The following is a 57671-nucleotide window of genomic DNA, read 5'->3' as shown; positions in this document are numbered from 1 at the left end:
GGTGGCGCGCGAGAACACGGCCGCGCTCGACGCGACCATGGCCGACGGCGGCCGCACCCGCCCGGTCACCGGGGAGCAGCGGGCCCTGCTCGACCGGACGTTCCCCGGGCTCGCCCACGACGACGACCAAGTCATCCTGGCTACCGACCGCATGACGGTGGGTCAGCCCCAATGGCTCACCGACCGGCTTCTCGACGAGGTCCTCGGCCGCCCGGACAACACCCTCCTGGAGGGCTTCCGGGTCACCGAAGTACGCCGTACGGGCGGGCGCGTCGAACTGGTCGCCGCCGACGGCGGCCGGATCACCGCCGCCAAGGCGGTCCTCGCGCCCGGCCCCTGGGTCCTCGACGGCCCGGTGGCGTCGGCGGCCCGCGAGAGCGGGGCCCGGGTCAAGAAGGTGGTGGCGTTCCACATCATGACGCCGCCCCCGCCGGGCGCCCCGGCACTCGTCCTGGAGGACGCCGACGCCTTCCTGCTGCCCCACCGCCCCGGCGGCCACTGGATCTTCAGCATCACCTCGCCCGACTGGGACCGCGGCCCCGACGAACCGCTCGCCATCGACGCCCGCGACCGGGAACTCGCCCGGGCCCTGCTCGCCCGGCACGTACCGGGATTCCTGCCGCACCTGCTCGGCGGCCGGGTCTTCAGCGACTGCTTCACCCCCGGCCATCTGCCGGTCGTGGACACGGTCGGCGGCGACGACGTGGTCATGGCCATCGGCGGCTCCGGATCCGGCTACCGACTCGCCCCGGCCATGGCCGAGGACGCACTGAACCTGCTCGACGGGAGACCGCGAACATGAGCCTGCTGACCGGGGACACGCACACCCCCCGGCACTACCTCCTGGTGCCGCCCGAGGCCACACCCAACGGCCCCCTGCACCTGGGCCACATCGGCGGCCCCTTCCTGTGGTCGGACATGATCGCGCGGCATCTGCGGGTCCGCGGCGACCTGCCGCTGGTGATCACCGGCAGCGATGTGTACGAGTCGTACGTGGCGCTCAAGGCGCACGCCGAGGACTCCACGCCCGGCGAGGTCGCCGCCCGCTACGGACAGCGCATCCAGGACGACTTGGCCGCCCTGCGCATCGGCGTCGACGCGTTCATCGTCCCCGATCAGCAGCCCTGGCGAGAGCAGTTCGAGCAGGAGGTCGCCGCCTCGATGGAGCGGCTGACGGCCCGGGGCGCGGTGCTGACGCGCACCGAGCGCGTGCCCTATTGCACGGCGTCGGACCGCTGGGTGGTGGGCGGCTGGCTCCAGGGCCGCTGCCCCGAGTGCGGTGCGGGCATCGCCAGTTACTTCTGCGAGGAGTGCAGTGCGCACTTCCTGCCCGAGTCGGTCGTCGAACCGCGCCCCCTGCTCGACGAGGGGCCGCTGACCTGGCGGGAGATCTCCAGTCTCTTCCTGCGGCTGCCCGACCGCGACCTCCTGGACACCACGCTCGTGGACCTGGGCGTCGCCGACCGCTACCGGGCGACCGTGGCGCGCTTCCTGGAGCGCGACGGCCTGACCGTACGGCTGAGCGCCCCGCAGACGTGGGGACTTCCGCTGCCCGGGCCCGAGCCGGACGTGCCGCGCGCCCTCTTCCCGTACGCCGGGATCTTCATGTTCGCCCGCCTCGCGGGCGCCGTCCACGGCCGGCTCTCCGGCACCGGCGTGAACGCCTTCGACCCGGACTCCGGGGTCACCACCATCACCACCCTGGGGGTCGACAACGTGATCCCCACCCTGGTCTCGATCGTCGGCACCAGCCTGCTGCACGGCGACATGAAGTCGTACGACCGGTGCCTGATCAACAACTTCTACCGGCTGGCCGGGCGGAAGTTCTCCACCAGCGCCCGGCACGCCATCTGGGCGGCGGACGTCGCCGCGTCGCCCGCCATCGGCGTGGACACCGTCCGGTACTACCTCGCCGGGGCCGATCTGGAGTCCGGGGCGGCGAGCTTCGAGACGGCGGACTTCCTTCAGACCGCGAACGCCACGCTCGCCGACGGCCTCGGCAAGCGGATCGACGCCGCCTGGAGCCGGCTGCCCGAGGGGCCGCCGCAGGCGCCCGCCCCGGCCGTCGCCGACCTCCTGGAATCCCTGCTCGCCGAGCAGTCAGCGGCGCTCGACGCCGCCCGTGTCTCGACCCGGCGCGCGGTCGCGGCGCTCGACCGCTGGTGCGCCGACGACGCGGTCGCCCACGCGGCCGAGGACGGCGCCTACTGGTGGCTCAAGGGCCTGTCCCTGCTCGCGTTCCCGGTTATGCCGGACCTCGCCGAACTCGTCTGGCAGCGCCTCGGCGGCACCGGAGAGCCTCGCGCGGCGGCCTTCCTCGCCAGGACCCCGGCCCACCGGGACCGGCCCGCGCCCGGCTTCGGCCGGGTGAGCGCCGCCGATCTGGACGCCTGCCTGCCCGACACCCTGCGACCGGGAGCGGACGCGTGACCGACCGGACCACCCCGCTGTACGTCGTCCTCAACCGCTCCGGCGACGAGTTCGGCGAATACCACCGTTTCCTCGACGGCCACCCATGCCGGACGGTGTACCTCACCACGCCCGGCGGGCTGCCCGCGCTCGACCAGGACGGGGCGACCGAGGTCCATGTGCGCGACAGCCTCGCCCACGACGACCTGCTGCCCCTCGTACGGGAGATCGCGGACCGGCACGGCACGCCCGAGGCCGTCTTCGGCCAGTCCGAGTACGACATCCTGACGGCCGCCCGGCTCTCGGCCGCACTCGGCGTCCCCGGCGGCTACGGTCTCGACCTCGTCGAACGGTTCAAGGACAAGCCCGCCATGAAGAGCGCGGTGGGCGCGGCCGGACTGCGGGTTCCCCGGTTCCGGCGCCTCGACGACGCGCCCACCGCGGAGACGGTCGTGGACGCCCTCGGCGGTCTGCCCCTGGTCCTCAAGCCGCGCGCCGCGGCGGGCTCCCAGGGAGTCACGGTCGTCCGCAGCGCCGACGAACTGCGCGACGCGCTGGGGGGCGTCGACCCCGAGGCGTACGAGTGCGAGGAGTACGTCGAGGGGGACATCTTCCACGTCGACGGCGTCCGCCGCTCCGGCCGCCTCCACTTCGTCACCGCTTCCCAGTACGTCCACACCTGCCTGGACTACGCACACGGCCGCCCGCTCGGCTCGGTCCTGCTCGACCCGGGCCCCGAGCGCGACGAGCTCACCACGTTCGCCGACCGCTGTCTGCGGGCGCTCGGGCTGCGCGACGGCGCGTTCCACCTGGAGGCGATCCGGCGTCCGGGGGGCGAGCTGGTGTTCCTGGAGGTCGGGCTGCGGCCGGGCGGCGCGCAGGTGCCGTTCCTGCACGTCGACCTGTACGGCATCGACCTGTTCGCCGAGGCGTTCCGGGCGGCCCTGGGCCTGCCCCCGCTGTGGCAGCCGTCCGAACCGGTCGGGCCCCGGGCCGGCGGCTGGCTCATCTACCCCGCTCCGCGCGAGCTGCCCGGACGGGTCGTCGCGCGCACCTCGCCCAGGTCGGCCGTCCCCGAGGTCTACCACGAGGAACTGCCCGCGATCGGCCAGATCATGACCGGGCCCGGCAGCTATGACGAGGGCTGCGGGATCTTCCGGTTCCGGGGGCGGAGCGCCGCCGGGGTCCGCGCCGCCGTGCACACCGCGATGGAGGTGTACGGGCTGCGGACCGAGCGGGCCGAGGGAGCTGGGCCGCATGGCTGAGGCACGCCGGTACGGCGCCGTGATGCGCGCCTGGTTCCGGGAGACCCTTCCGGCCGCCGGGAACGCGCGCAGACTCGGCGTCCTCACGCTCATCCAGTCCCTGGGGCTCGGGGTGTTCCTCACCTCCAGCGCCGTTTTCTTCACCCGGACCATCGGCATCCCCGCCCAGCGTGTGGGCCTCGCCCTGTCGGTCGCCGGGCTCTGCGGTCTGGTCTGCACCGTGCCCATCGGCCGACTCGCGGACCGGCTCGGCGCGGGCCGGGTACTCACCGTCAACTTCCTGCTCGCGGCCGTCGGCTTCACCGCGTACTGCCTGGTGGACGGCTTCACCGCGTTCCTCGCGGTCGCCTGTGCCATCGCGGTCCTGGAGACCTCGGCGGGCGCGCTCCAAGCGTCGCTCACCGACGCGCTGGTGGGCGAGACGGAGCGGATCAGGGTGAGCGCGCAGATGCGCAGCCTGTTCAACCTGGGCTTCCTCGGCGGCGCCGCGCTGGCCGGAGCCGCCATCGCGGCCGGCACCTCGACCGCCCTGTACGCCACGGTCCTCGCCAACGCCGCCCTGCAGTTGGTCTCCGTCGCCGTGCTGCTCGGGATGCGGCTGCCCGCGGGCGCCGGGCCCCGGGCCACCGCCGCCGAGGCGCCGGGCGGGGTGCTGCGCAGCGCCGCGCTGCGGGACGTGCGCTATGTGGTGGTCGCGCTGGTGTGCGGCGCTCTGGAGTTGTACCACCCGCTGCTGACGGTCGGTCTGCCGTTGTGGATCGTCACGAGCACCGACGCGCCCGCGCTGCTGGTGTCGGGGCTGCTGATCCTGGACACCGTCCTGGTGCTGCTGTTCCAGGTCGCGGTCAGCAGGGGCGCGCGTACCCCGGCGGGAGCGGCACGCATGCTGCGCTGGGCGGGGTGGGCGCTGGGGGCGTCCTGCCTGGTCTTCGCGGTGAGCGGGGGGCACGGCGCGCTCCTGGACAGTGCGGCCCTGCTGGGCGGCGCGCTGGTGCTCGTCCTCGGCGAGCTGTACCAGGCGTCGGCGAGCTGGGGCCTGTCCTTCGGGCTCGCCCCGGCGGGCCGGCAGGGCGAGTACCAGGCGGTGTTCTCCCTGGGGCGCGGGCTCCAGCAGTTCGCCGGGCCGTGGCTGATGACCTCCCTGGTCGTCGGCGCGGCGGCGACCGGCTGGCTGGTCCTCACGGCGCTCTTCATCCTGCTCGGGCTCGCCGCGCCGCCTTTGGTGCGCGGCCTGGAGAAGGCCCGCGCGCGGACGGAGCCGGCGCCGGCCTGAGCGGACGGGCCGGCGCCCGTCCGGACCACATGTTTCACACCCGTACGACCGAAACAAGTAGGCGAGCACCATGACCGTACAGCGACGACACGACCCGGACGAGCGCGGCTTCGCCAGCGACAACTACGCGGGGGCGCACCCCGAGATCCTTGCGGCGATCGCCCTGGCCAACGGCGGCCACCAGGTCAGCTACGGCGCCGACGTCTACACCGAGCGCCTCCAGGAAGTGGTGCGCGGCCACTTCGGCCCCACCGCGCACGCGTATCCGGTCTTCAACGGCACCGGCGCGAACGTGGTCGCGCTGCAGACCATGCTCGACCGCTGGGACGCCGTGGTCTGCGCCGAGTCGGCCCACGTCAACGTCGACGAGGGCGGGGCGCCCGAGAAGGTCGCCGGGATCAAACTCCTGACGGTGCCGGCGTGGGACGGCAAGCTCACCCCTGAGCTGGTCGACCGTCAGGCCTGGGGCTTCGAGGACGAGCACCGGGCCCGGCCCAGGGTCGTCTCGATCGCCCAGTCCACCGAACTCGGCACCTGCTACACGCCGGACGAGATCCGTGCGATCTGCGACCACGCGCACGGGCTCGGCATGCTCGTCTACCTGGACGGTGCCCGGCTCGCCAACGCCGCCGCCACCCTCGGCGTGTCCCTGCGTGAGATGACCACCGACGCCGGTGTGGACGTGCTCTCGCTCGGCGGCACCAAGAACGGGCTGCTCTTCGGCGAGGCGGTGATCGTGCTCAACGAGGACGCGGTGCGCGGCATGGCTCACCTGCGCAAGACGAGCATGCAGCTGGGCTCCAAGATGCGTTTCATGTCGGTGCAGTTCGAGGCGCTGTTGGGCGGCGACCTCTGGCTGCGGTCGGCGGCCCGCTCCAACGCGATGACCCAGCGGCTGTACGAGGCGGTGCGCCAACTGCCGGGCCTGGAGATCTCCCGCCCGGTGCAGGCCAACCAGATCTTCGCCGTCCTGCCGCCGGCCGTCACCGAGCGTCTCCAGAAGCGCTTCCGCTTCTACACCTGGGACGAGCAGGCCGGTGAGGTCCGCTGGATGACCTCCTTCGACACCACCGAGGGCGACGTGGACGCGTTCGCGGCGGCGATCGCGGAGGAGCTGGCGGCGGAGCGAGGCCAGGGGCCGGCGGGCGCGCTGACCGTGGCCGAGCGGGAGGAACTGGTGCAACTGCGCCGTAAGGTCCGCGAGATGGAGGAGACGATCGAAGCGCTGGGGAAAGAGCCTGCCTTCTCCGCGAACCGCAAGACGAAGTAGCCGGCGGCGGAAGCCCGGGAGGTCGGGCGAGCGCCCTGGCCCCCGGGCAGGAGAAGCACGAAGAGGTCGTCCGGTTCGAGGTTTCCATGCAGATCAGCCGGATCGGCGTCATGTCCTTCGGACCGTGTCCGCCCGGGCCGCACAAGCGTCAGGCGTGGTCGGCAGACGAGACCGACGGAGTGCTCCGCAGCGAGTCGAGAACCCGTGGCGAGGCCTGCAGTGCCGTGCGTGGCATCAGGTCCACGACACCACGGGTGCCTGCCATCTCCGATCCGCCGCCGGCCCGGCCGGGGCCCCCGTGCCTCAGGGCCGCGAGCGGCGATCCGTGGCCGGTGGTCTGCGCGATGTTCGTCGAGTCCAACAGGTGCAGTCTCCCGTGCCAGGGGGCCGCCTCTCGGTGCACGAGGTGCACACGGGCAGCGGCCGGGGCAGGCCGGTCCCGGGTCGCCGCTTCGCTGGAGCGCGGCGTACGACGCGGCAAGCTCTCCGTGACGGAACGCGACGCCGCCCTCGACCGGGTGCGGGTCACCACGGACCTGACGGAACTGGCCGACCGGGACCTGGTGGTGGAGGCGGCGACGGAGGACGAGAAGGTCAAGGTCGAGCTGTTCGCCGAGCTGGACCGGATCGTCACCCGCGCATGGGGCACGACATCCACCGCGCGGCACCCGGCGCGATACAACGAGCAGACAGGTTTGGGACGACTCCGGTAGGTACCACGGCCGTCGGTACGTCTGGCAGTAGCAGGCTGAACGGTCCGGCGGAGGTCCCGGAACGGCGGCCGTCTCGATCACCTACGGCGACAGTGACCCAGTGGCGGAACGGGAAGCCACGAAGTGGTGGTCAGGAGCGTGGCGTGCAAGCACATCACCGTTCCTGGACGGCCGGCGTGCGCCCGGAACTGGTCGATCGGGGTCGCAGGCCGTGGCGCAACAGCCCTGCCCACAGGCGGGCCCGGCCGGATCGGTCCAGGGCCTCGTGGGCGGCCAGCAGGCCGCTGGTGACCGCGCCGAGGAAGCCGCCGGCCAGGCAGTCCTGGCCCGAGAGGTACAGGCCCTTGACCTCGGTTCGTGGGCGCAGCCAGTCCGCCAGGCCGGGGCGGTGGCCGTCGCCGAAGCCGGCCACGTCCTTGGCCAGCCCGTACAAGCTGCCGCCGGGCCAGCCGGCGAAATGCTCGGCCGTCAGCGGGGTGCCGAGCTCGTGGTAGGCCACCCGGCCTGTGGTGCGGGGCAGTTGGCGGTGGAGTTGGTCAAGGAGCTGTGCGGTGAGTTCGGCTTTCAGGGCCAGGTAGGCAGGGTCCCGGTGCCGCCATCGTGAGCCGTGGAACGGCTCGAACAGCTCTGGCCGTACGTAGGTGAGGATCTCTCCGGTCGAGCGTCCGGGGTGGCGTGCGGTCCAGGTGGGATCTTTGGCGCAGGAGAACGAGAAGAAGTAGCCGCTGGTCCGCCCGCCCGTGCCGTCGAAGAGGGCGTCGCAGTCCTCGTCGGTCACCATCAGGTTGTGCCGCGGCAGCCCGAGTTCCTCGGGGTCGCCGTCCAGTCCGAGGAAGAGCACCACGAACGGGAATCCGCGCCGCATGCCGTCCAGCCGGTCCGCGCTGCGGTCGGGGCGGCGTGGCAGCAGGGTGCGGTACGTGTTCTGGGCGCCTGCCGCGCTCACCACCACCGGAGCCCGCACGCGGGTGCCGTTCGCCAGGACCACGCCCGTCGCGCGCGCCCCGTCCAGCTCGATCCGGGCCACCGGCGCCCGCACGAAGACCTCGCCGCCGGCGGCGCGGATCGGTTCGAGCATCGCGCGCGCGATCGCGGCACTGCCCCCCACCGGGTACCAGGCGCCGGTCCGGAAGTGCTCGAACAGCACCGCGAGGAGGAAGAACGGCAGCTGTGCCGTCGAGTCGGCCAGCAGCAGCGCGCTCGGGGTGAGCACAGCCTGCCGCAGCCTCTCATCGCGGACCAGCCCTTCCACCACCTCCCGGGCCGGCCGCAGCGCCTGAGGTGGCACGGCCGTCGCCCGCAGGACCCGGGCCAGCCGCCGCACCAGCGGGCCTGTCAGCCGTCCCAGGGCGAGCGCGGGCAGGACCGCCCGGCACCGCCCGATCAGCCCGAACAGCGCCTCGATGCCGGCTTGTTCGGCCGGGAAGCGCGCGATCAGACCGGCCCGGTAGGCCGAGAAGCCGACCGGCGCCCGGTACACCTGCCCCGCCAGGCGGTACTCGTCGTACGGGTCCCCCAGCGAGGCCCATTGCAGCGTGCCGCCGGTCAGATAGTCCGAGAGCACGCGGACCGGCTCTCGCTCCGCCAGCTGTCCCACGTAGTGGATTCCGACGTCCCACTCCCACCCGCGCCGCCGGTAGGCGTGGGTGTAGCCGCCCGCGGTGTAGTGCTGCTCGAACACCGCCACCCGCCGGCCCTGGCGCGCCAGGCATACCGCGGTGGTCAGCCCGCCGGCCCCGGACCCGACCACCACCGCGTCGTACTCGTCCGTCACCCCGCCCGCCGCCAATGGCCGACCCACATACACGCGACCCGTCACATCCACCACCTTCGCCGTAGTTCCACAGACCCCGGGAGAAACGAGTTGTTCGCCTCCCGGCCACGCAACCGCATCGTCGGGGGCGACGACCTGTGGCCGGCCCAGAAGGGTAGGAGCGTCAGCCCCAACGGACACCGCCCAGTTGCGCGGCAGGCCCCTCCGCCGCGCTCATCGGCGCAGCCCCCGGCTGCCCCGACACGCCGGGCCCCCTCCGCGCCCCGCCTACCCTGCTCGCGCGCCTCGGCTGGAGAGTGAACCCCGATGAGCGACCGTCAGGGGACCGCACTGACCGACCCGTCGCCGACCTGCCCCCAGGGGGCTGCGCTGCCGGGCTCTCCCATCCGCGCGGTCGCGCGGGACATCAGAGTGCGGTAGCAGACCTTCCCGGCGGGGCCGAGGGGCATCTCGTTCAGGACCAGCAGACGTTCGGGGTGTTTCCGGCGGGCCAGGCCGCGGCCCCCCAAGTGGGTCGTGAGGTCGGACAGCGTGGGAACGGGTGTGCCCGGGGCCGGGCGGATGCAGGCGCACAGTCGTTCCCCGAGGTCCGGGTCGGGCACCGGGACGCAGACCGCCTCGGCCACCGCTGGATGGGTGCCCAGTTCGCGTTCGACCTCGGCGAGACTGATGTTGAGTCCCCCGCGCACGGCGATGCGTTTGAGCCGGCCCAGGACGTGCAGCCTTCCGTGCTCGTCGAGCCGGCCGAGGTCACCCGTGCGCACCCAGCCGTCGGAGGTGCGGTAACGGGCGTCCAGTTCGGGTGCGTTGACGTAGCACAGGGGCGTCATGGGGCCCAGGGCCTCGATCTGACCGGTCCGCCCGGTGGGGAGCGGCGTGCCGTCGGGTCCGGTGATCCGGATGCGGGCCACCGCGGGGTCCGGGGTGCCGACGCTGTCGCCCGGCGGGTGGCTTTCTCCGGCCGCATGGCAGTTCACGCCGTCCGACGAGCCGTAGACCGTCACCACCGGTCGGCCGAACCGTTCACGGCATGCCCGGGCGGTGGCCGCCGGCAGAGTGGCGCCGCTGGAGACGACGGCACGCAATGACGATGTGTCCTCGTCCGGCCGCGCCGGGAGGTCGGCGATGCGCCGGAGCATGGTGGGCACCGCGAAGAGGTGGGTGGGACGATGCTCGGCGACCAACCCCAGCGCCACCGCCGGGTCGAACGCCGACCGCACGATCAGGGTCCCGCCGAGGGCGGCGAGGGTGACCGGTGTGCCCAGGGAACCGAAGGAGGAGGCCAGCGGGACGAGGACGAGGTGGCGGGGCGGCACCGTGGTGTCGGGGTGCAGGCTCCGGACGTACCGCGCACGGCCGCCGGCCAGGGCGTGATGACTGTAGGCGACCATCTTCGGCTCGGCTTCGGAACCGGACGACACCAGGATGCGGGCGGGTCCGTACGGGTCGGCCGGCCGTGGCCGCCAGGAGCGATCGGCCGGGGTGCGCGGTGCGTGCAGCCCGTGCGTCCCGTCCTCGCCCGGGCCGGGGGCGAACACGGTGCGCAGGTGCGGAAGATCCGCGACGGCCCGTGCCCGGCGGGCCGATGCGAGGACGGCGCCGCGGGCCCGCGAGCGGGCGAGGAGCGCCCGGACGTCCCGGTCGTCGCCGCCCGGGGGGATCGGGAGGGCCACCGAGCCGATCGCGTAGACGGCGAGTTCCGCGGCCACGGCGTCGCGTCCGTTGGGCAGCAGGATCGCCACCACGTCCCTCTCCCCCAGGTCCGCCCGGGCGAACAAGGCGGCGATCCGGCGTACTTCGGCGTCCAGCGCCGCGTAGGACAGCACTCCGAAGTCGTCCACCAGCGCCTGGCGGTGCGGGTGTTCGCGGACCCTGGCCGTGAACAGTGCGTAGAGGTCGGTGTCCGGGCACCGGCCCGCCGTCACCCAGGCACGTCGTCGAGCGCGGGGCACCAGATCCGGGAGCGACACTCCGGCGCGTGAGGTCCACACCGGCTGTCCGTCCCGGCTCACGGGCGGGGCGGTACCGTGCCGGGCCGAGGGGGCGGTTTTCATGCGAACTCCCAGGGCGCGTAAGGGCGTGCGTGTCCGGTGACCGGGTCCGGTGGCGCGACGGCCGCTCGGAAGGCCGGGTCGCGGGCCAGAGCCGTCAGGTCGGTGAGGACGGGAGTCGCGGTCAGACCGGCCTCGGCCAGCCGTGCCGTCCACTCCTCGGTGGAGCGGCGGGCGAAGCGGGCCGCGAGGTCCTCGGGGGCCATGGGGCCGGCGCCGTCCAGCAGGCGGAGCACCGCCTCGGGGCGTGCCCGGGCCTCGGGCCCGAGGCACAGATGGCCGTTCGCGGTGCGCAGCGGCCGGTCCAGTGCCGTCCAGCGAGGCCGGTGCGCGGGACGGGGGACGAGGGCGGCCGCGGAGACCAGGGAGGAGTCGACGCGGCTGCCCCGGCCGGTCGCCTCCCGAGCAGCCAGCGCGGCCAGCACTCCCTGGGCGCACACCAGCCCGCCGAGTACGTCGGTGAGGGTCATCAGGGAGGGGGCCGGGGGCTGGTCCGCCGGCCGTACCGCCGCGGCGAGGCCGCTGTGCACCTGGGCGAGGTAGTCGGTGCCCAGGGGCGGCCGGTCGCCGAAGGCGTCCCCGAAGCCGGACGCCCAGGCGTACACCAGGGCGGGGTGGCCGGGCAGCAGGTCGGACGCGTCCAGACCGAGCCGCGCGGCTTTGCCGGGGGCCCAGTTGTGCAGGAAGACGTCGGCGTCGGTGGCCAGCGCACGAACCGTGTCCCGGCCCTGCGCGGTGGTGAGGTCGGCCTCGACCACCGGCTTGCCCGCGTTGAGAGCCGAGAACCGGGCCGAGCAGTCTCCCGCCAGCGGAGGGAGCCAGCGCATCGGGTCACCGCCTGGCGGTTCGATCCGGACCACCTCGGCACCCAGCATCCGCAGGGCGTGCCCGGCGAGCGGGCCCTGGACCCTGCGCGTGGACTCCACCACCCGCAGGCCCGTCAGGGGCAGGACGGCACCGGCGACCGGGACGGCCGGGCGTGGGCCGGGCACGGAGATCTCCGGGTGCGCCCGGGCCTTGGGGACCGGTGCCGCTCCCGGAGTGAGGCACCAGGGTGCCGGGCGGACGGCCGGGGCCGGGTCGGAGCCGACGGCGAGGAGGCTGACGCCGGTGTGGTGGGCGGCGGCCCGCAGCTCCGCCGGCAGGCGGCGGCGGGCGGCCTGCCTCAGTTCGTCGGGCAATGGGCAGACGGCGGTGGCGAACCGCTGCTGGAAGGGCAGCCAGCCGCGGCCGGCGAGTGCGGGAGCCACGCCGAGCCGGGCCCAGAACTCCCGCCATGCCAGAGGGTCGAGGGTCTCGACCTCTACACGGGTGCCGTCGGACGTCTCCAGGGTCGCCAGGCCATCTGCCTGGGGTACGTCGGACGGGGCCCCTGGCCCGTCCGGCTGGGGCGCACCGGAGTCGGCACGGGCCGTCGCGGCGGCGAGGTACTGGCCGGCCGCCAGCAGTGCCCCCTGCGCCACCGAGGTCCGCACCTCGCGCAGGTCCAGACCGCGGGCCCGCGCGATGCGGAGAGCGGTGACGCCCTGGGCGGTGAGCACCCCTGCCACCGCCGAGGCGTAGTCGACGGCCAGTGGGAGCGGTCCGCCCGTCGCCCGGCCGTGGACCTGCATGAGACCGCAGGCGGCCTGTACGGCGCGCTCGTCCGGCAGGTCCGCGTCCACCGGACCCGCCCAGTCGACGATGTACCGCACCGTGTCCCGGCCCGGGCCGGCCGTATCCCGCGGGCCCGGCGCGGTGTGCCGCAGCAGTCGGCCGGCGATCGCGGCGGCGACGGCCGGCCGGGCCGCGGCGCGCAGGCGCGGTGTCACGGTCGCCCTCGGCCGGGCCGCCGGCCCTGCACCGAGTACAGGACGCTGGATGCGGCGCGGAAGGACGGGTCCCGCATCAGCCGTCCCACCCGGTCCAGGTCCTCCTGGGTCATGCCCTGTTCCGTCAGCCGGTCTCGAAGGTTGCGGGTGTGGGTCAACTGGAGTCCGAGGCCGGGGTCCTGGGCGTGCCGTACGCCGATGTGGAGGTGGACGTCGACGGCGGTCAGCCCGGCCGCCCGCAGTGCCGCCGGCACCTTCCGCCCCCAGTGCGGATCGCCGCCCGCGGCGCGCAGCACGGCTGTCTTGGCCCGCAGGAACCGGACATAGAGCGCCTCGGCCTCCGCGTCCGGGGTCAGCAGCGGTGGCTCGTAGGAGGCGTCGATCTCGTCGATCTGCAGCAGGCCGCCGGGTTTGAGAGCGCGCACCAGCTTGTGCAGGACGGCGTCGCGGGTGGGCACGTGCTGCAGAACCAGGCGGGCCACCACCAGGTCGTAGGCGGCCTCCGGAAGCGGGTCGCGGGCCACGTCGAGGGCGGCGACCTCCAGGCCCGGGCCGGGTGCCAGGTCGCGCGGGTCGCGGTCGGTGGCGAGCACCGAGCCGCCCGGTGCCACCCGGCCGGCCAGCCAACGCGCGATGCTGCCGCCGCCGGCGCCGACCTCCAGGCAGTGCCAGCCCGGGCCGACACCGGCGGCGGCCAGGCGGGGCAGGGTCACCGGGTCGTAGGCGGCGGCCAGGCAGCGGTGCTGGTCGCGGCTGTGCGCGGTGCCGTTGCCGAAGACCGCCTGGGTGCCCTCCCGGGCGGGAGCGGGCTGGGACACGGTGTGATCCTTTCGTCGGAACGCGGCTCGGACAGGCCCGGTGTGGTCGTGTACGGCCCGGACAAGCCCGGCGGCCGACGTCGAGGGCGACGGGCTCGATGCCGCCGCCATGCACCCTGCGGCGCGGGCACGCACCCGGGCCGAAGGCCGGCCGCGCCACGGTGAGACTCCTCTCGCCGGGGAGCGGTCCGGACAGCCCGGCGCCGCCGAACGGCGGCTCGCACAGCCCGGCCTCGTCGAACGGCGACCCGTTCACGTCCACCGGCCGGGGCCGGCGGGTGCAGCGCCGGTGAGCTGCCGGGCCAGGGCCGCGCGGCGGACCTTGCCGGTGCCGGTGCGGGGCACCTCGTCCCAGGTGAGAACGGCCGGGTCGCGCAGCGCCAGCAGTCCGTGCGTGGCCTGTTTCCAGGCGTCCGGGTCCAGTCGGCCGTCGGCGGTGACCACGACGGGCAGCGGATCGCCGTCCGGGGCGCCGAGGACCACGCATTCCAGGGCCTGCGGCAACCGCTGCTCCAGTACGTCCTCGGTCCGCAGGCAGCTCATACCGGGCAGGGTGTCGGCGGCACGGTCCAGAATGCTGACGCTGCCGTCACGGTGGTGGACGCCCATGTCGCCCGTGGACCACCAGTCGCCGAGGCGTTTGGCGTCCCAGCGGTCCTCTTCGCCGACGTAGCCCAGAGCGAGGGCGGGGGTGCGGACGAGGAGCAGGCCGGGGCGGCCCCGCGGCACCGGGCGCAGCGTGTCCGGGTCCACCGCGCGCAGCCGGGTCCGGCCCGGCACGGGACGGCCGAGCCGGCGCGCCGTGGTCTCCGCGTCCGGTGCGAGCGAGGAAGGCCGCGTGTGGAAGCGGAAGGTCAGCGGTCCGGTCTCGGTCTGGCCCCAGCCCTGCATCCACAGCGGGCGGGCGCGGCGGCTGGCGGTCAGGTACGCGCGCAGGGCCGGCGGGTGCACGGCGTCGTAGGTGCTGATGTACAGACGGACGCGCCGGAAAGGGTTGTCCAGCCGGGTGGTGAGCGGCCGCAGCCGGATGTAGGAGGCGGGCAGGGCCTCGACGACGGTGGGCGGGTGGGCCCGCAGGAGCGGGTCGGCGGTTCCCGGGTCGTCGCCGGTGAGGACCACGATCCCGGCGGGCGCGAGCGACACGACCACGGCCGTCCAGCAGAAGGTGCGTCCGTGTCCGTACGCGCTGGCATTGGCCAGGACGTCGTCGGGGCGGATGCCGATGCCTGGGTAGCGCACCGCTTCGAAGCGGGCCAGCTTGTGCACGAGTGTCCGGGTGGAGTGGATCACCAGCTTGGGCACGCCGGTCGTCCCCGAGGTGTGATGGATGACCAGGGGTTCGTCGTCGTGGCGCCGCACCGGTACGCGAGGACGGGACGCGTCCAGCGCGGCCAGGTGGACCGCGCCGGGCGCGGCGGAGTCGACGGTGACGAGGATCCGGGCCGGTTCGCCGGCGGCGGTGTCCCGGCAGCGGGCCAGCACCTCGGAGGTGGTGACCAGCGCGGCGGGCCGCAGCCGCTCCAGCAGGGTGACGAGGTCCGCGGTGTCGAGCCGGGCGGACAGCAGCGCGGGTACGGCGCCGAGGCGGACCGCGGCGCAGGCGAGCAGGTCGTAGTCCCAGTGGTTGTCCTTCACGATCGCCACGCGGTCCCCGGGCCCGACCCCGGCGTCGGCGAGGCGGGCCGCGGTGGCGCGGACCAGGCCGGCGAGTTCGGCGACGGTCCACCGGGTGCCGGCGAGCGGGGCGATGTCGAAGGGCCGGTCCAGGTGGACCACGGTCCGGGCGCCGCCGGCCGCCGCCTCGTCGAACAGGGTGCCCATGTCATGCGGTCGCACGGATCTCCTCCGATCGGTCGGGGCCGGCCGGAGTGTTCCGTCCGAGCCTGCTCAGGACGCGGGACGCGGCCAGCGCGCCCGCCCGGACGGCTCCTTCGGAGGCGGGCCGCAGCATGAGCCAGTCGCCGGCGTACTCCACCGCGCGCGCCGGCCGGGACAGGAACCCGGCGCGTTCGCGCAGGGCCTGGGGTGTGGCTTCCGGCAGGCCGTGGCGGAAGGCGTGCACGAGACGGTGGCGGCAGGCGTCGCCGATGCCCGGGACATAGCGTTCCGCCGCCCGGACGAGGAGGTCGGCGGCCTCGTCGGAAGGGGCGTCCAGCAGGTCGCGGACTCGGCGCGGAGCGGCCACGAGGGTGACCAGGCCCCGGCCGGCCGGGGCCCGGCCGGGGTCCTTGGCGTGGTCGACGACGACGCCGGAGAGCACGTCCTCCTCGGCGGCCGGGGTGAGCAGGATGTGCACCGGCCGTCGGGCGGCCGGGGCGAGGGGGCGGTCCAGCAGGCAGCTGACCTTCATCATGGGCGTGAAGCTGCAGGAGGTGAGGAACGGCTGCTCGTCGGCGGGGGCGTCCGGGCGGAGGGCCGCCGCGGCGGGTGCCGGTACGGCGAGCACGGCGGCTCGGGCGGTGACCTCCCCGTCGTCGAACCGCAGTACGGCGTGCCCGCCCGCGTCGGTGACCTCGTGTACGGCGCGGCCCGTGACGACCTCGGTGCCGACGGCGAGCCGGCGGGCCAGGAAGTCCATGCCGTCGCGGTAGGTGCGCCAGCCGGCGGGGGAACCCGCCTCCAGCAGCAGGCTGACCATGGGGGCGGCCGTCGACCGGGCGGTGTCCCAGCCGAAGAAGCAGCCGGCGACCGGCTGGAAGAGGTAGTCGTGCAGGTCGCGGTGGTAGCGGGCGGTCACCTCCCGCACGGTGGCGGCGCCCAGCGGACTGTCCTCGGGGCGATCACCGTCGAACCCGGCGCGGCGGCGGCCGGTCCAGGCGGAGAAGGTGGCCAGGTCGAGCCGCGCCCGGGCGGACAGGCCCGCTCCCGTGACCACGGCCGTGCTCTCGCCGACGCCCAGGTGGGCGCGTCCGCCGCGCCAGACGGCGACCGCGCCGCCGACCCGGGGGACGTCCGCTGGGGTGGCGCGCAGCCTCCGCAGCAGCTCCCAGGTCGCGCGGTAACCGCGGGACGGGACCTGCTCGGCGCCCGTGTCCACCGTCCAGCCCTCTTGGCGGATGCTGCGCATCCGGCCGCCGACGTCCGGCAGTTGCTCGTACACCCGGACGGCCAGCCCGGCGCGGCGCAGTTCGTGGGCGGCGGTCAGGCCGGCGATGCCCGCGCCGACGACGGCGACGTCGAGATCGGGATTCATGAGGCGGCTCCCGTTCCGACGACGACGTTGGCCACGGCCATCAGCACCACGCTGAGCCGGTGCACCGCGAAGCCCGTCCGGCGGGCGGTCATGATGTCGCCGCGGACGAACCCGGTCAGGTACTGACGGGCCCGCAGCGCGGTCGCCGGCAGCATCAACAGCACGAACCACCAGGGGGCCACCCCGGTGGCCGAGGCCACCGCGCCGATGAGGAACTCGGCGGCCGACAGGGCTCCGATGAAGACGGCGTTGCCCCGCTCCGAGACCAGGGCGGCCACGGTCGGACGGCCCACTGCCCGGTCGCCGGCCACGTCGTTGGTGTTGGAGTAGACGCCGAACATCAGCGGCCCGAACCCGAACAGCACCGCCTGCACCATCAGGAAACCGGAGAAGCCCCCCGTCACCAGGCCGTACGGAACGATCACCAGCACGGCGCCGAGGGCGACCAGGAAGACCTCCTGGAAACCGTGGTAACTGATCTTCAGCCCGTACGAGTACTGCAGCGACACCGTGAACAGCGCGCCCGCCGTCACCAGCGCCCACAGCGGGTGGTGCGGCGCGAGCGCGGCGGCGGCCGTCCAGAGCACCGCCCCGGCCGCCGCGCAGGCCCAGGCGAAGCGCAGCGCCTGGTGCACCGTCAGTGCCCCGGCGACCAGGGGTTTGCGTGCCTTGCTGCGCAGCGGGTTGTCGGGGCCGTAGTTGGCGAGGTCGCTGCCGTCCCGGAACCCGGTGACGTCGTCCAGGGCGACCATCGCCATGAGGACCGCGACTTCACCGGCCAGGAACACCGCCAGCACCAGTGCCTGTCGGGCGGTGAAGGCGCCGGCCGGGAACAGGGTGGCGGTCAGGGCGAGGAAGATGCCGAGGTAGTAGTCGTACACGTCCAGCTTGCCGAGCCGCGCGTAGGCGCGCAGCCGACTGTGGCCGTGGGCGGTCGCGGCGGGACGGCCGGCCGCGATGCTGTCCGTCATGGGTGACCTCTTGGGGGGTGTCTGCGTCCGAAGGGGGGTGCCGCTCGCCCGGGCAGCGGGATGGGCGAGACGGGCGGTCGCGGGTCGACGGTGTACGAGACGGGCGGTCGCGCGTCAGCCGCGCTCGGTGGCGAAGGCGCACACGAGGTCGGCGACGTGCTCGATCTGTGCGTCGGTCAGCAGGTGGTGCACCGGAAGGGCGAGATGGCGGCGGGCGGCCTGTCCGGCGCGCGGCCAGCGGGCACCGGGCGGCGCGTAGGGAGCGAAGGCACGGTGGGCGGGCAGGGGGCTCGGATAGTAGACGTGCGTGGCCACCCCCCGCTCGGCCAGGTGAGCGCCGAGGGCCTCCCGGTCCTCGGCCAGGACCGTGTACACGTAGAAGCACCGGCCGTCCCGGTCGGGCGGCGGCGGGACCACACCCTGGCCGGCCAGGGGCGTGAAGCGCTCGGTGTAGTACGCGGCGATCTCCGCCCGCCGTGCCAGCCGCGCCGGGAAACCGGGGTAGCGGTACGTCTGGAAGGCGGCCTGGATCTCGTCGAAGCGGCTGTTGAGCCCGACGGCGTGGTGGACGAACCGGCGACCGGCGTACTGGCCGTGGTTGCGCAGCATCCGCACTTTCTCGCCCAGCGCCGGGTCCCGGGTGACGACCACGCCGCCCTCGCCGGGCATGCCGCAGGTCTTGACCTGCACGAAGGAGTAGAGCCCCGCCTCGCCCCACAGCCCGGCCGGGACGCCCCGCAGCACGCCGCCCTGGGCGACCGCCGAGTCCTCCAGCAGGCGCAGTCCGTGCCGCCGGGCCAGCTCGGCGAAGCGGGGCATGTCGGCCATGACGGAGAACATGTGGGCCGGCATCACCGCCTTGGTCCGCTCGGTGACGAGCCGCTCCGCCTCGTCCGGGTCCATGGTCATGGTGTCCGGCAGGATGTCGGCGAAGACCGGTGTGGCCCCGACATCGAGCACCGAGGCCGCCAGGGGCGCGCAGCCGAACGCCGGCACGATCACCTCGTCGCCGGGACCTACGTCCATGGCCCGCAGCACCAGCGAGAGCGCCGAGGTGCCGCTTGAGCAGGCGACCACGTCGGCGGCCCCCAGATCCTCGCGAAGCCGGTCCTCGAAGGCGGCGGTGCGCCTGCCCAGGATGAACCGCTGCTCCGGGTCGAGGCCCACCTCGCGGACCAGCCCGATCAGTGCGAGGCGGTCGGCTTCGAAGAGGGCGGGAGGGAAGAACGGGACGGCGGGAGGGAGCGATGCGGTCATGCGGTCGTCCTCGTTCCGGCGAGGAAGGAGCGGATGGTGTCGCAGACGCGGTCCAGTTCGTCGGATCGGAGGTCGGGGTGGAAGGGCAGGGCGACGGCGTGCCGGGCCGCCGCCTCGGCGTGGGGGAACTCGCCCTGTCGGTGGCCCAGGTGGGCGAAAGCGGGCTGGTGGGGCAGGGGCACCGGGTAGTAGACCTCGGTGTCGATGCCGTGCAGGGCGAGGTGGTCGACGAGGGCGTCCCGGTGCTCGGTCTCGATCAGGTAGACGTAGTACACGTCGCGGTCGTCCGGTGCTCCGGCGGTGGTCCGCGGCAGGCGGACGATCCCCGGCACGTCTCGCAGCCGGGCGGTGTACGCGTCCGCCAGTTCGGCCCGGCGCGCGATGTGCTCCTCCAGCAGGGACAGCTTGGCGAGCAGGACGGCCGCCTGGATGTCGTCCATCTTGCTGTTCGCGCCGGGCAGGGCGCTTTCGGTGGAGATGGCAGTGAAGTCGTTCAGCGTGCGGCCCGTCCTGCCGTGGTGGCGCAGCGCCGCGACGGTGACCGCCACCTCCGGGTCGTCGGTGAGCACGGCTCCCGCGTCGCCGAGCGCGCCGAGCGTCTTGGAGGGAAAGAAGGACAGGACGCCGCCGACCCCGTGCAGGCCCGCGTGCACTCCGTGCCGGCGCATGCCGATCGCCTCGGCGCTGTCCTCCACGACCGTCAGGCCGTGCTGCCGGGCGAGGGCGGTGACGGCCGCCATGTCGGCCATCGTGTGGAACAGATGCACCGGCATCACGAACCGGCTCCGCGCAGTGACGGCCGCCTTCAGCGCCGCGGGGTCCATCGCGTACGTCTCCGGATCGATGTCGACGAACTGCGGTGTCCCGCCTGCCAGTACGACGGCCGAGGCCGTGGCGAAGAACGAGTACGCCGGCACCAGCACACCGTCGCCGGGGCGCACTCCGCAGGCGCGCAGCAGCAACACCAGCGCGTCGGTACCGCTGTTGACGCCGATCACATGCCGGGCGCCGGTGTAGTCCGCGAGCGCCGCCTCGAGTTGCCCGACCTGTTTTCCGTGGGAGAACTTGCCACTGTGGAAAACCTCGGACAACGCCTTCTCGATGGAAGGCCACAGTCTTTCGAACGTCGCGGCTTGAGAGAAGAAGGGAATTCGATCGGCCGTTCCCGGCGCCGTCGGTAATGCGCCCCCGGCGCGCGCCGGAATCTGTCCACTGGAAGGCAATCTCTCACCTGTCTCCGTCGTGTCAGCGGAATGCCCACGCTAAACGGACTTCCGGTCGAGCGAGAAAGGAAAGGATCATCTTCACACGTTCTGGGTAATGGCGTTCCGGGCCTCTTGACCATTTTCGCGCGGGGTCGCAACAGTGGTGCGGCGCACCGGAGTTGTGCGTGGCGCAGCGAATCGAGCGCGCCCGTTTCCTTCCCGTTCCCCTCTCAGGAGGCCCTGTGCTGCAGCCCCTCGTGGTCGGGCTCGGCCGGTCCGGATCAGGACTGCATCTGAACACGCTCGTCCGCCTGGCCCGGCGGACCGCGGCCACGGGGGATCCGCTCGTCGTCCTGCCCGCGGTCGGCTGCGACCCGCGCGCCGACGGTCTGAAGCCCCTGGGCATGTCCGGCGAGGTCACGGCCGTCACCACGCTGGAACAGGCTCTGCGGTACGTGGACCCCGCCACCGCAGTGGTCCACGTGTGCACACCGCCCCGGCTGCGCTACGACCTCCTCGCGGAACTGTCCGGTCACGGCTTCCGCCGGATGATCGTGGAGAAACCCCTCGCCGCGTCCGCGGACGAACTCGACGCCCTGATCCGGCTGCGTCAGGAGGCCGGGCTCGATCTCGTGGCCGTCGCCCACTGGATCACCTCCGGGCTCGCCGGCCGGTTGCGCCGGCTGGTGGGCGGCGGACGGCTCGGCTCTCTGCGCCGTATCACCGTCGACCAGCACAAGCCCCGCTTCCTGCGGTCCCTGGCGACCGACGGACATCCGTCCGCCCTGGACGTGGAGATCCCCCACTCCCTGGCGCTCGCGCTCGATCTGGCCGGACCGGCCGAACTCCGCGCCGCGCACTGCTGGGACCTGCGCTGCGAGGACCGCGGACTGCCCCGCCTGGGCGGCGCGCACGTCGAACTGGAGCATCGTTCCGGAGTGATGACCCTGCTGCGCTCCGACCTCGGCGCACCCGTCCGGCAACGCAGTGTCGTCTGCGAGTTCGAGGGCGGGACGGCCACGGCCCACTTCCCGCTCAGCGAGGACGACGACCACGCGCAGTTGGTCATCGCCCCCTTCGACCGCGGGACGGCGGCCCCGCCGGCCGGAGTCCTCGACGCGGACGGAGTGCCCGGGATCGGACACCACGTCTTCCGGGACGACGCCCTGACCGACTTCATGGACTGCGCCTACCGCGGCTTCGCCTCGGGCGCGGCGGGCGTCGGGAACTTCCCGCTCGCCTGCGCGACCGCCCGGCTGCTGTGCGCGGCCCGGGAGCGCTGCGCCGTCACACCGCGCGCCCGTGCCGGGAGCCGCTGACATGTCCCGGCACGGACCTCGCGTCCGGGAGTTCGGGCCGCTCGCCGGCATCGGCGACGAGGCGGCACCCGGCACCGATGGGCAACTGGCCGCCCTGCGACGCCTGGGCTGGAAGGCCATCGAACTGCGCACGGTCGACGGCACGGCCCTCGCCGACCTCTCCGCGACCGCCTTCGGCACGCTGGCCCGGCGGCTTGCGGAGGCCGGCGTCACCGTGACCGCCGTCGCCTCCCGGATCGGCAACTGGTCCCGTCCCGTCACCGGTGACTTGGGCCTGGACCTGGCGGAACTCGACGTCCTGGCCGAGCGCTGCGCCACCCTCGGCTGCCGTCTGGTGCGGATCATGTCGTACCCCAACGACGGTCTGACGGAGACCGAGTGGGCCGACCGCGTCCTGGCCCGCACCGCCGTCCTGGCGGACCGCGCCGAGCGCGCGGGCCTGGTGCTGGTGCACGAGAACTGCGCGGGCTGGGCCGGGGACCGGGCCGACCGGGCGCTACGACTGGTGCGCGCCGTGGAGAGCCCGGCCCTGCGACTGCTGTTCGACACCGGCAACGGCGTCCCGTACGGCTACCGCGCCCCGGACCTGCTCCGCGACCTCGCCCCGTACGTCGTCCACGTCCACATCAAGGACGCCGTCCGCACCCCGGACGGCGGCACCGCCTACACCCTGCCCGGCGAGGGTGAGGCCGGGGTGGTGGAGTGCCTGGAGCTGCTGGCCGCCCACGGCTACACCGGAGCGCTGTCCCTCGAACCCCATCTCGCGGTGCGCCCCCACGAGGGGCTCGCCCGGGCCGGTGAGGGCTCCGTCGACCTGTTCGTCCGGGCCGGGCAGGCGCTCGCCGGGCTGCTGGGCGCCGGGCAGCCGGTCACCGGCCCTCTGGACGGCCCGGCGTGAGCGACCTGTTCACCGGCCGGCACCGAGAGCTGCTGCTGGACCTGCTGCGCCTGCCGAGCGTCAACCCCCTGGAGGCCGGTCCGGACGATCCACCGTCGCGGCTGCCCGAGATCCTCCAGCGGTACGCGACGGCCGCGGCCGAAGCGGGGTTCCGCACCGTTCGCCTCGCCGGTCCGCCCGCCGCCTGCCTGGACCGTCCGGGCGTGCCGTCCACGGTCCGCGCCGCCGCCCGCGCTCCGCACTTCCTCGCGGACCAGCCCAGCCTGCTGCTGCGGCTGGGACCCGAGCGTCCCCGTGAGCACACCGTGATGTTCAACGTCCACCTGGACACCGTCGCCGGACACACCCCGCCGGCCTTCGACGGCGTGCGGTTCACCGGCCGTGGCGCGGTCGACGCCAAGGGACCCGCCGTGGCCCTGCTCGCCGGGCTGCTGGCCGCCGCGTCCCACCCCGCCATCGGACGGGACGTCACCGTCCTGCTCCAGGCCGTGGCCGGGGAGGAGGGCGGCGCCCTGGGCACGTACGGCACCCGCCCGCTGCTGGAGGCCGGGCATCACGGCCGACTCAACGTGTTCTGCGAGCCGACCGGGCTGCGCGCGCTGCCCCGGGCCACCGCCGCGATGACCGCGCGGATCACCGTCGCGGGCGAGGACGCGGTGGACGACCACCCGGACGCCGGACACAACGCCACCGTGCTGCTGGGATTCCTGGCCCAGCACCTCGCAGCCCGCCTGGACGGGGCCGTGCCCGGTACGCGGGTGTGCGTCGCCGGACTGCACACCGGCCACACGCACAACCGCGTCCACGGCACCGGCACGCTGCTGATGAACCTGTCGTACCGCCGCACCGCGGACGGCGACCGCCTGAAGACCGAGGTCACCCGGCACGTCGCCGACGGCCTGCGCTGCTTCGCCGAACGCTTCGCCCTCGCACGGGAGTTCGCCCGCACGGCGCGGGACGCGGCACGGATCACCCGGCTCGGCTGGGACAAACAGGGCCTGCCCGCGCTGGACGACTCCGACCCGTGGGCCGAGGAACTCCTGGCCCGCGCGGGAGCCCGGCCGGCTGCCGGCGACCCCGGCTTCACCTGCGACGCGATCTGGGCAGCCGGGCTGGAGGACGCCTTCACCACCGTGCTCGGCCCCGGCTGTCTCGCCGCCAACCGCGCCCACGCGCCCGGTGAGTTCGTCGACCTCGCCGACCTGGAGGAGTTCGCCGGCGTGGTCCGCCGGCTCGTCACGTTCTTCGCCGAAGCGCTGCCGGCGTCATCAGCGCACGGACCGCCGTAGAGCGCCGCACCCCCAAGCGAACGACCTTTGAAGTGAACCGCCCCGCCCCGTAAGGAATCCCGTATGACGGCACCCACCGCCCCGCGAGCGGCGGTCGAGCGCACCACCGTCCTCGTCGACCACCCGGAGCTGCATGCCTCGCTCACCGGCCTCTTCTCCGGCCACGGCATCCCTGACGCGCGGGCCCGGCTCGCCGCGGACGCGCTGTGCCACGGCGACCTGACCGGGCTCGACTCGCACGGCGTGTTCAACCTCACCCGGCTCTACCTGCCGTTGCTGGAGTCCGGCCGCTGCGACCCCCGCGCCGAACCACAGGCCCTCACCGACCTGGGCGCCTGCGCGGTCGTCGACGCTCGCCGCGCCTTGGGCCTGTGGGCCGCGGCCGAGGCCATGGACGACGCCGTGGCACGGGCCGGCCGGCACGGGGTCGGGCTGGTGTCGGTGCGCGGGGCGACCCACTTCGGGTGCGCCGGCTTCCACGCCGTGCGCGCCGCGCACGCCGGGATGATCGGCGTGGTCGCGAGCAACTGCGGTGGCCAGCGCATCGCACGGCCCCCGGGCGGCACGGTGGCGATGCTCGGCACCAATCCGCTGAGCGTCGCCGCGCCGGCCCTCGACGGACACCCGTTCCTGCTGGACATGAGCACCACCGTCGCGCCCACCGGGCGGGTCCGCGTCGCCGCCCGCCGCGGCACCCCGGTCCCCGCCGGCTGGCTGGAGGACGCGGCGGGCGCAACGGTGACCGACCCGTCCGCCTTCGACCGCGGCGAGGCCTTCCTGCGCTGGCTGGGCGGCACGGCCGAGACCGGCGTCCACAAGGGCTACGGGCTCGGCATCGCCGTGGAACTGCTGGCCGCCGTGGTGTCCGGCGCGGCCCTCGGGCCCGCGCCCGCCGCCCTGGAAGGCGACGGCCGGCCGCACGGCAGCGACGACGGCATCGGCTTCTTCCTCCTCGCGATCGCCCCGGAGGTGCTGCGCCCCGGCGCGGACGTGGCCGCCGCGACCCGGTCCCTGTTCGGCGCCCTCGTCGACTGCCCGCCGGTACCCGGCGGCGACCCGGTGCGCTATCCGGGCTGGCGGGAGGCGGAACTCGCCGCCGAGCGCCGCCGCCACGGCATCCCCCTGCCGCCGCACCTCCATGCGGAGCTGACCGCCCTCGGTCTCCTCGGCGGTCCCGGGAGCCCGCGATGACCCGGCCCTTGCGACTCGGCGTCGTCGGTCTCGGCGCCATCTCCCCCTACTATCTGGCCGCCGCTGAACGGCTGCCCGAGTGGCGGCTGACCGCCGTGTGCGACGCCCGCGCCGAGGCCTTGGAGCAGTTCCCCGGCCCGGCGGCACGCTTCAGGGACCACCGCACGCTGCTGGACCGGGCACGACCGGACGCCCTCGTCGTGGCTGTGCCCAACGACGTGCACCTGCCCCTGTGCAGGGACGCCCTGGCCGCCGGCGTCCCCGTCTGCGTCGAGAAGCCCCTCGCCCTGACCGCGGCCGAGGGGTCCGTGCTGGTGGAGTTGGCGCGGCGCTGCGGGGTCCCGCTGATGACGGCGTTCCACCGCCGTTACAACGACGCCGTCCGCGTACTGGCGCGCCGGACGACGGGCCGGGAGATCCGCTCCGTCCGGGTGCGCTATCTGGAGCGCATCGAGGAGCATCTCGGCGGCGAGGACTGGTACCTGGACCCGGCCCGCTGCGGCGGCGGCTGTGTGGCGGACAACGGCCCCAACGCCCTCGACCTGGTGCGGCTGCTGCTCGGTGAACTCGCCGTCACCGGCTGCGAGATCCACCGCGACGTCTCCGGCGTCGACCGTCGGGCGGTGATCCGCCTGCGTGGCCGTACGGGAGCCACGGCCTCGGTCGAGCTGGACTGGTCGTACCCAGGCGAACGCAAGGATGTGGAGGTGGAGCTGGCCGGCGGAGAGGTGCTGCACGCCGACATGCTGGCCGGACACACCGGCTTCAAGGCGTCGCTGTGGCACGAGTACGAGGCGATCCTCACCGAGTTCGCCGCGCTGGTCCGTACCGGTGCCCCGGCCGGCCCGGGGGCGCACGGCGGCCTGGCCGCGCTGGAACTGGTGGAGGCGGCCTACCGCTGTGCCCGGCCCGCATGCGATGCGACGGCAGCGGAGGCGGACCGGTGAATCCGGCGGAGGACGGCCCAAAGCGCGTGGTGCGCGGAGCACTGGTCAAGGTGCTCGTGCACCGCCGCACGGACCGCGGCATGCGGCTGGAGGAGCACGCGGCGCGTTGCGTACGCCGGGGCGAGGTGCACGAACTGGTCACCACCGACCAGTGGGACCCGCGCCCAGGCGCCCGGATCGACCGGGTGGGTTTCCTGGGCTTCGCCGAGCTGTTGTGCGGCGGTGTGATCGACCGGGGCGACCTGGTGCGGATCGGGGACATGACGGTCGGCACGGTGCTCGGCTTCGATGCCTGCCACCTGCCCAACCACTACAACATCCTGATCCACGCGGCGCATCCGGTCAGCGGCCGGGACCTGGGGCTGCGGCCGGAGGGTGTCGTCACCTTCGTCCAGGGCCGGGCTGGGGACAACGGCACTGTCCCCGCGCCGCCCGGTGCCTGACAGGTGCGAGCAGAAGCGGTCTCTGGCGGGGCTTCCACGGACCCGGGTGCACGGAGGATCCGCAGGACGGTTCCGGGCGGTTCCGCGGCCAAGCGGTCGTGCACAGGGTGGCGCCGCCCCTCTGGACGGGCGGCGCCACGCTGTGGCCCGTGACCCCGGGTGGTCGCCCACCCGGGGTCACAGCTGCCCTTCGGGCAGGTCAGCCGAGCAGCTCGACCTCCAGTCGGCCGAAGTGGAAGTCGCGGACGGTCTGCAGCAGTTCGTCCTCGGACAGCTTTCCGTCGCCGTTCCTGTCCACCTTCTGGAAGATCTCCCCGGCTTGGGAGGCCGGCACGCCGACCGCGGACAGCCAGGCCTTGAACTCACGGGCGTCGATCTCGCCGTCGTGGTTGTCGTCGCACAGGCGGACCAGCGCCTTCACGATGGGAGAGAGCGCACGGTTGAAGCTCGCCTCACCCTCCTTGAAGAGCAACTCCCCCGTGGCGTCGAGGAACTGCTCCCGGCTGATGGCGCCACCGGCCGGGACACCGGCCTTCTGGGCCAGGTGCTGGTACAGCCCCTGGAACGCGTCGTGGAGCTCCTGCACTTCCGGGGCGTCGGCGTTCTTGCCGAGGTTCTGGGCGATCCGGGCGGCCTCGCCCTGGAAGTCGCTCGCCTCCAGGACGCCGTTGCCGTCGGTGTCCCACTTCTCGAAGCGCTTCACCAGGCGGTCGTTGGCGACAGCGGAACTCATATGTCTCTCCTTCTCTCGGACGGAGTCCGAGGGTGTCGGGTGGTGCGGCTTGTTCCGGATGGATGACGGACCGCGGCACCTGGGCAGGGCCGCGACCGCGCAGGGCGATACCGCTGCGCGGGCTCTGGGGCCGGCGAGGGCCGGCGGGAGGAGGCACCGGCTCTGGGGGCCGGCACGCGGAGATCAGAGGAGGGTGACCCTGCTGCCCACGGCCTTGCCGCGGGTGTCGAGCAGGGCGCAGCGGGCTTGGCCCAGTGCTTCCCTGGCGTAACAGGCGTGGTCCTGCAACAGGATCGCCACATCGGCCTGGGCCATGGCTTCCTGGAGGTTTTCGGCGCGCGGCAACGACCGGCCGGCGACCGTGAACTCGGCTATGTACGGGTCGTGGTAGGACACCTCGGCACCGGCGGCGAGCAGTCCTGCAGCCACCGGGTGCGCCGGCGTCTCCCGTACGTCGGCCACATCCGCTTTGTAGGTGATTCCGAGCAGCAGGGCCCGTGCGCCCTCGGGGCGGCCCCGGACGTCGGTGAGCAGGGCCAGCGCTCGGTCCACGACATGGTTCGGCATACGGCCGAGGACCTCGTGTGCGGCTGCCAGCGTGCGGAAGGCGAAGCCCTGGGACTCGGCCCGCGCGGCGAGATAGCGGGGGTCGACGGGAACGCAGTGCCCGCCGACGCCGGGTCCGGGCCTGAAGGGTGCGAAGCCGAACGGCTTCGACGCGGCGCAGTGCAGCACGTCCCAGATGTCGATGCCGGTCTCGTGGCAGAACAGTGCCACTTCGTCGACCAGGGCCATGTTGACGTACCGGTAGGTGTTTTCGAGGAGTTTGGCCATCTCCGCCTCCCGCGTACCGCGGGCGACGACGAGTTGGTCGACGAACCGGGAGTAGAACGCGACGGCGTACTTGGCGCACAGCGCGCTGCAACCGCTCACGACTTTCGGCGTGTTGCGGATGGTCCACGTCTTGTTGCCGGGGTCGATGCGCTGCGGCGAATACGCCAGGTGGAAGCCCTCGCCCGCCCGCAGCCCGCTGCCGTGCTCCAGCAGCGGACGCACGACATCCTCCGTGGTGCCGGGATAGCTGGTGGACTCCAGGACGACGAGCATGCCGGGACGCAGCCGGGCGGCGACGGCCCGGGCTGCGTCCTCGACCGCGGACAGGTCGGGTAAGCCCTCCGGTGTGAGTCCGGTCGGCACACAGATCACCACGGTCTGCGCGCCGTCCAGGACCTCTGGGTCGGTCGTGGCATGAAAGCCCGCGTCCAGCATGACCGCGACCTCGGCGTCGAGGACACCGCCGACATGGGAACGGCCTTCGGCGAGTCCGGACACCACCGTGCCGCACACGTCGTACCCCACGGTCGCCAGACCGGCCGAGAGCGCGGCTCTGGAGAGCGGCAGCCCGACATGCCCCAGCCCGATGACGACGAGATCGGCAGCCATGTGCGTACGTTCTCCTGAAGGTGTGGGGGGAACAGGAACAGGAGTGGCTCAGGCGGAGAAACTGCCGCTGCCGGGCGCCACGTGCGAGCCGTATCCGGGCTGCACGGTGAGGCCGGGGGTCAGACAGAACGGGTCGGCGTAGACAGTGACCGGACGATCGGTGTGGTTCGTCAGCACATGCGCGTCGGGCGGAAGCTTCTGGCACCCGTGCGGATCGCGATAAACGGTCAGTGGCGTCACTTCCGTGCTGAACACCGCAACATCGCCCTGCTCCGCCGCGGCAGCGGTGCCGGTGGCGGCGTGGACCGCGAGCAGCGCACCGGCGGCGGCGAGCGTGAAGACACGGGCGCAGCGCATGAATTGGTCCTTTCGGCAGTGTGTTGTCGCAATGATTCTTTTCGGTAGACGCACCCGCTAAGCACGGGCCCTCCCTGATGAGCCCGAACCAGTGATGCCGTCAAACAGAATTGACGCCTCGGTCGGTGATCCGAGCGCAGGCGAATCCAAGCGAACCCGGGCATGCCGTAACGGCTTTCCCGGGTGCGGCAGCGCTCACCGGTGTCCTGGGCGAACCCCCGGCCTGGGCCCTTGCACGACAACGGCCCCCTTCACGGCTGCCCCCATCAGCAGTCGGAGGCTCGCGACCCGGTATTCCGACCGCCCCCGGGGGCAAAGCCGCATAGGCTCGCGTCGCACAGGTCGACGGCCGGGGAGGGACCGCGATGCGACAGGGCAGAGCCGGGCACGAGCAGGCGCTGGACGCCATGATCGGGATGCTGCGGGGGCGGGCACCTCAGGGGGCGGAAGGCGTGCAGTACGGGCGGCTCGGCACCGAACTGAACCTCCGAGCGTCCACGGACTGAAGGACTGGCAGAGCAGGTCGCCGACCTGTGACGTCTTCTGTCCCAGCCATCGAGCCGGGCGCGCGCGGCTCGACGGTCGTGAGCTTCGCCCCCTCCGCCCGGCACCCGCCGGATGCGATCGACACCCGGCCCGCCCGGAATCACCCCTCTGCTTCAAGGAAGTGCTCGTGACCGCAATCGGCTCCGGCGGAAGAGTTCAGCCGGCTCGCCCGGGCGACCCCACCCGCATCGGCCCCTACCGCATCATCGGCCGCCTCGGCGCGGGCGGTATGGGCACCGTCCACGCCGGAGTCGCCTCCGACGGAATGCGCGTCGCGGTCAAGGTGATCCACCCCGAGCAGGCCCAGGATCCGGAGTTCAGGGCCCGTTTCCGGCGCGAGGTGGAACTGTCCTCCCGCGTCACCGGGCCGCACCTGGTCCCCCTGCTCGCGGCCGATCCGAATGCGCAGACCCCGTGGCTGGCCACCGCCTACGTTCCGGGACCAACACTGACCCAGCACGTGCTCGCGCAGGGGCCGCTCACGGAAGGAAGCCCGTACGCGTTCGCGGCCGCCACCGCGCAGGCGCTGGCCGCCATTCACGCCATGGGGGTGGTGCACCGCGACGTGAAGCCGCAGAACGTCCTGCTCACACCCGTCGGCCCCCGGCTGCTGGACTTCGGTATCGCGCACGCCGCCGACGGAACCAGCGTCACCCGGACGGGGGTCATGACCGGCACCCCCGGCTGGATCAGCCCCGAGCAGTACCGCCAGGGCACCGCGGGTCCGGCGGGTGACGTGTTCGCGTGGGGGGCGCTCGTGGCCTATGCGGCGACCGGCCGGCTGCCGTTCGGGGCCGGTGCGCCCGATGTGGTGGCCTTCCGCGTGATGTCGGGCGAGGCCGACCTGGATGGCGTGCCCGCACCCCTGCGCCGGATCGTGGAGAAGGCGCTGGCCCAGGACCCGGGTGAGCGTCCGTCGGCCGCCGAGGCCGCCCAGGAGTGCGCGGTGCTCCTGGCCTCTCAGGTCACTCAGGTGCCGAGTGCCGATGCGTTACCGGCGGCGGCCGCGGACATGATCACTGCCGCGTGGGAAGTGCCGGCCGCTGAGGACGTCTCCTGGCAACTGCCGTCGGACAGGAGTCGATCGCGGAAGCGGCTGGTAGCCGCGGTCGCCGTCGCGGCAGGCGTCATCGGCGGGCTGGCCGGAGGAGTGGCGGCGCTGCTGCCGGACGACACCGGGGGCGGCCGTCACAGCCCCTCGTCCGCGGCCTCGGCGTCACCGCTGGTCCCGGCCGGATCAGGGCAGGCTTCGGCGAGCACCGCACAGGGGGACGGGAAGGCGGAGCGGCAGGCCGCGAGCGGTGGCTCGGCGAGTGTGGCGAGCTGGAACCAGGCGCGAGCGGCACAGGGCGCAGGGGAGCACGACGTGGCACGCGCCGTCCTGCACGACCAGGGTGTCGAGGCGCAGTACCTCGGCGACGGCGCCGACTTCACTCCGGGGACCGTGCGGTTCCACGCGTCGCGCCGGGAGGTCTACCTCTCGTACCGGCTGACCTCCGACGAGCAGGGGACGCTGTACGCGGAGACGGAGATCGCCAGGTCGATGTGCCTGACGCTGCGCGACGTCGTCCTCCGCCTGCACCCGGACCTGCCGTACCGCACGTACGTCATGGTGAAGGAGGAGCAGGGCCAAGATCCGCGGGTGACCTGGCAGGACGACTTCGTCACCGACACCGACTGCCGTTCGGCCGCCGACGACGACACGGGGCAGGACGGGGACGGTGCGCAGGGCTGGCATCCCGACGAGGACGGTCTGGGGCAGGCGATGATCCCCAGTACCGACAGCGCGGAGATCCGGGTCGCGGACGCCACCGCCAGGAAGATCATCACAGGTACCAACGGGATGCGTCGGACGCTCGGCACCGATCGGGTGCTCGGCAACAAGCACATCAAAGTGGGCTTCGACCCCGACGACTCGGTGATGTACGTCTGGTCGGAATACCTGCAGTGGAACGAGAAGCAGGTCGAGTCCTGGGCGGCTCTGGCCGCCCGCGAGGCATGCCGGGCTCTGGTGAGCGAACGGGAGAGCGCGGGAAGCGCCTGGCCGTACTCTCGCTACGCCGTGGCGGAGATCGGTGCGTCCGGCTACCTGATGATCCGTTGGGACACGGCCACCACGCGGGCCGGCTGCCCGGCCTGAGCGGACGTCCTGTGTTCAGAGGTGCCGTACCAGTGCCCTGGCGAAGGGCTCGCCGTTGCGCCGGGCGTACGTCATCCGCTCGCGCACCTCGCTCAGCGTGCGGGGGCGGTAACCGGGCCCGCCGCAGCAGCTCTTGTGGAAGCGGACGCCGGCGTGCAGCAGCACGGACAGTGTCCGCCAGGCCGCGGTGTCCCGGCGGCGGGGTGTCGCGAAGGCGGAGCCCACGTGGATCAGCGGCTGCGCGCAGCGGGGGCAGATCCGCTGCCTGTCCCTGTCGTACGGCTGCTTGTACGAAGCCCGGCACGGCAGGCAGACGTAGGAGGTCTTCGCATGTCCCATGCCGCCAGGGTAGGCAGCACCCGGGCGGTACGCGACGGAGTTCTCGCAGCCTGCCCGGCCGCCTGCGCTTCAGCCGTGGCGCTTGGTAAGGTTAGCCTTATCTAACGGACTTCGTGCATGACCTGCGGCACCACTTCGCCCGGGACCTGCCCCGCCATGAAACGGAGTGTCCGCGTGACCGTGACAGCCGCCCGTGATGGGGATCCGCTGGCCGGGCCACTTCCCTGGCCCGAGAACCCGCGGGGCAGTGTCGTCGTCGTCAAGTTCGGCGGCAACGCCATGGTGGACGCGAAGCTCCAACTGACCTTCGCCCAGGACGTCGTCGAGTTGTGGCACGCGGGTCTGCGCCCGGTCGTCGTGCACGGTGGCGGGCCGCAGATCAGCGCGATGCTGGACCGGCTCGGCCTGGAGACCCGCTTCGAGGCGGGGCTGCGGGTGACCACACCCGAGACCATGGACGTGGTGCGCATGGTGCTGACGGGGCGCGTACAGCGGGAGCTGGTCGGGCACATCAACGCCCACGGCCCCTTCGCGGTGGGCCTGACCGGGGAGGACGCGCACACGATGACGGCCGTGCGGCGGCCGGCCCGGGTGAACGGGCGGGCGGTGGACATCGGCCTCGTCGGCGACGTCGTGGACGTCAACCCGGCCATGGTGCGGGCCCTGTTGGAGCAGGACCACATCCCCGTCGTGTCCCCCGTGGCGCGCGGCGCGGACGGGCAGGTCTACAACGTCAACGCCGATCTCGCAGCGGCGGCCCTCGCCGTCGCCCTCGACGCCGAGCGGCTGGTGATGCTCACCGACGTCGAGGGGCTGTACGCGGACTGGCCGCGCAGCACCGAGGTGATCGGGCGTCTGACGGCCCGTGCGCTGGACGGGCTGCTGCCCGGGCTGGCGAGCGGGATGCTGCCGAAGATGGAGGGCTGCCTGCGGGCCGTCCGCGGCGGGGTGCGCACGGCGCACGTGGTGGACGGCCGTGTGCCGCACGCGGTGCTGCGCAGTGTGCTCGCCGGGGCCGGCCCGGGCACCACCGTGGTTCCCGACGTGGTCACCACGTCCTGACCAGGACGCGCGCGTTGCGCCGCGGGTCCAGGGACGCTGCCCAGGGCCGCGGCGCGCGGTGCGCGGTCGTGGGCGTGAAGCCGTAGCGGAGGAACAGTCCGGCGCCACCGGTGGTCGCCGTGAACAGGGCGTCGAGCGACTGGGCGCGGGCCGTGGCGAGCACCGCGCGTAACAGCCCGGCGCCCGCTCCGCTCCCCTGCCGGTGCGCGGCCACGCAGAAGTTGTAGACGACGCCCGCGCGTTCGCAGCCCTCCTCCGCGTCGGCGGGGTACGCGCGCAGGCCCACACAGCCGTCGAGGGTCCCGTCGCGGGCCTCCAGTACCAGGAAATCGGCCGCGTGGGCGGCGTAGAGGGAGACGGGGCGTTCGCGCAGCGCGCCCGAGCGCACGAAGGGCCGGGACAGGGAGGCGAGGGCGGCGGCCTCCTCCGGGCGCGCGGTGCGCACGGTGGGCGTCGGTGCGACAAGGGCGCGCGGCAGCGCGGCAGGGCGCGGCGTGGCCGTGGTCAAGGGGTTCCTTCCTCGGTTCCGGACCGGGGATCAGGTACGCGGACGGCTCGGGAGGCCGGCCACGTACGTCTCCACGACCTCGATGTCGCCGATGCGCGAGCTGTCGACGTTCCGGGGGTCGTCGCCGAGGACGACCAGGTCGGCGTGTTTGCCCGGGGTGAGGCTGCCCAGGCGGTCCTCCCAGTGGCAGGCGCGGGCGCCGGCGACGGTGTAGGCGTGCAGGGCCTGGTCGACGGTGACGGCCTCGTCCGGGCCGATGAGCTGCCCGGAGGCGGAGGCGCGCTCGACCATGAACTGGACGGCGCGCAGGGGCGATCCGTCGGCGACCGGCCGGTCCGAACTGCCCACCAGGGGAATACCGTGGTCCAGGAAGGCCCGGCCCCGGTACATCCAGGGCGCCCGCTCCTTGCCCATGATCGAGGCGTAGTCGTCGCCGAAGCAGCGCAGGAAGCTGGGCTGCACGACCGCGCTGACGCCGAGTCGCGCGAAGCGCGGGAGCTGGTCGGGCCGGATCAGCCCGGCGTGTTCGATGCGGTGGCGTGCCTCGGGGCGGGGGCGCAGGCGCTGAGCGCGCTCGATCGCGTCCAGGGCGATGTCGGCCGCGCGGTCGCCGATCGCGTGCACGGCGAGCTGCCAGCCGGCGAGGTGGCCGTCCACGATGAGGCCGGTGAGCACGTCCGGGTCGTCCTGCAACTGCCCGGCGTGGTCGAGCCCTTCGTACGGGCTGGTCAGGGCGGCCGTACGGGCCATCATGCCGCCGTCGGTGTAGACCTTCAGCGCGCCCACGGACAGCCGGTCGTCGCCGAACCCGGTGCGCAGTCCGAGGTCGAGGGCCCTCGGGATGCCGTCGGTCTCGTGGGCGGTCACGGGGCGCAGCCGGTCCGCGGAGACCATGAGCTGCACGCGCAGCGGCAACAGGTCCTTGTCGCGGGCGAGTTGGTAGGCGCCGAGTTCGACGGGGCTGTGGCCGAAGAGGGTGCCGCCGATGCCCGCTTCGGCGCAGGCGGTGACGCCCTCGGCCAGGCAGGTGCGGGCCGCGCGGCCGATCGCCTCGGCCAGGTCCTCCTGGGCGTGCGGCAGGCGCAGGGCACGGGCGGCGCCCATGGCCTGCTCGGCGAGGAAGCCGTTCTCGTGCGGGATGTCCGCGGGGAGCAGGTCCAGGACGGCGGTGTTGACGACGCAGCCGTGCCCGGAGTCGTGCAGCAGGTAGAGCTTGCGTCCGTCGCTGACCCGGTCGAGGTCGGCGGCGGTCAGGTGGCGGCCCAGGGCCCGCTGGTCGTAGCCGGCGATGCTCACCCAGTCGCCGGGGGCGCGGGTGCGGGCGACGGCCTCGGCCACGACCGCGAGCACGTCGTCGACGCGGGTGCGTCCGGCGATGCTCGGGGTGGTCTGCTTGAACCCGGTCCAGGCGAGGTGGACATGGGCGTCGATGAACCCCGGCAGCACGGTGGCGCCCTGCAGGTCGACGACCTCCCGGGCGGGCAGGGAGGTCACCGCCTCGTCGAGGCCCGCGATCCGGCCCTGCCAGATGCCCAGGTCATGAGCGACCGGGTGATCCGGATCCATGGTCAGGAAACGGGCGTTGGTCAGCCTGGTGCACAGCATCGGCGGGGTCAGGCGTCCTGGGCCGTGGCGAGGGACCGGGGGCGCAGGTCCGTCCAGTGGGTCTCGACGTACTCCAGGCAGGCCTCGCGGGTGTTCTCGGCGAAGGCGATCGTCCATCCCCCGGGCACCTCGGCGAAGGACGGCCAGAGGGAGTGCTGGCCCTCGTCGTTCACCAGGACGAGGAACCGGCCTTCGTTGTCGTCGAAGGGGTTGGTGCTCATGCGTCGTGCCTCCTCGGAAGGCCAAGATTAGGTTAGGCTCGCCTAATTGACGGAGCTTAGCCTTTGTCCCTTCCCTCTCACAAGGAGACGTTCATGCGTGTGGCCGCGGCCGGCAGGGAGGACGCGTTCGCCGGGTTCGGGCTGCCCGGGACGCCCGGCAGTGACGCGTTCTGGGCCTCTGTCGGGGCGCCCTCGTCGGCGCCCGCGGAGGACGGCGGTTGGGTGACCCTGTTCCTGTGGCGCGGGTCGTCGCCGGCCAGGATCGAGTTCGAGAGCTGGTCGGAGCCGGTGCCCCTGCGGCGCTGGGCCGAGTCGGACTGCTGGTACGCCGAGGTGCGCATGCCCGCACGGCTGCGGGTGACGTATCGGTTCGTGGTGGAGGACGCCGCCCACCCCGACCCGTTCAACCCGGCCGGTGCGGGCGGTGACCGGTCCATCGTCGCGACGCCGGACGCCCCGGAGCAGCCGTACTGGCCCGTCGTCGGGCCCGATGCGGTGCTGCCCGTGCCGCGGGCGCGGATTCGCTGGTCGAGTGACCGGCTGGGCGGGCGGCGTACGGTGCGGGTGCATCCGGCGGGGGGTGGCGGGCCGGTGGTGCTGCTGCTCGACGGGGACGACTGGCTGTATCTGCATCCTGCTGTGACCGCGTTCGACGCGGCCGTGGCGGCCGGTGAGTTGCCGCCGGTCACGCTCGTCTTTCTCCCCGCCAAGGACCGGGCGGCCGAGTTCACGTGCCGGCCCGAGCTGTGGGAGGCGGTGCGGGACGAACTGCTGCCGTTGGTGGCGGAGTCGGGCGTGCCCGCCGACCCGGAGCGGCTGGTGGTCGCCGGGCAGAGTCTCGGCGGGCTGAGTGCGGTGTACGCGGCTCTTGAGTTTCCCGAGTTGGTGTCGCGGGTTGCCTGTCAGTCGGGGTCGTTCTGGTGGACTCCGGATGCCCTGGAGTGGGCCGATCCGTTGGGGGGCCCGGTCGGGGGTGCCATCGCCGAGCGCCTGCGGAAAGGTGCGTTTCTGTCGGGGCTGCGGGTCGCGTTCGACGTCGGGGAGCACGAGGACCGGATGCTGCCCCATTGTGAGGTGACCGAGGGCTTGGCCGAGCGGGCCGGGGCGACCGTCCGGGTGTCCCGGTCCGCGTCGGGGCATGATCGGGCCGGGTGGCGGCATGCGCTGCTCAGGGACGTCGGCTGGGCCCTCGGTGAGTAGTGGTCCGCGGGCCGCCGGTGGGGCTGGTCGCGCCCACGCGGCGGAGCCGCACATCGACTCAGCCCCGCGCCCCTGAAGGCATGTCCCCCCAGCCCCCTTTGAAGCTCACCGTGCGACCGCCAGGCAATACGCCTCGTCGTTGGCCAGGAGATTGCGGTGGGTGTCCTCCGCCGTGATGACTCCGTCATCCAGGACCAGGACCCGGTCCGCCGCGTCCAGGAACGCCGGACTGCTGGTGATCACGATCGTCGTACGGCCCCGGCGCAGCTTCGCCACGTTGCGGGCGATCAGTTGTTCCGTGACCGCGTCCACCGCTGTCGTCGGATCGTGCAGGACGAGGACCTCGGTGTCGGCGGCCAGGGCGCGGGCCAGGGAGAGGCGTTGGCGCTGGCCGCCGGAGAGGTTGGCGCCGCGGTCGCGGACGCCGTAGTCGAGGCCCTCGCGGTGCAGGGCGACGACGTCGGTCAGCATGGAGGCCTCGACCGCGTCGGGGACCGTCCGGCTGGTGCCCGACGGGTCGATGTTCGTGCGCAGGGTGCCCGCGAAGATCTCCCCGTCGTACGGGTTGACCAGCAGGTGCTCACGGACCGCCTCGACGGAGAGGTCCGCCAGTTCCCGGCCGCTGATCCGTACGGTCCCCTCGTACGCGGCGGGCGGGACGCGCACGGCCAGGACGGCGGCCAGGTCGGCCGCCGCGCGGGGCTGGTAGGGGGCGATGGCGACGAACTCGCCCGCCTTCACCTGGAACTTCAGGTCGGTCAGGGTGCCGTGGCGGACGCAGTCGACCTCCAGGTCACCGCCCGCGGCGGGGCGTTCGGAGCCCGGGGTCATCACCGGCGGGGCCGACAGCACCAGCGCCATGCGCTCGGCCGAAGCGCGCGCGATCATCACGTACTTGGGCATCTCCGAGAACAGCTTGAGCGGTTCCATGATGAACTGCGCCAGGCCCACGGCCATGACGAGTTCCCCGATGTTGATCCGGCCCTCGAACGCCAGCCAGCCCGCCGTCAGGGTCACGGCGCCGGCGAGGACCGCGTTGAGGGCCAGCGCGGTGCCCGCGTAGGCGCCGTTCACCTTGGCGACGGTGATCGACTGGCGCTTCGCCTCCGTGCTGACCTCCCGGTAGGACCGGAACGCCGCGTGGTTGCCGCCGAAGCCGTGCAGCGGACGCAGGCCGGTGATCAGGTCGGCGACCTTCGCACCCGCCCGCGCCACCCGGGCCTGCTGCTCCTGGGTGCTGCTGCCGATCCGCCTGGACATCACGCTGAGGATCGACAGGATCGCGACGGTGCCCACGATCACCAGCAGACCGAGCCGGATGTCGGCCAGTCCCAGCGCGACCGCCGCGACCAGCACCGCGACGAGCGAGCTGATCAGCAGCGGCACCACCTCGATGATGTCGGCGGTCTGGTCGGCGTCCTCGGTGGCGATGGTCAGCACCTCGCCGGACTTGAGGTCGACGTCTCTGGCCACGGGCTGCAGGCCGCAGGCCGCGACCTTGACCCGCCAGCGGTGCGCCTCGGTCGTGTTGGCCTTCTGCAGGATCCGCATGCCGAACCGCCACGACAGCGACACCGTCGTGATGATCACGGCCAGCGCGCCGATCGACAGGGCGAGCGCCTGGAGGCTGCGGCCGTCCCGCATCGTGTGCTCGACGATCAGGCCGAGCGCGATGGGGAAGGCCGTCTCACCGGCCTGGTAGAGGCCCATGAGGAGGGTGCCCCAGGCCATGGCGCCGATGTTGCGGCGCAGGGCGGTGCGGAGGATGGCGGCCCCGTGGCGGGGCCGCTGCGTGTCAGTTGTCATCGAGGTGGCGGGCAATCGCTTCCGGGGTTCGCAGGGTGAACAGATCGCGGATCGTGATCACGGGACCGTACTCGCGGCGGAGCAGCCCGACGAGCCGTACCGCCAGCATGGAGTGTCCTCCCAGGGACACGAAGTCGCTCACCGCGCTCACCTCGTCGTCGTCCAGGTCCAGTGCCTCGGCGAAGTACTCGCACACCACGGTCTCGGTCTCGGTCTCGGGCCCCCGCTCCCCCGCCGTGGTCAGCGCGCCCAGCGGCTTGGCCTCGGGCAGTGCCTTGGTGTCAGCCTTCCCGTTCACCGTCAGCGGGATGCCGTCGACCTGCGCGTAGTGCGTGGGCCGCAGGAAGTCCGGCAGTCCGGCGCCTACTTCGGCGGCGACGGCCGCGAGTTCCGCCCCGTCCAGGACCAGGTAGGCGGCCAGCCGGTAGGCGCCGTCGACCTGCGGGTCGGGCTGGGCGACCGCGGCGGCGAACCGCACCGCCGGGTGCGCGGCGAACACGGCCTCGACCTCGCCGAGTTCGACCCGGTGGCCGCGGATCTTGACCTGCTGGTCGGTGCGGCCCAGGTACATCAGGTTGCCGTCCGGCCGGCGCACCACCAGGTCACCGGTGCGGTACATGCGCTCGCCGGGTTCCCCGAACGGGCAGGCGACGAAGCGGTGCGCGGTCTGGGCGGGCTGCCCTAGGTAGCCGCGCGCGATGCCGATGCCCGACACGTACAGCTCGCCCGGCACCCCGTCCGGCAGTGGCCGCAGCCACGGATCCAGGACGTACACGTCCGTGTTGTCGATGGCCACGCCCACCACCGGGTCCTCGCACTCGAAGGTGCCGACGCCGAGGGTGTTGATGGTGTACTCGGTGGGCCCGTACAGGTTGTAGCCGATCGTGCCCTCGGTCTCGGCGAGCCGCTGCCACAGCGTCGGCGTGACGGCCTCGCCGCCGAGCAGCACCAGCGCCGGCCGCCGTGCCGGGTTGTCGAGCAGACCCTCGGCCACCAGCTGTTGCGCGTAGGTCGGCGTCACGTTGACGACGTCGATGCCGTGCTCCAGGCAGTACGCGACCAGCCGGGGCGCGTCCCGGCGCAACTCCTCGTCGCAGATGTGCACTTCATGGCCGTCGGCGAGCCACAGCAGCTCCTCCCACGACATGTCGAACGCGAACGACACGGTGTGCGCGATCCGGAAGACCCGGTGGCCGTGCTCGGCCAGCACCGGCTCGAAGATGCGGCGCTGGTGGTTGATCAGCATGTTGGTGAGACCGGCGTACTCGGTCACCACGCCCTTGGGCTTGCCGGTCGAGCCGGACGTGTAGATCGTGTACGCCGGGTGCCGCAGCCGGTCGGGGTCGTCCGGCGCGAACGTCACGAACGGCTCGGCGTCCGGGAGCGGGCGGTCGAGTTCGATCAGCTCGCCGGTCAGCCGGGGCGACACGGCGCTCACGGTGAGGATCACGTCCGGCCCGGCGTCCTCGACGATGGCGGCGATCCGCTCGTCCGGGTGGTCCAGCTCCAGCGGCACGTACGCGGCGCCGACCCGCAGGACGGCGAACAGCGCCACGATCCAGTCGAGGGAGCGCGGGATCGCGAGGCCCACGGTGGTCTCGGGGCCGATGCCGCGCGCGGCGAGCACGCCCGCCACGGCCCTGCTGCGGTCGCGGAGTTCGCCGAACGTCATCGTCGAGCCGTGGGCGACGAGGGCCACCCGCTGCGGGTCGCGTTCGGCCGCCCGGTCGAACCGGTCGACGACGGTGTCCGTGCCGACGTCGGTGCGGGCGGCGGGCTCGGGCACCGGGCCCAGCCCTCGCAGTGCGCCGACCGGTCCGGTGGCCCGGGCCAGGTCCTCGAGCACGCTCAGGTAGTCGTCGAGGAGACGTCGGGCGTTCCCGGTGTCGCCGTCGCGGTACTCCAGCTTGACCGTGAGCCGGTCCCCGGGCGTGACGACCCAGGTGAACGGATAGTGGGTGGAGTCGTCGGCCTTGACCGAGGTGATGCCGTGCCGGGCGTTCATCTCGGCGAACGCGTCCATGTCCAGGAAGTTCTGGAGCACGAACAGGTTGTCGAACAGGGTCTCGTGCCCGCTGGCCCGCTGGATCTCGCCGAGCCCGAGGTGCTCGTGCTCCATCGCCTCGACCCGGGCCGCCTGGACGGCCGACAGATAGGCGCGGACCGTGTCGTCCGGGCGGGCCCGGGTCCACGTCGGCACGGTGTTGAGCAGCACGCCGACGATGTCGGACAGCCCCTCGCCGTCGCGGCCGGAGACGGTCACGCCGAACACGGCGTCGCTGCGGCCGGTGTGCGCACCGAGCAGCAGGCCGAACGCGCCGGTCAGCACCGAGTTCAGGGTGACGCCGTGCACGCGTGCCGCCTCCCGCACCAGGTCGGACTGTTCGGCGGTCAGCGTGTGCACGAGCGCGCTCGGCAGGTCGTCCGTGAAGGACGGCGCCGGTCCGGCGAGCAGGGTCGGGCCGGGGAGGCCGGCCAGGTGGTCCGCCCAGAAGCGCTCCGACACCGCCGGGTCCCTGGCGTCGAGCGCCCGGGCGTACTCCTCGAAGCTCGGCGTGGCCGGCGTCGCGTCGAGTGGCCGGCCCGCGAGGACGGCACGGTAGGCGTCGAAGAGGTCCCGCAGGACGATCTCCCGGGACCAGCCGTCCCACAGCAGCAGGTGGTAGCTGAGCAGCAGCCCGTCCCGCTCGTCGGGCAGGTGCACGACGGTCAGCCGGATCAGCGGCGGCTCGCCCGGGTCGAAGCCGGTGTCCCGGTCCCGGGCGCGCAGGGCGTCGACCTCCGCGTCCGTCGACAGGGCGATCGTACGGACGTCGACGCGCCGGCCGGCCTTGAGGACCTGCACCGGGTTCCCGTCGTCGTCGGTGCCGAAGCCGGCGCCGACGACCGGGTGCCGCGCGATCACATGGGCCATCGCCTCGGCCAGCGCGTCGGTGTCCAGGCGCCGGTCGAAGGTGAACCAGTTCTGCGCCACGTAGTGTCCGGCCGAACCCGCCATCTGGGCCTGGAAGAACAGGCCGCGCTGGAGCGGGGTGACCGGTGCGGTGCGCTCGGCCGTCGTCGCGGCGTCCGCGAGGTGCCGGAGTGCGCTGCGCCAGTGCTCGGTGATCTCGTCGGGGATGCCCTCGGCGAGGACGAACTCGGCGAGCAGGCTTCCGGTGACCTCGTCGGTCCACGCGTTGACCTCGACGGCGTACGGGCTGCCCTGGTCGCCGCCGGCGAGGTGCAGCGCCTGGGACTCGCTGCCCCGGCCGAGGTAGTTGAACAGCACCTGCGGGCGGGCGGTCAGCAGCGGGGCCGTCTGCGGGTTGAGGTACCTGAGCCGGCCGTAGGCGATGTGCCCGTCCTCGTCCGGCTGGCGGGCGACGACCTCGCGCGCGGCGGCGACGGGGTCGGTGTGCGGGGTGAGCCGTACCGGCGCGATGGAGGTGAACCAGCCGACCGTACGGGTGTAGTCGTGCTGTTCGAGGACCGGGACCCGGCCGTGCCGCTCCAGGTCGATCGCGAGGTCGGTGGGCGACGGCTGGATGCGGGTGAGCGCGGTGCGCAGGGCGCCGCAGAGCAGCTCGGTGAGGCCGACGCCGAGTGCGGCGGGGGCGGTGCGGGTGACGCTGTCGCTCACGTCCGGGGCGACTACCACCGTCGTCTTGCGCAACGCCCCCGTCCGCGGGAGCAGTTCGGGAGCCTGGAGGGTGGTGACCCAGCGGCCGAGGTCGGCGGGGTCCTGGGTCGCACGGAGCGTCAGGGCTTCGGCGTACTCGGCGTACGAAGTGGTCGGCGGGGCGAGGGGCTCGCCGCGCAGGGCCGTGGCGAAGTCGTCCAGCAGGATCAGCCAGGACACCGCATCGACGGCCAGGTGGTGCACGGTGACGACCAGCGTGCGGCTCGACTCCAGCCACGCGAAAGCGATGACGTCACCGGACTCGGGGTCGAGCCGTCCGGCGGCCGCGTTCGCGACGGCCGTCGCGTCGGTGGTGTCCGGGCGTGCGACGGTGACCTCGCGGGCGGGGTCGGTGCGGAGGGTCCACACGCCGTGTTCGGTCCCCAGCCGCAGTCGGAGGGAGGGGTGTGCCGCGACCACGGCGTTCGCGGCGCGCACGGCGTCCGTGAAGCCCGTGCCTTCGGGGGCCACCAGTGTCCTGGCCTGGGCGAAGCGGGTGAGGGAGCCGCCGAGTTCGCGTTGGCGGAGGATGATCGGGGTGGGCGGCAGGGGGCCGTCCTCGCGGCGGGCTGCCGCCGGTGCGGACCGGTGCGTACTTGTTGCCAGGTGTTCGGCCAGGGCGCGGGGCGTCTTGAGCAGGAAGACGTCCCTCGGGGTGATGGGCAGGCCCAGCGCCCGGGCCCTGTTCACGACCGTGATGGCGATGATGCTGTCGCCTCCGGCGCGGAAGAAGTCGGTGTCGGCGGTGACTTCCGTGTCGGGCAGCGTCTCGGCAAATATCTTGCCGAGTGCGGCTACCGCGGTGGTTTCATCCGCGCGTGCGTCGTGGCTGGTCGCGCAGTTCCCCGCGCCCCTGAGAGGCCGATCGGCCAAAGCCTTCCTGTCCAGCTTGCCGTTCACCGTCAGCGGGAGGGCGTCGATCGGGAGCACTCGGCCCGGGACCATGTGGGCAGGCAGCTTCTCCGACAGCCGGCCCTCGAAATCACCCGGCACGCTGCCCACCACGTGCGCCACCAGGTGATCGCCGCTGTCCGCCACTGTCACCGCCACGTCGGTCACGCCGTCGAGGTCTCTGATCGCGGACTCCACCTCGCCCAACTCAATGCGGAAGCCCTTGAGTTGGACCTGATCGTCGGCGCGGCCGGTGAACCGGAGCTCGCCGTCGAGGGTGCGGACCGCGAGGTCGCCCGTGTGGTACATGCGGGAGCCGTCGGCCGTGAACGGGTTCGCCACGAAGCGGCCCGCGGTGAGCCCGGGCCTGCCCAGGTAGCCGAGCGACACCTGGTCGCCGGCGACATAGATGGCACCCTCCCGGCCCGGCGGCACCGGGCGCAGCCTGTCGTCCAGCAGGTAGGTGACCAGGCCGGGGATCGGGCCGCCGATGGGGCTGACGTCGTCGCCGGGGCCGAAGTCCTCGTCGGTCAGCACCCGGTGGGTGACGTGGACGGTGGTCTCGGTGATGCCGTACATGTTGACCAGCTCGGGGGCAGCCGTGCCGTGCCGCTCGACCCAGCCGCGCAGCCGCCCGAGGTCCAGTGCCTCGCCGCCGAAGACGATCCGGCGCAGTGCGGGCAGCGGTTCGCGGGCGAGCCGGTCGGCCTCGATGAACTGGTAGAAGGCCGACGGGGTCTGGTTGAGCACGGTCACGCCGCGCTCGCGGACCAGCCGGTGGAAGTCGACCGGGGAGCGTGTCAGCCCGTAGTCGGGCACCAGCAGTTCACCGCCGTGGACCAGTGCGCCCCACAGCTCCCAGACGGCGAAGTCGAAGGAGAAGGAGTGGAACTGGACCCAGACGTCGTCCGGGCCGAAGTCCATGTCGGGCCGGGTGTGGGTGAGCAGCGACACCACGCTGGAGTGCGGGACCACGACGCCCTTGGGGCGGCCCGTGGATCCGGAGGTGTAGATCACGTAGGCGGGGGTGTGCCAGTCGGGCTCGGGACCGGGCTCCGTGAGGGCGGCCGGGGGCTGTTCGCCCTGCACCAGCACGCGAGCCGGCACCCCCGCCCGGGCCAGGAGGCGCGTGAAGCGGTCGCGCTGGTCACGGTCCACGAGGACGACCTGCGGGGCCGCGTCGGCGAGGACGTACTCCAGCCGTTCGTCCGGGTACGCCAGGTCCAGCGGGACGTACGCGCCGCCCGCGCTGACGATCGCGACCAGGGCGACGACCTGCTCCAGGGAGCGCGGGACGGCCACGGCGACCCGCTTGCCCGGGCCGACACCGGCCGCGCGCAGGGCGGAGGCCAGGTCGTTCTTCGCGTCGGACAGTTCGCCGTAGGTCAGGGACCGGGAGGCGCCGTCGAGGCCGCACTGGGTGACGGCTGTGGCTGCCGGGTCGCGGCGGGCGGCGGTGTCGAACAGTCCGCCCAGGGTGGCCGGGGCGATCGGGGCGGGCCGCCGCTCGCTCTCGGGCGTCAGCTCGTCGACCAGGGTGTCCGGGTGGGTGAGCAGGCCGGTCAGGGTCCGGGTGAACGTGCGCAGGATCGCCCGGGCGGTCGTCTCGCGCAGCAGTTCACCGTCGTAGATGAGGTTGAAGCGCGGCCGGCCGTCGGGTGTGCGCTCGGCCACCAGCGTCAGCGGGTAGTGCGGGGCACCCTCGTTGACGAGGTCCGTGATGGTCAGTGTGTCGCCGGGTCGCCGGAGCGAGGCCAGGTCGGTGGCTACGTCGAACACCACGAGCGTGTCGAAGAGGGAACCGGCGCCGGCCTGGCGGCCGATGCGCGCCAGGGAGACGTGCTGGTGCGGCAGGACCGCGCCCTGGTGGTCGCGCACCGAGCCGAGCAGGTCGCCGGCGGTGGTCCCGGAGGTCCAACGGGCGCGTACGGGGATGGTGTTGATGAACAGGCCCACCATGTCCCCGATGCCGGGCACCTCGGCGTCGCGGCCGGAGACCGTGGAGCCGAACACCATGTCCCTGCCGTGCAGGAGACCGCCCAGGGTGACGGCCCAGGCGCTGTGCACGGCGGCGCTCAGCGGCACGCCGGCCGCGCGGACGGCGGCGTCGAGGTCGCCGTCGGGTTCCACGGCGGTGTCGGCGAACCGGTCGGAGGGGGTGTGCCCCTCGGCGATCAGCGACGGGCCGGGCAGCTCGGCGAGTTCCTCGCGCCACACCCGGTCGCTCTCGTCGGCGTCGCGTCCGGCGAGCCAGTGCACGTAGTCGGCGAAGCCGCCGAGCGGGTGGACGGTGCCCGGCGCGTGGTACTCGGCCAGCAGCGCACGGAGCATCGGCGGCACCGACCAGCCGTCGGCGATGATGTGGTGCACCGTCTGCACCAGGACGTTCCGGCCGGGGCCGGAGCGGACGAGGGTGTAGCGCATCAGCGGACCGGTGGCCAGGTCGAAGCCGGCGCGGCGGTCCCGTTCGGCGAGGTCGCGTATCTCCTCGTCGGTGATGCCGGGTCGGTCCAGCGTGGTGAAGGGGGCCTCGACGCCGTTCTCCAGGACGGAGACCACTCGACCGTCGGAGAGGGCGGTGAAGCGCGCGGCGAGGTTCGGGAACAGGGTGAGCAGCCGGGTGGCCGCCGCCGCGAGCCGGTCGGCGTCCACCTGGCCGCCCAGCGTGAGCAGTTGCTGTTCGACGTAGGCGCCCGCGGAGTCGTCGTCGAAGACCGAGTGGAAGTAGAGGCCTTCCTGGAGCGGGGTCAGCGGCAGGATGTCCCGCAGCGCCGGTCCGTCCAGGGCGTCGACGTCGGCCTGGGTGAGCGGTACCAGGGGGAAGTCGCTGGGCGAGTGGCCGCCCTGGTCGAGCGCGGCGAGTCCGGCCAGGGCCGTGCGGAAGTAGTCGCCGAGTGTCGTGATGTCGGCGTCGGTGAACATGCCGTCGGGCCAGGAGATGGTGGTGACCAGCTCGTAGGCGCCGGTGGCGGAGGGTTCGGCGATCGCGTTGAACTCCAGGGCGCGCGGCAGGCGCATCCGCGGGTCGCGCTTCTCGCCCAGCTGGCCGGTGGTGCCCGCGAGTTGCCAGTCGCCGGGGGCGCCGGCGGCGAAGCGGCCCAGGTAGTTGAAGAGCACCTGGGGTGCGGGGGCGTCGAACTCGCTGTGGGTGAGGTAGCGCAGGGCGCCGTAGGAGACGCCGTTGTCCGGCACCCGGGCGAGGTCCTCCTTGACCGCTTTGAGCGCGGCGGACAGGTACGCGGGGGCGGTGAAGTCGGACGCCGAGCCGGGGTCCACGGTCACCGGGAAGAGAGTGGTGAACCAGCCCACGGTGCGCGACAGTTCCGGCTCGAAGCCGGCGGACCCGGCGACGAACCGCCCTTCGCGGCCGTGGCCTTCGAGTTCGATGTGGGCGAAGGTCTGGTCCTGGCCGAGGTCGCGGCGCCGGCGGGCGAGGGCGACGGCGAGCGCGGTGAGCAGGACGTCGTTGACGCCGGCGTGGAACTTCGCGGGGATCTCGTTCAGCAGCGCGGCCGTGACCTCGGAGCCGACCGAGACGGTCCGCAGGCGTTCGTTCGCGACGGTGTCGGACCCGGACAGGGGGCGGCGGGCCAGCGGCTGGTCCTCGCCGGGCAGGGGGCGCCGGTAACAGGAGCTGTCGGCGTCGAACGCGGCACGTTCCAGCAGCTGGGTCCAGCGCCGGAACGAGGTGCCCACCGGGGGGAGTTCGACGGGCTCGCCCGAAGCGAACTGCCGCCAGCCGGTTGCCAGGTCCTCCATCAGGACGCGCCAGGAGATGCCGTCGATGACCACGTGGTGGGCGACGAGGACGAGTTGGCGTGCCCCGGGGCGCCAGACGGCCCGGAGCATCACGCCGTCCGAGGGGTCCAGTCCGTCGGTGGCGAGGGCGATGCACTCGTCGAGCGGCCGGTCGCTCTGCTGCCAGCCGGGCACGGCCCCGTCCGCCGCGGGGATGTCGAAGCTCCAGCGACTGCCACGCACCAGCTTGGCGCGGAGCATGTCGTGCCGGGTGACGAGGGCGGTGAGGAGGGCGTCGAGGGCGTCGGCGGTGAGCTCCGCGGGGGTGTTCAGGACGACCGACTGGACGAAGCCGTCGATGGCGTCCGTGGTCTCGCCGAGCCACTGCACGACGGGCGAGCCCACGACGGTGCCGGTGGCGACATCGGCGTGGTCGACGGTGAAGACGTCCTCGCGGCTGGCGACCGCTGCCAGCGCTCCCACGGTGCTGTGGTTGAAGATCTGCCGCGCCGTGACGTGCAGGCCCTGTTCGCGCAGCGCGCTCAGCAGGGAGATCGCCAGGATGCTGTCGCCGCCGAGCTGGAAGAAGTCCTGGTCGACACCGACCTCTTCGAGGCGCAGCACCTCCGCGACCGCGGCACACACCGCGCGCTCGTCGTCGGTGGCGGGGGGCACGAGCGAGCCCGTTGCGAGCGTGGGCTCGGGCAGTGCGTTGCGGTCGAGCTTGCCGTTGGCGGTGAGCGGGAACTCCGCCAGCACGACGATGTGGGCGGGCACCATGTACTCGACCATGTGGGCGCCGGCCCACGCCTTGACCTCGTCGGCCCGCAGGTCCTCGCTGCCTGCGGCGGGTATGACGTAGCCGATCAGATAGGTGCCGCCGGCGGCGTTCTTCTTCGCGACGACGCAGGTGTGCCGTACGCGGGGGTGTTCGGCGAGTCCGACCTCGACGTCCTCGATCTCCAGCCGCATGCCGCGGATCTTGATCTGGTTGTCGGCGCGGCCGAGGAAGTCCAGCGATCCGTCGGGGGCGAAGCGGGCGAGGTCGCCGGTGCGGTAGAGGCGGGAGCCGTCGTTCGCGAAGGGGTTGGCGACGAAGCGGGAGGCGGTCAGGCCGGGCGCGTTGACGTAGCCGCGGCCCAGGAGGAAGCCGCCGACATAGAGTTCACCGCCGACGCCGACCGGGACCGGGCGCAGTTCGTCGTCCAGGACGTACAGCTGGGTGTTGGGGTTGGCCTTGCCGATGGACGTCGAGAGGCGTTCGGCGGCGCCCCGGTAGATGACGTGCGAGACGCCGATGGTCGTCTCGGCGGGGCCGTAGCCGTGGTACATGGGGATGTCGAGCTTGGTGCGGAACCGCTCGTACAGCTCGGGGGTGAGCACCTCACCGCCGCACCACACGTGCCGCAGGCTGTCCAGGCGTCCGGAGTCGCCTGCCATCTCCAGCAGCACGTCCAGCATGGACGACACCAGATACGTGAAGGTGACGCGCTGTTCGGCGATGACGCTCAGCAGGTGGTGCGGGTCGCGTTCGCCGCCGGGCCCCAGGACGACGAGCCGACCGCCGGAGACCAGCGGCAGGAAGATCTCGTTGATGGAGATGTCGAAGGACAGCGGCGCCTTGAACAGCGAGGCGTCGTCGTGGCCGAAGCCGAGGATCTCGTTCACCTGCCACAGCAGGCGTTCGCTGATCGCCTCGTGCCGGATCATCGCGCCCTTGGGGCGCCCGGTCGAACCGGACGTGAAAATCACGTAGGCCAGCGCGTCGCCGAGGACGGTGACGCCGGGCCCCTGCGCCGGGTACGAGCCGTACTGCCAGTGGTCCGAGTCGACGGCCACGGCGTCCGGTTCGGCCGGGTCGTGCTCGCCCGAGGCGTTGAGCTGGAGGACGACCCGGGCGTCCTCGATGACGACGGCCCGGCGGGCGGCGGGCCACTGCGGATCGAGCGGTACGAAGGCGCACCCCGCCTGCAGCACGGCCAGCAGCCCGATGACCATGTCGGCGGAGCGGGTCAGGGAGATCCCGACGACCTGTTCGGATCCAAGTCCACGGGCGAGCAGGTGATGGGCCAACTGGCCCGAGTATTCAGCTACTTGACGGTAGGTCAGTGACCGGTGCTCGTCGACGACGGCTATGGCGTCCGGTCTGGCGCTCGCCTGTTCGCGGAACATCTCCACGATGGTGGGGCGGGCCCGGTCGGCCCGGTTGTCGTTCCACTCGGCCAGGGTCGCGAGCCTGGCCGCGACGCCGGTCGGGCCGATGGTGCCGAGCGGCCGGTCCGGGAAGTCGGCCAGGTCGTCCAGTGCGAGCTGGGCGTCCTCGGGTGCGACGCCGTCGGGGACGGTGATGCCGCGGCCGTCCGGGGTGACGTCCCAACCGCTTGGCGCGGCACCGCCGTTGTCGACCCAGCCGAGGACGTCGGCGAAGAGCGTGCCGGGGGTGAGGTCGATGCCTTCGGGGCTTCGGCCCGTCGCCCAGTACGACAGGCCGATGGCGCATGCCTCGGTGATGGTCCTGTCCGGGTAGTCGCCGATCCGCCGGCGCACATCGGCCAGGCGCGTGGGTGAAAGCAGTGCGAGACGAGCGCGCGGTTCCATCATCGAAGACTCAGCGTCCCTTCCAGAATGTGGAGTTAGGCTAACCTAATTAAGGGTTACCTAACTACCCTCTCGCCAGGCCCGCCACAGTCGTGCGTACCGGCCACCCAGAGCCACCAGTTCCTCGTGCGTCCCCTGCTCCACGACGCGTCCCGCGTCGAGCACGGCGATCCGGTCCGCGGCCATCGCCTGGGTCAGCCGGTGCGCCACGAACAGCGTGGTCCGGCCCGCGCACGCGGCCAGCACGGCCCGCTCCAGCTCGGCGGCGCCCTCGCTGCCGGCCTCCGCGGTCGACTCGTCGAGCACCACCACCGGCGCCCGGCCCAGCACCAGCCGCGCCAAGGCAATCTGGGCGACCTTGGTGACGTCCAGGCGCTCACCGCCCTCGCCGACCGGGGTGTTCAGCCCGTCGGGCAGCGCCGCGACCCAGCCCTCGGCGCCGACGGTGCGCAACGCGTCCATCAGCTCGGCGTCGCTCGCCCCCGGCGCGGACAGCCGCAGGTCGTCGGCGAGCGGGCCGGAGAACACGTGCGTCTCCTGCGTCAGGATGCTCACCAGGGCCCGCGCCCCGGCTTCGTCAAGGTCGGCGAGATCGGTCGTCCCGATGCGCACCGACCCGGCCTGCGGGGTGCCGATGCCGGCGATCAGCGCGGCCAGCGTCGTCTTGCCCGCACCCGTGGCGCCCACCAGGGCGAGCGACCCACCGGCCGGGATCGTCAGGTCGACGTCCCGCAGCACCGGCTCCTCGGAGCCGGGGTAACGGAACGTCAGCCCCGCGACCGTGACCGGGTACGCCCCGGCCCGGGCCGCCGTGACGGACTCGTCGCCGACCAGCCGTTCCTCGGCGGACTCCCCCAGCACCCCGACCAGGCGGGTCAGGCTCGCGCCCGACTTCTGCGCCTCGTCGAAGGTGAACATGATGGCGCCCAGCGGGGTGAACAGCCGGTGGAACAGCAGCGGGGCCGCCGACACCTCGCCCAGGCTGGCCGCGTCGGCCTCCAGCAGGGCGTACCCCACCACGAGGATCAGGACCAGGCCGATGAACTCGGCGCGGTTCTCCCGGCCGACGAACCGGCCGAAGAACCGGAACACCTCGATACCGAGCTCGCGCACCCGCCACGACTCGGTGGTGACCTTCTCGCGGAAGGCGCCCTCCAGGCGGTAGGCCCGGACGGTGTCGATGCCGTTCAGGCCGCTGATGAACGCCTGGGCCCGGTCGGCCTGGGCCACCCGCTGCTTCCGGTAGAGCGGGGCGGACCGGGGCAGGTACCAGCGCAGCGCCAGTGCGTACGCGGGCAGCGCGCCGGCGCCGGCCAGGCCGAGCCGCCAGTCCAGTCCGAACATGCCGAGGGTGGCGATGACGACCAGCACGCCCGCCGAGAACACCGTGGGGACGGCCGTGCGGATGCCCTTGGAGATGACGGCCACGTCGTCACCGACCCGGGAGAGGACGTCTCCCCGGCCGACCTGCTCGATCCGTGCGCTCGGCATGCCGAGCACGGCCCGGACGGCGCCTTCGCGCAGCCGCGCGAGCAGGTCCGCGCCCAGCCGTCCGATCAGGTACGTCGACACCGCGGTGGCCGCCGCGCCGAGCAGCGCGGCGGCACCGATCAGCACCCCGATCGTCACCAGGACCGAACGGTCCTCGCCCCCGACGACCCCGTCGACCACCCGGCCGAGCAGGAGCACCGGGAGCACCTGGAGCGCCGCCCCCGCGACCGTGGTGAGCACGGTCGCGGTCGTCAGCCCGGGCATCGTGCGGCAGTGTGCCGCGACCCAGCGGGCGGCCTCGCGTCCGGTCGTCGTGCGCAGGGTCGCCGGGGCGACGCGCGTGTCGGTGGTGCTCACTTCCCTACTCGACCGACTTGACGAGCTCGTCGATCGCGTACGGCATGGACAGCAGGGTGCCCTGGGAGATGGCCGCGCCGACCGCCGGTCCCTCGCTGTCCAGCAGGTAGGACACGTTGCCCTTCTTCACGGCGTCCAGGTTGGCGAACAGCTTGAACTTCTTCAGGGCCTCGGTGTCGGCCTTGTCGTTGATGACGAAGATGTGGTCGACATCGACGAGATCGATGCGCTCGGGCGAGAGCTTGGTGTAGAAGCTGCCGCCGGCGACCTTGTCGATCCCGGTCTGGTACTTGAAGCCGATGCCCGAGACGAGCCGGCCGCGCACGTCGGTGGAGGTGAACGGCGCCACGGAGTTCTCGTACCAGGACAGCGCGACGGCGGTCTGCTTGCCGAGCTCCGGGTGCTCCTTCTTGGCCGTGTCCAGCTTGCCCTCGATGTCGTCGACCATCTTCTGGCCCTCGTCGGCCTTGCCGAGGGCCTTGGCGATGTGCAGGGCGTTGTCCTGCCAGGGGGCGCTGAAGGGCTCCTTCTCGGCCTTGGTGCGGGCCACCGTGGGAGCGATCTTGGAGAGCTTGTCGTAGCCGGCCTGGTCGATCTCGGAGTAGACCGCGACGATCAGGTCGGGCCGCAGGGCCGCGATCTTCTCGTAGTTGGGGCCGGAGTCACCGTTCTTCATGATGACCTCGGGCTTGGTGTCACCCCACTTGTCCTTCACCCAGGGCCACTGGGTGTTGATGTCGGGGGACTTGCCCGGCGGGTTGGGGTACTGGTCGACCATGCCGACGGGCTTGATGCCGAAGGCCAGGATGGTCTGGTCGTCGGTGTAGCCGACGGAGACGACCCGCTGGGGCGCCTTCTCGACCTTCGTGGATCCGAACGCGTGCTCCACGGTGACCGGGAACGCGCCGGCTGCCGCGGCCTGGGTGTCCTCGTTCTTGTTGTCCGCCGAGTCGGAGCCGCATCCCGCGAGGAGACCGACGCCGAGGGTGGCCGCGGACACGACCGCCGCCAGCCGCCGCCATGGCTTCCGGGACGTCGTTCGATGGAGGAGCATCCAAAACCCCTTGCTTTCGCGCTAGTTCGCTGCACCCTCGCCTAAAGGGCAGGCAAACCTTACCGTGACGGAGTGAGGTTAGCCTAGCCTTACCTCACTCCTTTATCGGGATGTGTCCCGGGCGCACGTGCGTACGTCCGATGGGCACGATCAACGGCCGGTCGCCCACCGGGTCGTCGATCACCTGGGCGCGCAACTCGAAGGCCTGGTACAGCAGTTCGGCGGTGACGACGTCGCGCGGATGGCCCTGCGCCAGGATCGACCCCTCCCGCATCACGACGAGGTGGTCGCTGTAGCGCACGGCGAGGTTGAGGTCGTGCAGCACCATGACGACGGTGCAGCCCGACTCGTGCAGGTCGTCCACCAGATCGAGGACGTCGACGGCGTGCGCGAGGTCCAGATAGGTCGTCGGCTCGTCCAGCAGCAGCAGATCGGTGCCCTGAGCCAGCGTCATGGAGATCCAGACGCGCTGGCGTTGCCCACCGGACAGCGCGTCGACCGGTCGGTCCGCGAGGTCGGACACCCCGGTCATGGCGAGGGCGCGCTCCACCACCTCGGCGTCGTCGGAGGACCACTGCCGCAGCCAGCTCTGGTGCGGGTGACGGCCCCTGGCGACCAGATCGGCGACCGTCAGCCCTTCCGGCGCGACCGGTGCCTGCGGCAGCAGACCGAGCTTCTTCGCGACGTCCCGGGTCCGGAGCCTGCCGATGTCCTCGCCGTCCAGGACGACCGACCCCCGGGACGGCTTGAGCAGCCGCGACAGGGTCCGCAACAGGGTCGACTTCCCGCAGCCGTTGGGGCCGATGATCGTGGTGATCACGCCGGGCGGTATCGCCACGTCGAGCTCGTCGATGACGACCCGGCCGCCGTAGCCGACCGTGACGCCTCGGGCTGCCAGCCGCGAGGTGTCGCCGACCGCGGCCTCGGTGACGGACTGTGCGACCACGGGTCCCCCTCTGCTTAGGTTCACCTGACTCTTGTACATCTACCGGAGGTTCGCCCGCACCAGCAGATAGACGAGGAAGGGCCCGCCGATCGCGGCAGTGACCACACCGACGGGGAGCGAGACCGGCAACGCCGTGCGCGCGATGAGGTCCGAGCCGATCAGCAGCAGCGCGCCCACCAGGCCCGAAGCCGCCATCGGCGGTGTGGGGCACCGTGCCAGACGCATCGCCACCTGAGGCGTCACCAGCGCGACGAACGGGACGGGGCCCGCCGCGCTCACCGCCACACCGGCCAGCAGTACGGCGCACAGCAGCAGGACCGCCCGCACCATCGCGTACCGGACGCCCAGGCCCGCGGCCACCTCGTCGCCGAAGTGCATCGGCCTGAACTGGAAGGCGACACAGGACACGACGACCAGGAGGACGAGCCCGCACCACAGGGCCGTCCAGACCTCGCCCCACGAGCTGTCCTCCAGCGAGCCGACCAGCCACGTCTGGGCCCGGGCGACGTCCCTGATGTCGGCCGTCACCAGCAGCCAGGTCGTGATGGCCTCCATCACGGCGCTCACCGAGATGCCGATGAGGATGAGCCGGAAGCCGTCGACCCCGCGCCGCCACGCCAGGAAGTACACCAGCAGACCGGTGCCGAGCCCACCCACGAGCGCCGCGGCCGAGAGGCCCACGGAGTTGACGATTGCCGCGGCGGTCCCGCCCGAGACCGTCACCAGGAACACCGCGACCGCACTGGCGCCCTGGGTGATCCCCAGTACGTCCGGGCTGGCCAGGGGGTTGCGCGCGATGGACTGCGTGATCGACCCGGCCACCCCGAGCGCGATGCCCACCACGAGTCCGGCCAGGGCGCGCGGCATCCGCAGGTCCATGATGACGAACTGGTCGACCTGCTCGCCCCGTCCGAAGATCGTGGCGATCACCTGCGGGAGGCCGATCGGGAAGTCCCCGACGCCGATGGACACGCAGAACACCAGGAAGGTCGCCGCCGCGAGCAGCAGCGTGACGCACAGGAGCCAGGGCCGCCAGACGAACGACACCCGGCCGAGCCGCACGCCCGGCGGCAGGGACGGCTTCACATCGGTCACGTTCATGCGCTCCTGAACTTTCCGCGCCAGACGAGCACCGCGAAGAAGGGGGCGCCCAGGAGCGCCACGAGGACGCCGGCGTCCAACTCGCCCGGCCGCACCACCAGTCGGCCGACGATGTCGCAGAGCAGCAGGACGACGGCACCGAGCAGTCCGGCGTAGGGCACCAGCCAGCGGTAGTCCGGGCCGGTCAGGTAGCGGGCCACGTGGGCCACCATGAGGCCGAGGAAGGCGATGGGACCGCACGCGGCCGTAGCCGCCCCCGCCAGCAGCGTGATGGCGGTGATGCCGACGGTCCGGCTCAGCGCGATGTTCACGCCCAGCCCCCGCGCCACGTCGGCGCCCAGGTTGAGCAGGTTGAGGGAGGGCAACGTGGTCAGGGCCAGCACCAGACCGACGCCGACGAACGCGGTCACCGGCCAGATGACGTCGAATCCGACACCGGCCACGGAGCCCGCGTTCCAGAACCGCAGCGCGTTCAGTGACGCCTGGTTCGACAGCGCGACCGCCGTGGTCATCGCCATGAGGAACACCGTGATCCCCTGCCCGGCCAGTGCCAGGGTCAGCGGATTGCCGGCCCCCCGGCCGATGCTCGCGAGCCCGAACACCACGACACCGGCGACCGCCGCCCCGAGAAAGGCGAACCAGACGTACTGGAACGGGTTGGAGAACCCGAACACGGCGATCACCGACACCACGGCGAACGAGGCGCCGGTGTTCACGCCGAGCAGGCCCGTGTCGGCGATCGGGTTGCGCGTGAACCCCTGGATCAGCGCCCCGCCGATCCCCAGCGCGATGCCCGCCACGATCGCGAGAACCGTACGGGGCACCCGTACGGTCTCCACGATGAGCCGGATCTCCGTGAGCCGCTGGTCGGACGTCGGGGCGCCGAACAGCCCGTGCCACACCTCGGCGGGGCTCAGCGCCCGCGCGCCGACGGCGAGCGACAGCGCCGCGGCGACCACGAGGACCGCCAGTAGGGTGCCCAGACCCACGACCCGTCGCCGACGGGCCTTCGCCATGCCCCCGGGCGCGGGGCGCTCCACCACAGCAGTCGTGCCCATGTGGACGTACGTTATCCCTTGCGCCGGAGGTGAGTTGATCGTGCGTGGTGTTTACGGACGGGCCGTGCTTCCCGTGCCGTCGGCGAGCGTCCGCGTCCGGTCCGCTGCGGGCTCGGTCCCGCGTCCGAGGAGCGATTCCAGGATCTCGCCCACCCTGATGGCGGTGTTGGAGAGCAGCGACGAGGTGATGCCGTGCGTGTGCTCCGTGCCGCCCTGCAGGTAGATGCCGCACCGCAGGGCGGGGTCGGTGGCGATGCGCCAGTCGCGCTCGACGCGGACGCGGCCCTCGTCGTCGCGGAAGCAGCGGTCGGCGACCTCGCCGAGCAGGCTGGTGGGGTCGGCGGGGCTGTAGCCGGTGGCGAGGACCACCACGTCCGCATCCAGGTCGGTCTCCTCGCCGGTGACCAGGGACGTCACGGTGGCGCGGACGCTGGACGGGGTCTCCTTGACGCCGGTGAGCCGGGAGACGTTGAGGAAGCGCAGGCGTTCGGTGCCGAGGACCTTCTCCTGGTACGACTGCCGGTAGAGGTCGTCGATGAGGTCGATGTCCACCACGGAGTAGTTGGTGTTGCCGTGGTAGTCCATCAGCCGGCGCTTGACGTCCTCGGGCGCGGCGAAGTACTCGTCGACGGCCTGGGGGTCGAAGATCCGGTTGGCGAAGCTGCTGTCGTCGGCGGGGCTGTAACCGTAGCGGGAGAAGACGGCGCAGACCTCGGCTCCGGGGAAGCGACGGTGCAGGTAGGCGACGTTCTCGGCGGCGCTCTGGCCGGCGCCCACGACGACGAACCGGGAGGGCGATGTGCCCTCCAACTCGTCGACTTTCGCGAGCAGTTCGGAGTTGTGCCAGACACGCTCGCCGCGCTCCACTCCCTCGGGCATGAGGGGGCGCAGGCCGGTGCCGAGGACGAGGTTGCGGGCCCGGTGGACCTCCAGGCCGCCTCCCGAGCGGACGGTCACCTCCAGGTACTCCACGACGCCGTCCCGGGTCACTGGCGCGACGCCGACGACCTCGTGGCCGTAGGAGACCATGTCGTCGACCTGGGCCGCGGCCCACTCGAAGTAGTCGTGGAACTCCACACGCAGCGGGAACAGGTTCTTGTGGTTGATGAAGTCGATCAGCCGGCCCTTGCTCTGCAGGTAGCAGAGGAAGCTGTACTCGCTGGCCGGGTTCCGCAGCGTCACCAGGTCCTTGAGGAAGGAGACCTGCATGGTGGCGTCGTCGATGAGCATGCCGCGGTGCCAGCCGAAGCGGGGCTGCTGCTCGAAGAAGTGAGCGGTGACTGCCTCCTGCCTGCCGACGCGGGCGTTGTGCTCGCGGAGCGCGATCGCCATGGCCACATTGGACGGCCCGAAGCCGATGCCGATCAGGTCGTGGACCAGTGGGGCGTCACCAGGAAGAACCTGCGACATGTCACTCCCATCGTGCGGGGCAGCCGCGTGTCAGGTGTGGAAGGAACGAAAGGCGGGCATGCCAACGAAGCGGCACGCCAAGGAACTTAGGTGAGCCTAAGCTAAACCCCTTGAGGTGTCGACAGGGCAAAACGGACACCGTGCGGATCGGGTTCCCTCAACTGCGCCATCCCGCAGCCCCGTTGCGGACTAAGGTAAGCCTTGCTTTACTTGCGTCGGCCAACACCTTGCTCTGAGGAGGAACCCCATGCGGGTCGTCATGTTCGGTTACCAGACCTGGGGGCATCGCACCCTGCAAGCCCTCCTGGAGTCCGAGCACGACGTGGTGCTGGTCGTGACCCATCCCAAGAGCGAACACGCCTACGAGAAGATCTGGAGCGACTCCGTCGCCGACCTCGCCGAGGAGCACGGCGTCCCGGTGCTGATCCGCAACCGCCCTGACGACGAGGAGCTGTTCGAGCGCCTCAAGGAGGCCGACCCGGACATCATCGTGGCCAACAACTGGCGTACGTGGATCCCCCCGCGCATCTTCGGCCTGCCGCGCCACGGCACGCTGAACGTGCACGACTCGCTGCTGCCGAAGTACGCCGGGTTCTCCCCGCTGATCTGGGCGCTCATCAACGGCGAGCCCGAAGTGGGCGTCACGGCGCACATGATGAACGACGAGCTCGACGCCGGCGACATCGTCCGGCAGGAGGCGGTGCCGGTCGGCCCGAAGGACACCGCGACCGACCTCTTCCACAAGACCGTCGACCTCATCGCCCCGGTCACCATCGACGCGCTCGGCCTGATCGCCTCCGGACAGACCGAGTTCACCCGGCAGGACCGCTCCCAGGCGTCCTTCTTCCACAAGCGGGCCGACGAGGACAGCCGCATCGACTGGAGCTGGCCGGCGGAGGACCTGGAGCGCCTGGTGCGCGCCCAGTCCGAGCCGTACCCCAGCGCCTACACCTTCCACCGGGGCAAGCGGCTCGACGTACTGGCCTCGTTCGTGTCCGAGGGCCGCTACGGCGGCACGCCCGGCCGCATCTTCTACCGTGAGGGCGACGGCGTGGTGATCGTCGCCGGCGCCGACGCCCGCACCGGACGCAACCACGGCCTGGCCATCACGCGCGTACGGACCGAGGACGGCAGGGAGTTGCCCGCGGCCGAGTACTTCACCTCCATGGGCGGCTACCTCACCGACCGCCCCTGACGCGCCGGCCCCGGTACGGTCCCGGGGCCGGCCGGCATCGTCGCCGCGCGGACCCCCGGCCCCCGGCCCCCAAGGCCCCGGGTGGAACCCCAACCCCCCACAGGGCAGTTTTAG

41 protein-coding genes (1 of these 41 running past the window's edge) are annotated in these 57671 nt (G+C 72.7%); 17 read left to right on the top strand and 24 right to left on the bottom strand.

Annotated elements, in window-relative coordinates:
• The 6 genes from AB0G20_RS38345 to AB0G20_RS38320 form a co-directional block, all read left to right on the top strand.
• Positions 1-802 carry the 3' portion of an FAD-binding oxidoreductase gene (locus tag AB0G20_RS38345; protein ID WP_361311209.1) on the top strand. The gene continues 302 nt to the left of window position 1, outside the view, so only the last 802 of its 1104 coding nucleotides appear in the window; its start codon lies off the left edge, out of view; it ends in the stop codon at positions 800-802.
• Positions 799-2430, top strand: a complete 1632-nt coding sequence (locus AB0G20_RS38340; protein WP_361311207.1) for a class I tRNA ligase family protein — start codon at positions 799-801, stop codon at positions 2428-2430. The genes AB0G20_RS38345 and AB0G20_RS38340 overlap by 4 nt, the downstream gene beginning before the upstream one ends.
• Positions 2427-3674 (top strand): hypothetical protein, encoded by a 1248-nt coding sequence (locus tag AB0G20_RS38335; RefSeq protein ID WP_361311204.1) that lies wholly within the window; start codon positions 2427-2429, stop codon positions 3672-3674. Before AB0G20_RS38340 ends, AB0G20_RS38335 begins: the two co-directional genes overlap by 4 nt.
• Positions 3667-4947 (top strand): MFS transporter, encoded by a 1281-nt coding sequence (locus AB0G20_RS38330; RefSeq protein WP_361311202.1) that lies wholly within the window; start codon positions 3667-3669, stop codon positions 4945-4947. The genes AB0G20_RS38335 and AB0G20_RS38330 overlap by 8 nt, the downstream gene beginning before the upstream one ends.
• A 70-nt stretch (positions 4948-5017) precedes the next feature.
• Positions 5018-6217, top strand: coding sequence for a low specificity L-threonine aldolase (locus AB0G20_RS38325; RefSeq protein WP_361311199.1), 1200 nt, complete (start codon positions 5018-5020; stop codon positions 6215-6217).
• Positions 6218-6303: 86 nt separating this feature from the next.
• Positions 6304-6930 (top strand): 3-hydroxyacyl-CoA dehydrogenase NAD-binding domain-containing protein, encoded by a 627-nt coding sequence (locus AB0G20_RS38320; RefSeq protein ID WP_361311196.1) that lies wholly within the window; start codon positions 6304-6306, stop codon positions 6928-6930.
• 154 nt (positions 6931-7084) lie between these two features.
• Here the strand turns inward: AB0G20_RS38320 and AB0G20_RS38315 are convergent, their stop codons facing one another.
• The 9 genes from AB0G20_RS38315 to AB0G20_RS38275 all read right to left on the bottom strand — a co-directional run bounded on the left by AB0G20_RS38315 (position 7085) and on the right by AB0G20_RS38275 (position 19896).
• The gene (locus AB0G20_RS38315; protein ID WP_361311193.1) at positions 7085-8749 is read right to left on the bottom strand and encodes an NAD(P)/FAD-dependent oxidoreductase; all 1665 of its coding nucleotides are present in this window, start codon (positions 8747-8749) and stop codon (positions 7085-7087) included.
• A 272-nt stretch (positions 8750-9021) separates the two neighbouring features.
• Positions 9022-10758, bottom strand: coding sequence for a class I adenylate-forming enzyme family protein (locus AB0G20_RS38310; RefSeq protein WP_361311191.1), 1737 nt, complete (start codon positions 10756-10758; stop codon positions 9022-9024).
• Complete coding sequence (locus AB0G20_RS38305; protein ID WP_361311189.1) at positions 10755-12566, bottom strand: CoA transferase; 1812 nt, start codon at positions 12564-12566, stop codon at positions 10755-10757. The genes AB0G20_RS38310 and AB0G20_RS38305 overlap by 4 nt, the downstream gene beginning before the upstream one ends.
• On the bottom strand, positions 12563-13384 hold the full coding sequence (locus AB0G20_RS38300; RefSeq protein WP_361311187.1) for a methyltransferase domain-containing protein: 822 nt from the start codon (positions 13382-13384) through the stop codon (positions 12563-12565). The genes AB0G20_RS38305 and AB0G20_RS38300 overlap by 4 nt, the downstream gene beginning before the upstream one ends.
• Before the next feature lie 252 nt (positions 13385-13636).
• Positions 13637-15220 (bottom strand): class I adenylate-forming enzyme family protein, encoded by a 1584-nt coding sequence (locus tag AB0G20_RS38295; RefSeq protein ID WP_361311184.1) that lies wholly within the window; start codon positions 15218-15220, stop codon positions 13637-13639.
• Entirely contained in the window at positions 15207-16577 is a 1371-nt protein-coding gene (locus tag AB0G20_RS38290; protein ID WP_361311182.1) for an FAD-dependent oxidoreductase, read from the bottom strand. Before AB0G20_RS38290 ends, AB0G20_RS38295 begins: the two co-directional genes overlap by 14 nt.
• Entirely contained in the window at positions 16574-17548 is a 975-nt protein-coding gene (locus AB0G20_RS38285; RefSeq protein ID WP_361311179.1) for a UbiA family prenyltransferase, read from the bottom strand. The genes AB0G20_RS38290 and AB0G20_RS38285 overlap by 4 nt, the downstream gene beginning before the upstream one ends.
• Positions 17549-17662: 114 nt before the next feature.
• On the bottom strand, positions 17663-18805 hold the full coding sequence (locus tag AB0G20_RS38280; protein ID WP_361311177.1) for a DegT/DnrJ/EryC1/StrS family aminotransferase: 1143 nt from the start codon (positions 18803-18805) through the stop codon (positions 17663-17665).
• Positions 18802-19896: a DegT/DnrJ/EryC1/StrS family aminotransferase gene (locus tag AB0G20_RS38275; protein ID WP_361311174.1), complete on the bottom strand. Its 1095-nt coding sequence runs from the start codon at positions 19894-19896 to the stop codon at positions 18802-18804. The genes AB0G20_RS38280 and AB0G20_RS38275 overlap by 4 nt, the downstream gene beginning before the upstream one ends.
• A gap of 356 nt (positions 19897-20252) precedes the next feature.
• Between AB0G20_RS38275 and AB0G20_RS38270 the strand changes: the two genes are divergently transcribed.
• The 6 genes from AB0G20_RS38270 (at position 20253) to AB0G20_RS38245 (ending at position 26097) form a co-directional block, all read left to right on the top strand.
• Positions 20253-21329 carry a Gfo/Idh/MocA family oxidoreductase gene (locus tag AB0G20_RS38270; RefSeq protein WP_361311171.1) on the top strand — a complete coding sequence of 359 codons (1077 nt, stop codon included), beginning with the start codon at positions 20253-20255 and terminating at the stop codon, positions 21327-21329.
• A 1-nt stretch (position 21330) separates the two neighbouring features.
• Positions 21331-22227 carry a sugar phosphate isomerase/epimerase family protein gene (locus AB0G20_RS38265; protein WP_361311169.1) on the top strand — a complete coding sequence of 299 codons (897 nt, stop codon included), beginning with the start codon at positions 21331-21333 and terminating at the stop codon, positions 22225-22227.
• Positions 22224-23516 carry a M20/M25/M40 family metallo-hydrolase gene (locus tag AB0G20_RS38260; RefSeq protein WP_361311166.1) on the top strand — a complete coding sequence of 431 codons (1293 nt, stop codon included), beginning with the start codon at positions 22224-22226 and terminating at the stop codon, positions 23514-23516. The genes AB0G20_RS38265 and AB0G20_RS38260 overlap by 4 nt, the downstream gene beginning before the upstream one ends.
• 63 nt (positions 23517-23579) lie before the next feature.
• Positions 23580-24707, top strand: a complete 1128-nt coding sequence (locus tag AB0G20_RS38255) for an Ldh family oxidoreductase (protein WP_361311164.1) — start codon at positions 23580-23582, stop codon at positions 24705-24707.
• A complete protein-coding gene (locus AB0G20_RS38250) occupies positions 24704-25654 on the top strand; it encodes a Gfo/Idh/MocA family oxidoreductase (protein WP_361311162.1) in 951 nt (316 codons plus the stop codon). The genes AB0G20_RS38255 and AB0G20_RS38250 overlap by 4 nt, the downstream gene beginning before the upstream one ends.
• 26 nt (positions 25655-25680) lie before the next feature.
• Entirely contained in the window at positions 25681-26097 is a 417-nt protein-coding gene (locus tag AB0G20_RS38245; RefSeq protein ID WP_361311159.1) for a hypothetical protein, read from the top strand.
• Between the two features lie 199 nt (positions 26098-26296).
• On the opposite strand, the gene AB0G20_RS38240 is transcribed toward AB0G20_RS38245, so the two are convergent.
• From AB0G20_RS38240 to AB0G20_RS38230, 3 genes are all read right to left on the bottom strand, one after another.
• Positions 26297-26830, bottom strand: a complete 534-nt coding sequence (locus AB0G20_RS38240) for an EF-hand domain-containing protein (RefSeq protein ID WP_361311157.1) — start codon at positions 26828-26830, stop codon at positions 26297-26299.
• Positions 26831-27013: 183 nt separating this feature from the next.
• Positions 27014-28273: a nucleotide sugar dehydrogenase gene (locus AB0G20_RS38235; RefSeq protein ID WP_361311154.1), complete on the bottom strand. Its 1260-nt coding sequence runs from the start codon at positions 28271-28273 to the stop codon at positions 27014-27016.
• Positions 28274-28321: 48 nt separating this feature from the next.
• Positions 28322-28630: a hypothetical protein gene (locus AB0G20_RS38230; RefSeq protein WP_361311152.1), complete on the bottom strand. Its 309-nt coding sequence runs from the start codon at positions 28628-28630 to the stop codon at positions 28322-28324.
• A 365-nt stretch (positions 28631-28995) separates the two neighbouring features.
• On the opposite strand from AB0G20_RS38230, the gene AB0G20_RS38225 reads away from it, so the two are divergent.
• The gene (locus AB0G20_RS38225; protein ID WP_361311150.1) at positions 28996-29136 is read left to right on the top strand and encodes a hypothetical protein; all 141 of its coding nucleotides are present in this window, start codon (positions 28996-28998) and stop codon (positions 29134-29136) included.
• Between the two features lie 167 nt (positions 29137-29303).
• Positions 29304-31316 (top strand): serine/threonine-protein kinase, encoded by a 2013-nt coding sequence (locus tag AB0G20_RS38220; protein ID WP_361311147.1) that lies wholly within the window; start codon positions 29304-29306, stop codon positions 31314-31316.
• A gap of 15 nt (positions 31317-31331) precedes the next feature.
• Here AB0G20_RS38220 and AB0G20_RS38215 read toward each other — a convergent pair whose 3' ends face one another.
• Complete coding sequence (locus AB0G20_RS38215) at positions 31332-31655, bottom strand: deoxyxylulose-5-phosphate synthase (RefSeq protein ID WP_361311145.1); 324 nt, start codon at positions 31653-31655, stop codon at positions 31332-31334.
• A 207-nt stretch (positions 31656-31862) separates the two neighbouring features.
• Between AB0G20_RS38215 and argB the strand changes: the two genes are divergently transcribed.
• Positions 31863-32717: an acetylglutamate kinase gene (argB, locus tag AB0G20_RS38210; RefSeq protein ID WP_361311233.1), complete on the top strand. Its 855-nt coding sequence runs from the start codon at positions 31863-31865 to the stop codon at positions 32715-32717.
• Here argB and AB0G20_RS38205 read toward each other — a convergent pair.
• From AB0G20_RS38205 to AB0G20_RS38195, 3 genes are read right to left on the bottom strand one after another with little or no spacing between them, the layout of a single operon-like run.
• Complete coding sequence (locus AB0G20_RS38205) at positions 32704-33225, bottom strand: GNAT family N-acetyltransferase (RefSeq protein ID WP_361311142.1); 522 nt, start codon at positions 33223-33225, stop codon at positions 32704-32706. The two genes, argB and AB0G20_RS38205, sit on opposite strands and share 14 nt — an antisense overlap.
• A gap of 30 nt (positions 33226-33255) precedes the next feature.
• Positions 33256-34830: an amidohydrolase gene (locus tag AB0G20_RS38200; protein WP_361311140.1), complete on the bottom strand. Its 1575-nt coding sequence runs from the start codon at positions 34828-34830 to the stop codon at positions 33256-33258.
• A gap of 8 nt (positions 34831-34838) precedes the next feature.
• The gene (locus AB0G20_RS38195) at positions 34839-35051 is read right to left on the bottom strand and encodes an MbtH family protein (protein ID WP_361311136.1); all 213 of its coding nucleotides are present in this window, start codon (positions 35049-35051) and stop codon (positions 34839-34841) included.
• 93 nt (positions 35052-35144) lie between these two features.
• Between AB0G20_RS38195 and AB0G20_RS38190 the strand changes: the two genes are divergently transcribed.
• Entirely contained in the window at positions 35145-36251 is a 1107-nt protein-coding gene (locus AB0G20_RS38190; RefSeq protein ID WP_361311133.1) for an alpha/beta hydrolase-fold protein, read from the top strand.
• 105 nt (positions 36252-36356) lie between these two features.
• Here AB0G20_RS38190 and AB0G20_RS38185 read toward each other — a convergent pair whose 3' ends face one another.
• The 8 genes from AB0G20_RS38185 to AB0G20_RS38150 all read right to left on the bottom strand — a co-directional run bounded on the left by AB0G20_RS38185 (position 36357) and on the right by AB0G20_RS38150 (position 56362).
• Positions 36357-38057: an ABC transporter ATP-binding protein gene (locus tag AB0G20_RS38185; protein ID WP_361311131.1), complete on the bottom strand. Its 1701-nt coding sequence runs from the start codon at positions 38055-38057 to the stop codon at positions 36357-36359.
• On the bottom strand, positions 38047-48948 hold the full coding sequence (locus AB0G20_RS38180; protein ID WP_361311129.1) for an amino acid adenylation domain-containing protein: 10902 nt from the start codon (positions 48946-48948) through the stop codon (positions 38047-38049). The genes AB0G20_RS38185 and AB0G20_RS38180 overlap by 11 nt, the downstream gene beginning before the upstream one ends.
• Positions 48949-49005: 57 nt before the next feature.
• Entirely contained in the window at positions 49006-50793 is a 1788-nt protein-coding gene (locus AB0G20_RS38175) for an ABC transporter ATP-binding protein (RefSeq protein WP_361311126.1), read from the bottom strand.
• A gap of 4 nt (positions 50794-50797) precedes the next feature.
• Entirely contained in the window at positions 50798-51847 is a 1050-nt protein-coding gene (locus AB0G20_RS38170; RefSeq protein ID WP_361311124.1) for an ABC transporter substrate-binding protein, read from the bottom strand.
• A 94-nt stretch (positions 51848-51941) separates the two neighbouring features.
• Positions 51942-52793 (bottom strand): ABC transporter ATP-binding protein, encoded by an 852-nt coding sequence (locus tag AB0G20_RS38165; RefSeq protein ID WP_361311122.1) that lies wholly within the window; start codon positions 52791-52793, stop codon positions 51942-51944.
• Positions 52794-52832: 39 nt separating this feature from the next.
• Positions 52833-53894, bottom strand: coding sequence for an iron chelate uptake ABC transporter family permease subunit (locus tag AB0G20_RS38160; protein ID WP_361311119.1), 1062 nt, complete (start codon positions 53892-53894; stop codon positions 52833-52835).
• Positions 53891-54952 carry an iron ABC transporter permease gene (locus AB0G20_RS38155; protein WP_361311117.1) on the bottom strand — a complete coding sequence of 354 codons (1062 nt, stop codon included), beginning with the start codon at positions 54950-54952 and terminating at the stop codon, positions 53891-53893. Before AB0G20_RS38155 ends, AB0G20_RS38160 begins: the two co-directional genes overlap by 4 nt.
• Positions 54953-55003: 51 nt before the next feature.
• A complete protein-coding gene (locus AB0G20_RS38150; protein ID WP_361311115.1) occupies positions 55004-56362 on the bottom strand; it encodes a lysine N(6)-hydroxylase/L-ornithine N(5)-oxygenase family protein in 1359 nt (452 codons plus the stop codon).
• Between the two features lie 247 nt (positions 56363-56609).
• Here AB0G20_RS38150 and AB0G20_RS38145 point away from each other — a divergent pair, with 247 nt between their 5' ends.
• Complete coding sequence (locus AB0G20_RS38145) at positions 56610-57557, top strand: methionyl-tRNA formyltransferase (protein WP_361311112.1); 948 nt, start codon at positions 56610-56612, stop codon at positions 57555-57557.
• Positions 57558-57671: the final 114 nt, after the last annotated feature.

The sequence above is a fragment of the Streptomyces sp. NPDC024017 genome (genome assembly GCF_040638895.1).
Lineage (GTDB): Bacteria > Actinomycetota > Actinomycetes > Streptomycetales > Streptomycetaceae > Streptomyces.
This window is presented reverse-complemented; position numbering and strand designations above follow the sequence as displayed.

Excerpts from the sequence above, each read along its gene's own strand:
- AB0G20_RS38340 (WP_361311207.1), top strand. The coding sequence starts at position 799 with ATGAGCCTGCTGACCGGGGACACGCACACCCCCCGGCACTACCTCCTG.
- AB0G20_RS38330 (WP_361311202.1), top strand. The coding sequence starts at position 3,667 with ATGGCTGAGGCACGCCGGTACGGCGCCGTGATGCGCGCCTGGTTCCGG.
- AB0G20_RS38325 (WP_361311199.1), top strand. The coding sequence starts at position 5,018 with ATGACCGTACAGCGACGACACGACCCGGACGAGCGCGGCTTCGCCAGC.
- AB0G20_RS38320 (WP_361311196.1), top strand. The coding sequence starts at position 6,304 with ATGCAGATCAGCCGGATCGGCGTCATGTCCTTCGGACCGTGTCCGCCC.
- AB0G20_RS38310 (WP_361311191.1), bottom strand. The coding sequence starts at position 10,758 with ATGAAAACCGCCCCCTCGGCCCGGCACGGTACCGCCCCGCCCGTGAGC.
- AB0G20_RS38290 (WP_361311182.1), bottom strand. The coding sequence starts at position 16,577 with ATGAATCCCGATCTCGACGTCGCCGTCGTCGGCGCGGGCATCGCCGGC.
- AB0G20_RS38285 (WP_361311179.1), bottom strand. The coding sequence starts at position 17,548 with ATGACGGACAGCATCGCGGCCGGCCGTCCCGCCGCGACCGCCCACGGC.
- AB0G20_RS38280 (WP_361311177.1), bottom strand. The coding sequence starts at position 18,805 with ATGACCGCATCGCTCCCTCCCGCCGTCCCGTTCTTCCCTCCCGCCCTC.
- AB0G20_RS38265 (WP_361311169.1), top strand. The coding sequence starts at position 21,331 with ATGTCCCGGCACGGACCTCGCGTCCGGGAGTTCGGGCCGCTCGCCGGC.
- AB0G20_RS38255 (WP_361311164.1), top strand. The coding sequence starts at position 23,580 with ATGACGGCACCCACCGCCCCGCGAGCGGCGGTCGAGCGCACCACCGTC.
- AB0G20_RS38250 (WP_361311162.1), top strand. The coding sequence starts at position 24,704 with ATGACCCGGCCCTTGCGACTCGGCGTCGTCGGTCTCGGCGCCATCTCC.
- AB0G20_RS38240 (WP_361311157.1), bottom strand. The coding sequence starts at position 26,830 with ATGAGTTCCGCTGTCGCCAACGACCGCCTGGTGAAGCGCTTCGAGAAG.
- AB0G20_RS38235 (WP_361311154.1), bottom strand. The coding sequence starts at position 28,273 with ATGGCTGCCGATCTCGTCGTCATCGGGCTGGGGCATGTCGGGCTGCCG.
- AB0G20_RS38230 (WP_361311152.1), bottom strand. The coding sequence starts at position 28,630 with ATGCGCTGCGCCCGTGTCTTCACGCTCGCCGCCGCCGGTGCGCTGCTC.
- AB0G20_RS38225 (WP_361311150.1), top strand. The coding sequence starts at position 28,996 with ATGCGACAGGGCAGAGCCGGGCACGAGCAGGCGCTGGACGCCATGATC.
- AB0G20_RS38215 (WP_361311145.1), bottom strand. The coding sequence starts at position 31,655 with ATGGGACATGCGAAGACCTCCTACGTCTGCCTGCCGTGCCGGGCTTCG.
- AB0G20_RS38200 (WP_361311140.1), bottom strand. The coding sequence starts at position 34,830 with ATGCTGTGCACCAGGCTGACCAACGCCCGTTTCCTGACCATGGATCCG.
- AB0G20_RS38195 (WP_361311136.1), bottom strand. The coding sequence starts at position 35,051 with ATGAGCACCAACCCCTTCGACGACAACGAAGGCCGGTTCCTCGTCCTG.
- AB0G20_RS38190 (WP_361311133.1), top strand. The coding sequence starts at position 35,145 with ATGCGTGTGGCCGCGGCCGGCAGGGAGGACGCGTTCGCCGGGTTCGGG.
- AB0G20_RS38185 (WP_361311131.1), bottom strand. The coding sequence starts at position 38,057 with ATGACAACTGACACGCAGCGGCCCCGCCACGGGGCCGCCATCCTCCGC.
- AB0G20_RS38180 (WP_361311129.1), bottom strand. The coding sequence starts at position 48,948 with ATGATGGAACCGCGCGCTCGTCTCGCACTGCTTTCACCCACGCGCCTG.
- AB0G20_RS38170 (WP_361311124.1), bottom strand. The coding sequence starts at position 51,847 with ATGCTCCTCCATCGAACGACGTCCCGGAAGCCATGGCGGCGGCTGGCG.
- AB0G20_RS38160 (WP_361311119.1), bottom strand. The coding sequence starts at position 53,894 with ATGAACGTGACCGATGTGAAGCCGTCCCTGCCGCCGGGCGTGCGGCTC.
- AB0G20_RS38155 (WP_361311117.1), bottom strand. The coding sequence starts at position 54,952 with ATGGGCACGACTGCTGTGGTGGAGCGCCCCGCGCCCGGGGGCATGGCG.
- AB0G20_RS38150 (WP_361311115.1), bottom strand. The coding sequence starts at position 56,362 with ATGTCGCAGGTTCTTCCTGGTGACGCCCCACTGGTCCACGACCTGATC.
- AB0G20_RS38145 (WP_361311112.1), top strand. The coding sequence starts at position 56,610 with ATGCGGGTCGTCATGTTCGGTTACCAGACCTGGGGGCATCGCACCCTG.